Here is a 55,524-nt window from a genome sequence, read left to right as displayed (position 1 = left end):
ACATCAGTCGGCGGGGGCCTTTGCGTAGGCTGTCTCACCCGTACAGACCACCCCGTACAGACCCCCGCAAAGATCACCTCTGAAGGGACGGCGTTTCATGGCGATCGAGGTCGGCACTCAGGCCCCGGACATCGAGCTCAAGGACAACCACGGCCGGACCGTGAAGCTCTCCGACTTCCGCGGCGAGAAGAATGTGGTGCTGCTCTTCTACCCGTTCGCCTTCACCGGTGTCTGCACGGGCGAACTGTGCGCGCTCCGTGACGAGCTGCCGCAGTTCGTCAACGACGACGTGCAGCTGCTCGCCGTCTCCAACGACTCGATCCACACGCTCCGCGTCTTCGCCGACAAGGAGGGCTTCGAGTACCCGCTCCTGTCGGACTTCTGGCCGCACGGTGAGGCCTCGCGCGCGTACGGCGTCTTCGACGAGGAGAAGGGCTGCGCGGTGCGCGGCACCTTCATCATCGACAAGGAGGGCGTGGTGCGCTGGACCGTCGTGAACGCGCTGCCCGACGCCCGCGACCTGAACGAGTACCTCAAGGCGCTCAACAACCTCTGAGACCCACCGGCCCCGGAGCGGCCTTCCGCAGGCGGAAAATCGGGACTTGACAGCTACTGCGGGCGGGAACCGGTCACTAGGATCGACTCGTTGATCCGATACCAGCGCAATACGGGGTGCCTCGGCCCCTCGACATCACATGGGAGGACTCGTGGGAGTCAGCCTCAGCAAGGGCGGCAACGTCTCGCTGACCAAGGCCGCCCCCAACCTGACCGCGGTCATCGTCGGTCTGGGCTGGGACGCTCGTACCACCACCGGGGGTGACTTCGACCTCGACGCCAGCGCCCTGCTGACCAACACGGAGGGCAAGGTCACCAACGACTCGAACTTCGTCTTTTTCAACAACCTCAAGAGCCCCGACGGTTCCGTCGAGCACACCGGTGACAACCTCACCGGTGAGGGCGAGGGCGACGACGAGGTCATCAAGGTGAACCTGGCCGGTGTGCCGGCCGACGTTGCCAAGGTAGTGTTCCCCGTCTCGATCTACGAGGCCGAGGCGCGGCAGCAGAGCTTCGGCCAGGTCCGCAACGCGTACATCCGCGTGGTGAACCAGGCCGACAACGCGGAGCTCGCGCGCTACGACCTGAGCGAGGACGCCTCGACCGAGACCGCGATGGTCTTCGGCGAGCTCTACCGCAACGGTCCGGAGTGGAAGTTCCGGGCAATCGGCCAGGGTTACGCCTCGGGCCTGCGCGGCATCGCGCAGGACTTCGGCGTCAACGTCTGAGCCTGAGCCAGACCGCCTTCCCGTCCGGCGTCGCACGCGACATGTGCGGCGCCGGACGTGCCTGACCACTCATCCGTACCGCGGGGAGGATGCAAGATCATGGGCGTTACGCTCGCCAAGGGAGGCAATGTCTCCCTCTCCAAGGCCGCACCGAACCTCACTCAGGTCCTGATCGGGCTCGGCTGGGACGCGCGCTCCACCACTGGAGCCCCCTTCGACCTCGACGCCAGCGCACTGCTGTGCGAGAACGGCCGGGTGCTCGGCGACGAGTACTTCGTCTTTTACAACAACCTCAAGAGCCCCGAGGGCTCCGTCGAGCACACTGGTGACAACCTGACCGGTGAGGGCGAGGGCGACGACGAGTCGCTGCTGGTCGACCTCTCCCAGGTGCCCGAGCGCGTGGACAAGATCATTTTCCCGGTCTCCATCCACGACGCAGACAATCGCGGCCAGACATTCGGCCAGGTCAGCAATGCTTTCATTCGCGTGGTGAATCAGGCCGACGGTCAGGAACTGGCTCGCTACGACCTCTCCGAGGACGCCTCCAGCGAGACCGCGATGATCTTCGGTGAGGTGTACCGGTATGGCGGCGAGTGGAAGTTCCGGGCCGTAGGGCAGGGGTATGCGTCGGGCCTGAGAGGCATCGCCCTAGACTTCGGGGTCAACGTTTCGTAAAGCCGCGCACGGCGCGGGGGAGACCCGTACTTACACGATGGGGTAACCAGTGGTTCTCAAAACCTTCGGCTGGTCCTTTGCCGTCACGGCAATTGGACTGGCATTCGCCGCCTGGCAGTGGGGGTGGGAGGCGTTCGGGGTCGTACTGATCCTGTCGATCCTCGAGATCTCACTGTCCTTCGACAACGCGGTGGTCAACGCCGGAATCCTGAAGAAGATGAATGCCTTCTGGCAGAAGATCTTCCTCACCGTCGGCATCCTGGTCGCCGTCTTCGGTATGCGGCTGGTCTTCCCCGTAGCCATCGTCGCCATCAGCGCCAAGGTCGGCCCGATCGAAGCGATCGAGCTGGCGATGGACAATCCCGATCAGTACGAGTCGCTGGTCACGGACGCCCACCCGGCGATCGCCGCCTTCGGTGGCATGTTCCTGTTGATGATCTTCCTGGACTTCATTTTCCAGGAGCGCGACATCAAGTGGCTCGGCTGGCTGGAGCGTCCGCTGGCCAAGCTCGGCAAGATCGACATGCTGTCGGTCTGCATCGCGCTGATCGCCCTGATGGTCACGGCGATGACCTTCGCCGAGCACGCGCACACCAGCACGGGCTACCTGGACAAGTCGGACACCGTCCTGCTCTCCGGCGTCGCCGGCCTGATCACGTACCTCATTGTCGGCGGCCTCTCCGGCCACTTCGAGAACAAGATCGAAGAGGAAGAGGAGCGCGAGCACGAGGAGGAGGAGAAGGCCAAGGCGGAGGGCAAGCCCGTTTCCGTGGTCGGCCTCGCGGGCAAGGCTGCGTTCTTCCTCTTCCTCTACCTGGAAGTCCTCGACGCGTCCTTCTCGTTCGACGGTGTCATCGGCGCCTTCGCGATTACGAACCACATCTTCTGGATGGCGCTCGGCCTCGGCATCGGCGCGATGTACGTACGTTCGCTCACGGTCTACCTGGTCCGCCAGGGCACCCTTGACGACTACGTCTACCTGGAGCACGGCGCGCACTACGCGATCGGCGCGCTCGCGGTCATCCTGCTCGTCACCATCGAGCACGAGATCAGTGAGCTCATCACCGGTCTTGTCGGTGTCCTCCTGATCGCCGGGTCGTTCTGGTCCTCGCTGCACCGCAACAAAAAGATCGCTGCCAGCGGGGGAGATGACGGCGCCCCCGGCGAGAAGGCCGAGATTCCGTCCGGGGTGTGACCCACCAGATGGTGTGACCCGGCAGGTATTGAGGAACGCTCTGACGTGGGGCGGTCACGAGGCATTGGCCTCGCGGCCGCCCTGCGGCGTGAGTGCCGCGGCTTTACGAGACACCTGGGGGTGGGATGGCTTTCTGGGACAGCCTGCGACGGGACAGGGCGGAACAGTTCGCGTCCGGCAGTGCGGCAACCAACGCGATCGAACTGACCAAGCGGCACCCGACGGTCTCGCTCAGCAAGCAGGGCGCCGACAGCGGCAATCTGCGGGTCAACCTGTCCTGGCGGATGCGGACTTCCGACATCGGGGGCAGGCAGCGGCGCAGCGGCAGCGTCTGGCGGCGGCCGTTCAAGTTCTTCCAGCCGGATGCGGTCCAGGCGCACACCCAGGGCGTGGTCAATGTCGACCTCGACCTGGGCTGCCTGTACGAGCTGGCGGACGGCACCAAGGGCGTGGTGCAGCCGCTGGGCAGCTTCTTCGGCAGCCTGAACGCGCCGCCGTACATCAAGCTCAGCGGCGACGACCGGTTCGGCGCCCCGTCGGGCGAGACGATCTATGTGAACCTCGACCAGCGCGAGTCGATAAAGCGACTACTGGTCTTCGTGTACATCTACGACCAGACGCCGGCCTTCGACCGTACGCACGCCGTGGTCACGCTCTTCCCGAGCAACGGCCCGCGGATCGAGATCGAGCTCGACGAGCGTGCCCCGCAGGCGCGTTCGTGCGCGGTCTTCACCGTCGAGAACGTCAAGGGCGATCTGGTGGTGCGGCGCGAGGTGAAGTTCGTCTACGGCTTCCAGGCGGAGCTCGACCGGCTGTACGGGTGGGGGCTGCAGTGGGGGCGCGGCTACAAGACCAAGATCTGACGGAGGTCCGCTGTCCTCTGCCGTCCTCCGCTGTCGTCCGCCCTAGGGGCGGACGAACTGGGGGCCCTGCGGCGGCAGCCTGAAGTTCGGGTCCGGCGCGAAGGCAGCGGCGGCGGCCGGCTGCGGGTAGCCGTAGGCGGGCTGTGTCGTCGCTGACTGGGGGTAGCCGTAGGCGGGGGCAGGTGCGGGTGCCGGCTGGGGCGCGGCGGGCTGCGGGTAGCCGTACGCGGGCTCGGCGGGCGGCTGGGCGGGCGGGACGGGGGGCGCCGACGGCTCGGAGGCCGGTGCGGGCTCTGTTGCCGCTGTCGCTCCCTCGGGGGAGCTCTCGTTCCCTGTCTCGTCCACGGAGATGCCGTGGTCGGTGGCCAGCCCGATCAGACCGTTCGAGTAGCCCTCGCCCAGCGCCCGGAACTTCCAGCCCTCGCCGCGCCGGTACAGCTCGCCGCAGATCAGCGCGGTCTCCGCACCGGTCTCCGGTCTGACCTCGAAGTAGGCGAGCGGCTCGCCGCTGCCGGCCGCCGTGGCGTCGTACACCTCGATGCGCAGGTCCCGTACGCGTTCGAACGGGACGTCGTCCGTGGAGGCGACGATCAGGACCCGGTCCACGGCGGGTTCGAGCGTCGCCAGGTCCGTCTGCACCGAGTCGGTGACACAGTCCGGGAGCCGCTTCTTGCCCAGGCTCCGGACCAGGCCGGAGGGGTGGCGGGGCTGGTTGTAGAAGACGAAGTCCTCGTCGGAGCGCACGCGCCGGTCGACGCCGAGCAGCAGAGCCGAGGCGTCCACTTCTGGGACGTCGGGGCCCGGGGTCCAGCGCAGTACGGCCCGTACGGCCGTCGCATCGAGCGGGACGTTCGAGCCCTTCAGCATCGCGTGCGTCATGCCCTTCATCCTGCCTTCCCGCTGGTGGTACGGACAACGCGGGGGCCTGTTCGGTACGTCCGGCGGAGTGGACCTTCCACCCGAGTTACCTGGAATTCATCCACCTGGGGAACTCTTGACACCCTCCCCTACGTACTATTACCGGCCACACATCGACAGGCCATTGCGGCAGCACGGGGGGACCTTCATGCATCATTTCGGGCATATCCCGCGCTCTGTCCGGGACGGCCTCTTCCATCAGGCGCCGGGCGAGTTCAATGCGGAGTCCCCGGCGAAGACGCTTGCGGCCGCCCTGGGAGCCACGCTCTACAGCCCGGCCACGCGGCCGAAGATCGCCGACGACGTGGCGAAGCAGGCCGGGCGCGGAGTCGTCTCCATGGTGCTCTGCCTGGAGGATTCCATCGACGACGCGGAAGTCGGCAACGCCGAGGAGAACCTCGTCCGGCAGTTCGCGGAGCTCGACGCGCGGGGTACGGAGCCGCCGCTGCTGTTCGTCCGGGTGCGCGAGCCCGAGCAGATTCCGGACCTCGTGCACCGGCTCGGGCCCTCGGCGCGGCTGTTGTCCGGATTCGTACTTCCGAAGTTCACCGAGGACCGTGGAGTCGGCTTTCTGGAGGCGCTCGCGGCGGCGGAAGCCGAGTGCGGACAACGGCTGTTCGCGATGCCGGTCCTCGAATCGCCGCAGCTGCTCCACCTGGAGACCAGGGCCGAGACACTCCGCGGCATCGCCCGCACCGTCGACAAGTACCGGGAGCGGGTGCTCGCGCTGCGCCTCGGGGTCACCGACTTCTGCTCGGCGTACGGGCTGCGCAGAGCGCCCGACATGACGGCGTACGACGTGCAGATCGTGGCCGGCGTCATCGCCGACGTGGTGAATGTCCTCGGGCGCTCCGACGGCACGGGGTTCACGATCACCGGGCCCGTGTGGGAGTACTTCCGGGTCCAGGAGCGGATGTTCAAGCCGCAGCTGCGCCGCAGCCCCTTCATGGGGGAGGCGGAGAAGCTGCGTGCGGCGCTCATCGAGCACGACATGGACGGTTTGCTGCGGGAAATCTCCCTCGACCGCGCCAACGGGCTGCTCGGCAAGACCTGCATTCACCCCTCGCACGTCCTGCCCGTGCACGCGCTGTCGGTGGTCAGCCATGAGGAATTCAGCGACGCACAGGACATCCTGCGGCCCGAGCGGGGCGGCGGCGGAGTGCTGCGTTCCGCGTACACGAACAAGATGAACGAAGTGAAGCCGCACCGCGCCTGGGCCGAACGCACGCTGCAGCGCGCCGAGGCCTTCGGTGTGGCGCGGGAGGACGTCGGCTTCGTGGAGCTGCTGACCGCCGGCATAGCCGGCTGAGATCCGGGACTGAGATGGAGACGGACGACGTGGTGTGGTCGGGAACGTGGGTCGCGGAGCGGCTCGGTGTCGAACTCGTCGGCGAAGGCGGCGAGGGCGGACCGGGCGATCTGAACGATCTGCTGGGCCTGGCCCTGCGCCGCAACCCGAAGCGGGCTCACCTGCTCGTCTCCAATGTGCTCGGCAAGCATGTGCCGCAGCTGCCCTCGCGGGTGTACGGAGCCGGGTTCGCGCTGGGCGAGGACGTACGAAAACTGCTGGGCGAGGCCGCGGCCACCGACGCGGTGGTCCTCGGGTACGCCGAGACGGCGACCGGCCTCGGCCACGCGGTGGCGGACGGCGTGGGCGTCGCGCCGTACCTCCACTCGACGCGCCGCCCGGTGGCGGGCGTGGCGACGGCGGGCGGCTTCGAGGAGTCCCACTCGCACGCCACGTCGCACCTGCTGCTGCCGGAGGACCCGGCGTTGCTCGCGGGCCAGGGGCCACTGGTTCTGGTCGACGACGAGTTCTCCACCGGCAACACGGTGCTCAACACCATCCGCGACCTGCACGAGCGCTACCCGCGCGAGTGGTACGTGATCGTGGCCCTGGTCGACATGCGCTCGGCGCGGGACCGGGGCAGGCTGGACGATTTCGCGCGGGAGATCGGCGCGCGGGTCGACCTGCTCGCGATGGCATCGGGAACGGTCCGCCTGCCGGAGGACGTACTGGAAAAGGGCCAGGCATTGGTGGCCCACCACGAGTCCCTGCCGACCACACCCACGACTGCCGCTGTCCCTGCCGTCGTCGCTGCCAACTTCGCCCGCATCGACCTCGACTGGCCCGTCGGTGTGCCCGACGGCGGGCGGCACGGGTTCCTGCCCGCCCACCGCGCCGACCTTGAGGACGCGCTGCCGGGCATGGCGGAACGTATCGCCGGGGCGTTGCCCGAGGGCGCCCGCCGCGTACTCGTCCTCGGCTTCGAGGAGTTGATGTACGCGCCGCTCAGGCTGGCCGGTGCGCTGGAGGAGCGCGTCGGCGCCGAGGTGCGGTACTCGACCACCACGCGCTCACCCGTGCTCGCCGTCGACGACCCCGGCTACGCCATCCGCACCCGGCTCGTCTTCCCGGCACACGACGCCCCCGCCGACGGCCCCGGCGCGCGCTACGCCTACAACGTGGCCGGCGCCGGCTTCGACGCGGTGGTCGCCGTGGTCGACTCCGCCGCCGACACCCCCGAGCTGTACGCCCCCGACGGCCTCCTCGCCCGGCTCGCCGCCCACATCCCGCATGTGGTGCTGGCGGTCGTCCCCTCGTACGTACCCGAGCCGTACGCACCCGAGAACGTCTCGCACACCGAGAACGCCCCGCACGCCCAGCACGCCCCCGAACGGCAGGAACCGCCCATGCCCGAGCCCCTCCGCGGCCCCGCCTTCTCCTCGTATGCCCCGGAGGACGTCGGCTGGCTGCTCCAGGACCTCTCTGACGTCGAGCTCGAAGCACCGACGGAGGAGCGCGAGGAGGCGATCCAGAGCGGCGGCGCGCACTACGCCGAGTCGCTGCCCGTCGAGTACCAGCCGAGCGCCCAGTACCAGGAGCTCTTCAAGGCGGCCCTGGAGACCTCGGCCGCCCGCATCGCCCGCGCGGTCGCCGTCGTGACGGAGACGGTCCTCGCCGAACGGTCCCCGCGCCCCGTACTGGTCTCACTCGCCCGCGCCGGCACGCCCGTCGGCGTACTGATGCGCCGCTGGGCGCAGTACCGCCACGGCCTCGACCTGCCGCACTACGCCGTCTCCATCGTCCGGGGCCGCGGCATCGACCGGACCGCCCTGCGCTGGCTGGCCGCGAACCACGACCCGGCCGACGTCGTCTTCGTCGACGGCTGGACGGGCAAGGGCGCGATCACCCGCGAACTGGCCGACGCGCTCAGCGCCTTCGACGGCTTCGAGGGCTTCGACGGCTCCGAGGGGTCCCAGGGATCCCCGGCCTTCAACCCGGAGATCGCCGTCCTCGCCGACCCCGGCAGCTGCGTAAAGACGTACGGCACCCGCGAGGACTTCCTCATCCCCTCCGCCTGCCTCAACTCGACCGTATCCGGCTTGATTTCGCGTACGGTCCTGCGTTCCGATCTGGTCGGCCCGGGCGACTTCCACGGCGCGAAGTTCTACCGCGAGCTCGCCGCCGACGACGTGTCCGGCCACTTCATCGACACCGTCGCCGCCCGCTTCGACGAGGTCGCCGACGAAGTGGACGCCGAGGTGAAGGAGCTGCTCTCGGCGGACCGGGACCCCACCTGGGAGGGCTGGGCGGCCGTCGAGCGGATCAGCGAGGAGTACGGCATCCACGACGTGAACCTCGTCAAACCGGGCGTGGGCGAGACGACCCGCGTCCTGCTGCGCCGCGTCCCCTGGAAGATCCTCGCCAAGCGCGACGCAGGCGCCGACCTCGACCATGTGCGCCTGCTGGCGGAGCAGCGCGGGGTACCGGTCGAGGAGGTCGACGGGCTCCCGTACACCTGCGTCGGGCTGATCCACCCCCGGTACACGCGCGGCGCGACGGGCGCGGACGGCAAGGCGGTGGCATCCAAGTGACTGCCGAACGCCCTCCCGTCCTGGTGGCGAGTGACCTCGACCGCACGCTGATCTACTCGGCGGCGGCCCTCGGCCTGCGCATGCCCGATGCGGAGGCGCCGCGCCTGCTCTGCGTCGAGGTGTACGAGAGCAAGCCGCTCTCGTACGTCACGGAGGCCGCCGCCGGCCTGATGACGCAACTCGCCGCCGACACCTGCTTCGTACCGGCGACCACCCGCACCCGCGAGCAGTACCAGCGCATCCAACTCCCCATCCCCACCCCCCGGTTCGCGATCTGCGCCAATGGCGGCCACATCCTGGTCGACGGGGTGTCCGACCCGGACTGGCAGGAGCAGGTGGCGAAGACCCTCGCGGACGAATGCGCCTCCCTGCCCGAGGTCCGCGCCCACCTCGTCCGCGCCGCTGACCCGGCCTGGCTGCTCAAGGAGCGGGTGGCCGAGGACCTCTTCGCGTATCTCGTCGTGGAGCGCGCGCTGCTGCCGGACGAATGGGTGAAGGAACTCGGCGAGTGGGCCGAGGCCAAGGGCTGGACGGTCTCGCTGCAGGGTCGCAAGATCTACGCCGTACCCAAGCCCCTCACCAAGAGCGCGGCCATGCGCGAGGTGGCCCGCCGCACCGGCGCCACGCTCACCCTCGCCGCAGGCGACTCCCTCCTCGACGCGGACCTGCTGCTGGCGGCGGACCGGGGCTGGCGTCCTGGGCACGGCGAGCTGGCCGACACGGGCTGGACCGCCCCGCAGGTCACGGTCCTGCCGGAGCGGGGTGTCGCGGTGGGCGAGGAGATCCTGCGGTCCTTCATTCGCACGGCCGCCCGATTCCAGGTCTGAGCGCGAGATCCGGCCGACCTGTGATATTTGGGAGGGACCTGACCAGTCCAACCTGACAGGGAGCGCGATGAGCAAGGGAAACAGCCTCAAGATCACCGATGAGCTGTATGCGTACGTCATGGCGCACAACTCGCCGCTGGACGCCGTGCAGCGCGAGCTCGTGGAGACGACGCAGACACGCTTTCCGGAGTACGCGGGCATGCAGTCCGCCGAGGAGGAGGGGACGCTGCTGGCCTTCCTGGTACGGCTGACCGGCGCCCGGCACATCGTCGAGGTCGGCACCTTCACCGGCTTCTCTGCACTGTCGATGGCGCAGGCGATGCCCGCCGACGGCCGGCTGATCGCGTGCGACATTTCGGAGGAGTGGACGGCGTACGGGCGCGAGGCGTGGGAAAAGGCGGGCGTCGGGGACCGCGTCGAGCTGCGGATCGGCCCTGCCCTGGACACCTTGCGCGCGATGCCGGCGGAGCCGCACATCGACTTCGCCTACATCGACGCGGACAAGGTCAACTACGTCCCGTACTGGGAGGAGCTGGTGCCGAGGATGAGCCGGGGCGGGGTGATCGCCACGGACAACGTCCTCTACGGCGGCCAGGTCGTCGACCCGGACGCGACGGGGTCCGCGGCCGCGATCAAGGAGTTCAACGACAGGGTGACGGCCGACGAGCGCATGGAGAGCGTGATGCTCCCGGTGGCAGACGGCCTGACCCTGTCACGAAAGCGCTGACCAGGACGGAAGCAGCGGGCTCAGCTGCAGCACCCACCGCCGCAGCAGCCTCCCCCGCCACCACCGGCAGCGGGCGCGGGCCCGGCGGACTTGGCGGTTCCGCCGACGGCGACCGCGGACAGCAGCTTGACGGTGTCCTCGTGTCCGTCGGGGCAGGTGGCGGGCGCGGAGGACTCGGCCATGGGCCGGTTCAGCTCGAAGCTGGTGCCGCAGGAGCGGCAGCGGTACTCGTAACGGGGCATGCACACAGGTTACTGAGTCCCGCAATGGCTCAGGAGCCCGCGCCCCGCTCCTCCCGTATGTCCGACACGACCCGGGCCACGGCCCGCCGTACGGCCTCCGTCTCGGTCAGGAAGTGCCAGTAGTCGGGGTGACGGCCCTCAAGGCCCGCGACGGCCCGGTCCAGCCTGGCCACGGAGTCGTCCAGCGGGCGGGCATGCCGGGGATCGGGGGTGTTGCGCCCGGCCATGGCCAGCCGCTGCGCGTCCCGGATGGCGAACCGCGTGCGCTGGATCTCCTGCTGCGGATCCTTGGCCACGGCATTGAGCCGCTGCAGCCGGTCGCCGGCCGCCGACACCGCCTCGTCGGTGGAGTTCAGGAGTGCCCTGACCGTACTGAGCAGGGAAGTGGCGTCGGGCCAGCGCTGCTCGTCGCGCGCCTTCGCCGCCTCCCTGATCTTCTCCTCGGCCTGCCGGACGGTGCTCGCCGTCTGCGCGGGTACGCCCTGCAGGTCCTGCCAGCACGCCACCGTGAACCGGCGCCGCAGCTCACTCAGGATCGGCTCGACCTTCTCGGCCCGGGTCGTCAGCGCCTGCGCCCGGGTCCGCAGCGACACCAGCCGCCGGTCGATCTCGGCGGCCCGCTCCGGCAGCCGCTCGGCCTCGGCCCGTACCGCCTCGGCATCGCGCAACACCTGGTCGGCGCGCTGCAGCGTCTCCGGTACGCCGTGCCGCCCGGCGCCCTGATTGAGCTTGGTCAGCTCGGGCGCGAGGGCGGCCAGCCGCGCGGCGAGATCATCGGCCTTGAGCCCCGAGGCCCGTACGGTATCGAGCGCGTTGCTGGCCGCGAGGAGCATCTGCCGGGCCCGCTCCACGGCGGGCGCGAGCCGGGCGAGCTGTGTCTCGGCGGTGTCGAGCAGTGGCCCGAGCCCCTGCGCGAAGCGGTCGAGCTCGCCATTGACCCGTACCAGCTCGTCCTTGGCCTTGGTCAGCTCCGCCCGCGCTCGCGCAGCGGTCGAGGCCTCCAAGTCGTCCCGGTCGAGATCGTGCGCGTCGACGGCCGTGATGTACGCATGACTAACCTCGTCGATACGCCGCCCGAGCGCCGCGAAGTCCTCAACGACCTTGCGTGCCTTGGCCGAACTGTCCACTGCGGTAATCGTCTCGATCGAGATCCGCAGGTCACGCTGCGCGGTATCCAGCTCGTAAAAAGCCGCGGCGGCCGCATCCTTGGCGGCCTGCGCATCGGCCCTTACGCTCTCGCCCCGCCCCCCGAACCAGCGTCTCGTACCGCCCCCGCCGCCCGCGAAGGCGAAGGGAAGCGCGGCGATCAGCGGCACCGGCAGAAGCACGAGCGCGACGACGTCCCGGACGGCACCCGCTTTCGTACGGCGGCGTACTTGCTGCGTGTACGGCTGCGTGCGTGTCGCCGTCACATCCCTCTCCCGTGCTGTGTCCGCCCTGCCCGGCTACATTCTCCCACCAGGTAAAGACGAACACACGGGCCGATTAGTTCGGGCTTTGCACCCTGACTTCGCCGTTGTCACTGCGTGCCCTCACGACATGCGGGCTGCCGGAGTCGCGCGGCACGTCCACGTTGACGTCGCCGTTGTCGCTCTTGGCCGTCACGTTGTAGGTGGCTCGGGGCAGGTCGATGTTGATCTCACCGTTGTCACTACTGGCCTCCACAAGCCCAGGCACCCCCACAAATGCCAGCCAGACACTCCCGGAGTCGGCGCTGACGTTCACCTGCTTGGACGAGATCCCCTGCCCGCGGACGTCCCCGTTCGAGCTCTCCAGATCCAGAGCACCGCTGGAGTCCTTGACGATCACTTCACCGTTGTCGGAACGGATCTTGAGCGCGGTATCGAACCCGGCGGCAGTCACGCTCCCGTTGTCGTCCCTGACGGTCACCGCGACGCCACGCGGCACGGTCACCCGATGCCACGAGTCGCAGTCACTGGCCAAGGCGGTGCAGTGCTGCCGGAGCACCAGCCGCCCGTCCTTCATCTCCCAGGTGGACTCGGGCCCCTCCCCGAGAAACACCCACCCGTCGGCCCGCCGAGTGACCTCCACGTCCTTGACGTCACCAGGCACGACCTCAAGCACGGAATTGTCGGCATCGATGGTCAGAGCGCCCCCACTGAATGCAAACGCCTTCTCCTCGGCGGGCGCGTCCTTGGCCTGCGAGCCACCACATCCACTCAGCGCAACCACGGCGACGACGGCCCCGCCGACGGCAAGGAAGGTGCGGGTGTGAAGTGCCACGGTGATCGTTCCCCCAGGTAGTCCCACTGACGAGCCCCCACCGTACGAACGGAACCCATCCCAAGACGATGCGGCCGCCCACCGAACAGCAGGGGGGTTAACCCCACCCCACCCCATGACGGCGCCCGCCAGCGACCCCTCCCACCCCCGACCAGGCAACGGGTTGGGATCCGGCCCCCTGGGCCATGTACGCTGTTGCCTCATCCACGGGTGCGTAGCTCAGGGGTAGAGCGCTGCTCTTACAAAGCAGATGTCGGCGGTTCGAAACCGTCCGCGCCCACCAGTAGGTAGCACGACAAAGGCCCAGGTCACCGGCAGTAAGCCGGAAGCCTGGGCCTTTGTCGTTTCTCCACACCCCGCGCACGGCGCACGGCGCGGGGCACAGCGCCTCTGCGGCGCGGCCTGCCTCCTGTCTCCGCCCCGGCCGGCCGCGCCCGGCGGCGCGCTGCGCGCTCGGGGGATGGGGACAGGAAGCCCGATGTGGCTGGGGCGGTCGGCCCTGCCGGATAGTGCGGGGAATCACGGGGAACAGCGGAGAACGTACTCTGCGGCTATCGGGCGCCAGTGCTGTTCCGCCGCAGGTCAGCAGAGTTCCGGAGCCGCCGACCGCCGGCCCGCTCGTAGCCGCCTACATACACCACCGCCGCCAGCAACTCCCGCGCCTGCCGAGGGTTGACAACGACCCGACGGTCAATCTCTTGGACGGCTTGCTTTCCCAGGCCGGCACACGCATCACATGGACGATCCGGCCCGTGCTCTTCCTGCCGCTCGCTGCACCGCCAAGGCGCCGAACTCCCAGCCTGCGCATACGACTTCGAGCCCCACGCACCCGGCCGGCGCGCGCCCCGCGGGCGGAGGTATGGCCCGGCGCCCGGGCCTGTGGCCCGGGCGCCGAGACCCATTTCGGTGAGCTGCGCTACGCGATTCTCTGTTACCAGTGACCGTGACCGTGACCGTGGCCATGGCCGTGTTCGCAGCCCATTTCGGAACCGACGTGGTTCCACTGTGCGCCTGGACTGCCCTCGCCGTTCAGCAGGTTGCCGGCCAGGCCGTTGGCCACCCCGACCTGGCCGAGGATGTCGACGTTCAGGTCGTGGGACTTGCACCCGCCGCCATGCATGGCGGCCGCGCCTTGGGCGGTGGCGGTGCCGGTGCCTATGAAGCTGATGCTACCGACGATGGCGGCCGCAACAGCGGCCTTGTGAAGCTTGCGCATTTCTCCTCCTTGGGATGAGTAGAGCGCACCACCAAAAGATCCACTTGGCGCTCAATTCGGAGGCTAATCCGATATCTCCCAAAGCGCTCATCGGAGCTGGCATCCGGGGCCCTGAGGCTCAACCGGTCACGGAGACTTCTTACGGGGCCGGCACAAGTCAGGGGTCGCGTTCACCGTCTTCAGCAGGTACAACCTGCCCATCCTGGCGCCTACACACGTGATCAACTCGTCAAGGTCCCGCCAGCAGGGGCCGGTTGCTCTCTGGTTCCAACTCTCGTCGACGGTCCGCCACATCGAGAGCACCGGATGCCCGAAGCTTCCCCGGCCGGCGGGAAGGTACCGATGGGCGTAGCCGGGCATCAGCACCGGCGCCTCCGCCAGATGGCGCCGCGCCGTGTCCAGTGCCGCCGCCCCATCGGTCGGACGCTCACCCCAGCCCGCGTACCAGAACCCGTTGTGCTCGACGCTGAGGAGAACGCCCTCAACCGGCCGGTCGAGCTGTCGATGCAAGCTGTCCAGAGACGTGCGGCTTCCGCCCCATCCTTGCCCCTCGTTACTGATCACCGCCGCACGCTGACCCCAACGGGGGTCGGCCGTCACGCAGTAGCACGCGCTCCGTCTCAGTTTCCTTCTCATTCAGCCGCGTTCACAGACGTTCAGAGAGATCCCGCCCACAAGCCCTCCCCAGCAGCAGGCTGCCCATGAACGCAGGTGAACGCCCCTGCACGCCACCCAGCACCCCACCAACAGGCCTTGGAAAAAGCGTGCGCCCCCGAGCAACAGCCTTGGGCCGCCGTGCACCGGTTCGCGGAGCGGTGCGCCTTCCGCCGACGGCATGCGCCCCGTAACCCTGGACCAGTCCGCTCGACAGCCGAGACCAGGGGTGGGAATCGTGGCTACTACGCAGTCCAGGTGTGGAGCGCTGACGGAGAGGGGAACCCGGTGCCGGCGACTGGCGATGGTGGACGCGTCGAGGTGCAATCTCCACCGCGGCGACTGGTCCTCGTACACCGTCCAGAGGCGCAAGGAAGCCGAGCGCAAAGCGAAGGCACCAAGGCGTCGCAAGTGACACAGTCGCGGGTGCGGTGACATCCATGGCTGACATCAACGGCAGCGGACAGCAGCGGCACCGCGCAGGCCTTTGGCATCCAGATCTGACGGCGAGGTGCTGCCCGAATCGCGGCCACCCAAGGGGCCATGATCTCTCTCCCCATGGCCGCTCCCGCCCAAAGCCGCTCGCTCCACCGACGTCTGCATTCGCGCCAGAGTTCGGGGGATCCGGGTTAAGGAGCACACTGGGGGTATGGCCCTACCTGAAATGCATGATTGCTCGGCCTGTTCGGACGGCGCCGCGCAGGACACAGTCCTTCACCAAGATCTCGTCGTCGGAGCACCGCTGTCCATGGAGGATCTCACCGACGTGCAGCGCCTCGACCGGTTCGCCCGCAAGTACGCTCACGACGGTTGCCAGGTCAGAGAAGTCCGGCGGGTCCCGCACGACAGCTTGAGCGGCTACGCCTGGTCTGTCCGCTTCACCGAGATTTCGTGACGATTCGTTTACGGGGCAGTTCAGGAAAGTGCCTGCGAAGACCGGCCGGACGGACAGTTTCGGACTTGGCGTAGCGGACGGCGATGTGCGCAGCGGAGGCGAACTGCGACGACGCCGCCGGCCCTCACGTCCTCGTTGCCGTGGCACATCTGGTGCTCGCCGATTCGGCAGGCGCCCGCCGTGTCCGGGCCGGGTCGTGCCGTCGTGGGGGCGGTCACCGCTTCTCGCCCTCGCGGCGGGGCCAGGAAGCGCCTGAGTATTCGTGGTGGTGATCGTCTTTGTGGTTCGGGTCTTTTGCGGGTGCGGCACCGCGCCGGTGTGTCCGGTTTCGGCACCCAGCAGATTTTGAGTCCCGCAGGCCGTACCGTCTCGGCTGTTCCGTGCTTCATGGAGCCACCCGGGCCTGCGCATCGGCGGTGGTCACGAGGCCGCGCTGCTCACGGCACGGTGCGCATGCGTACCGGCCGTAGCCCGAGCCGGACGTCGCCTCGACGGGGTCGATGAGGACGGTGGTCATCGATGGCCCCTCGTGCCAGTGGCACCAGACGCACCACGGGCGACGACATCAGCGACATCGCGCGGCAGCGTTCCCAGACACGGCCTAGCGCGCCACGCGGTAGCGGAGGTAGACGACTCTCGAGCTGAAGGTGCGGGTCTCGACGAGTTCGAGATCCACCCGGTGCTCGCGGTGGGGAAAGAACGGAATGCCACCGCCGACCAGCACCGGGTAGACCATGGCCCGGTATTCGTCGATGAGACCCAGCGCGGCCGCCTCGGCGGCGAGAGTCGCGCCGCCGATCGCGATGTCGCCCTCCCCCGGCTCGGCTCGCAGCCGCTCGATCTCCTCCGCCAGGCCGCCGGAGGCCAGGCGGGCATTGCCCTGCACCGCCGACAGCGTGGTGGAGAACACCACCTTGGGGAGCGGCTTCCAGAGCGCGGCCCACTCGAGCATGGAGTCGTCGAGCGATGGATCCTGGTCGGCGATCTCCCAGTACAGCATCGTCTCGTACAGCCGTCGTCCCAGCAGGTGGACGCCGACCTCTCGAATCTCGTCGATCCAGAAGCGAAAGACCTCCTCGTCGGGCGCTGTCCAGTCGAAGCCGCCGTCCGGCCCGACGATGTAGCCGTCAAGTGAGACGCTCATCGAATAGGTCACGCTGCGCATCAGCAGTCCTCCTCGGTAACGGGTTCGACAGTACGACCGCCGGACGCCGCAGGACTCGTTGCGGCTCGCGGGATCCCCTGGGCCAAGGAGGTTCTTTCTGGACTTGGCCGTCCCGGCGTGCCCCGGCGGCGTGCTGGTGAGTCCGGCAGAGCGTGGAGTCGACGTTCACCGTTCACCCGATGCGACTGCGCGCGTTGGCTCGCGCCTGGAGCTTGGTGAGCGGCCCTGCCCGCACTCCGTCGTCGCTGCGGCCGGCAGAAGCGGCTCCAGCACGGCCCATTGATCATCTGACAGATCTCCCCGCCCCACGCGAAGATCATCAAGAAGGGCGGCGACCTTTCAAAACACGGCCTGGGCGATGCGCTTGCCGTCGAAGCCGCCCTCGGTGCGCAGCTCGCGCAGCCGCGCACCGAGGGCGATCCTCGCGCTCTGGTAATCGCTGCGCACACGGTGGAACGTACCCGCGTGGCGAACTCTTCGGTACGGACGGCGTAATGCCAGGCGGCGTCACGGGTCTGGCAGGCGGCAAGGACGTCGGAGCAGCGTGCCAGTTGTTCGGTGGCACGCAAGAAGACGCCCTCCGCCCTGCCCGCTGATCGAGTGTGGAAACGGACGGCTCCGCGTACGCGTGCGTACGCGGAGACTGTCCCGTTCCGCGCTCCTTCGGCGTCAGCCCGGTGCCATGCGGCTGAGGGGTTCCCAGGTTCGGTACTGGTCGACGCGGGCCTCGTTCATCTCCTGGACGAGGTCGTACGATCGGCTGCCGACTATCAGGCGTCGCGGTGGCTCCGGCAGTTCCGCCAGCTTCATGATGACGGGTGCAGCGGTGCTCGGGTCCGGGCCGGCGTCCTCGCCCCACATCTCCGCCAGTTGGGCACGCAGCGTTTCGTATGCCGGGTCGGGTGTGGTCGCTGTGGTGCCTGCCGTGAACAGCCCCGTGGCGTAGCCGCCCATCTGCACATTGGTGACCCTGATCCCGAACTGCTCGACCTCCATCGCGAGCGCCTCGCTGACCGAGTCGAGCGCCGCCTTGCCCGCCCCGTAGAACCCGACGGAGGCCATGCCGCCGCTGCTGCCCATCGACGTGACCTGGAGGATGCGTCCGGAGCCCTGCGCACGCAGGTGGGGGATCACGGCCTGGGCCACCCACACCGCACCGAAGAAGTTGACGTCGAGGTGGTCTCGGATCTGTTCCTCCGTGGCCTCCTCCACCATTCCGTACAACAGGCCGCCGGCGTTGTTGACCACGACATCGAGTCGGCCGAAAGCCGCTGCCGCCCGTTCCACCGCCTCGAACACGGCTCGGCGGTCCGAGACGTCCAAAGTGAGCCGTACGAGATCGTCCGGATACTTCTCGGCCAGCTCGGCGAGTGGCTCAACATCGCGGGCGGCCGCCACGACGTGCTCTCCGGCGGACAGGGCGGCCTCGGCGAACGCACGGCCCAAGCCACGGGAAGCACCGGTGATGAACCAAGTCCTGGCGTTCGGCACAAATACTCACTCCTACTCAATGGAACGGAACGGTTCGTCTCGTCGAACGTTATCCGGTCCGCGTGCCCCACGCCAAGGAGTTTCTGCGCAAAGCCCGAGCGGCGGCCGCCGTCGCGTCAGTCGTCGAGAACGGCGACGTCGAGTCGGCAAAGGCGGTCCCGGTCCGCGATTACGTCGATTTCGGTGATCTTGTCGTCTGTGATCGTGAAGCTGAGCACCAGGAACAGTCGTCCGTGGGGCGCCATTGCCAGCCCGACCGTTCCGTCGAGCAGCGCCAGTCCCGTGAACCGGGCCCGTCCCGTGGCGGCCATCGCGCCCGTGGCCACCCTGTGGGCGCCGAGTACCACGATCGGTTCGAGGGTGGGGCCGACCGCGCGGTCGGCTCGTAGCACCACGTCCGGGTGGAGCAGTGCGACCAGCGCCTCGAAGTCCCCGCCCCGGGTGGCGGCCAGGAAGGCGTCGACGACTTGGCGCCGACGGGTCAGATCGGGGTCCGGCACGGTGGCGCCGCCTTTCACCCGGCGGCGGGCGCGGCTCGCGAGTTGTCTGGCCGCGGCCGGGGAACGCTCGATCATCGGGCCGATCTCGTCGAAGGGCACGGAGAACATGTCGTGCAGTACGAAGGCGAGCCGCTCGGCCGGCGTCAGCGTGTCGAGCACCACCAGCAGCGCCACCCCGACCGAGTCGGCAAGCAGCGCTTCCTCCTCGGGGTCGTGCCCGTCCTCGGGGCCGACGGCCGGGTCGGGCACCTGCACGTCGAGGGGATCCTCGCGCCGCGACTGGCGCGTACGCAGCATGTTCAGGCACACCCGTGACACCACCGTGGTCAACCACCCGGTGAGGTTCTCGACGCCGCCGGTGTCGGCGCGGCTCGCGCGCAGCCAGGCCTCCTGAACTGCGTCGTCGGCCTCACTCACCGAGCCGAGCATCCGGTACGCAACCGCCCGCAGGTGAGTGCGGTCCTCCTCGAATCGCTTGATCAGCAATGGGTTCTCGTCCATCGGTCACATTCCTCGCTCGCGGCGTGTCAAAGCAGCAGACACCGAGAACCTACTGATCCAACCGGGCAGTTGATCGCCCGACTCGAACGAATGTGGGAGTAGTCATGACTTCATCCATCCTCGTCACCGGCGGCACGGGCACCCTGGGAGGCCACGTCGTCCCGCTCCTTCGAGATGCCGGCTGCAAGGTGCGAGTGCTGAGCCGGCACAGCCGCGAGTCCGGGGACGGCATCGAGTACGTGACCGGCGACCTGCTCAAGGGCGAGGGGATCGAGGCCGCCGTGGACGGCGTCGAGATCATCCTGCACCTCGCGGGCGGCCCCAAGGGCGACGAAGAGGCGACCCGGAACCTGGTGCGGGCCGCGTCGCGGGCCGCTGGCGTGCGGCACCTCGTGTGTATCTCGGTCGTCGGGGCGGACAAGGTCCCGCTGGGCTACTTCAAGTCCAAGCTGGGCGCGGAGCGGGCCGTGGCCGAGTCCGGCCTGCCATGGACGACGCTGCGCGCCGCCCAGTTCCATGACCTGGCCCTGACCGTGGTCGAGAAGATGGCGAAGCTGCCGGTGATACCCGTCCCGGGCGGACTCCGGTTCCAGCCGGTCGATTCGCGCGAGGTGGCGGCCCGGCTCGTAGAACTGACGCTCGGCAAGCCGGCCGGCCTGGTGCCCGACCTGGCCGGGCCGAAGGTGTACGGGATGGCCGACCTGAGCCGCGGATACCTGCAGGCGCGCGGCAAGCGCCGCCCGATGATGCCGGTCCGGATGCCCGGAAAGGCCGGCCGCGCGTACCGGGCCGGCGAGAACCTGTCTCTCGAAGGGGCCGCTGTGGGTCGGCGGACCTGGGAGGACTTCCTGGCTGAGCGCCTGCGCTAGCGCACCCTGCCGTCCGCCCATCGCCGCGTTCCGTTGCTTCAGGGCCTTCGTGTGGTGTGCGGGAGATAGACGTACGCCGGACGGGACTGCTCCGGGGACGCGGCCCGAGGGGCGTCCGTGTCGATCAGGTGCACCATGAGAAACGACGCTGCCCGGTCCCTCCGGCGTTACCGTCGTTGTATGTGCCGCAGCATCAAGACTCTCCGACCGCCCGTCCTGGAGCATGAGGCCACCGACGAGGACGTCACCGCCGCTGCCCTCCAGTACGTACGTAAAGTCTCCGGATTCCGGGCCCCCGCCGCCCACAATCGGGACGTCTTCGACCAGGCCGTCGCCGACATTGCCGAGGCCACCAGCAAGCTGCTCGCCGGGCTTGAGGTGCGAGGGGCAGCGAGAGCGAAGGCGTAGGTGTAAGCGAAGGCGACTGAAGGGTTACGGGGTTACCGGCACCCTGGCCGGGCGCCGTACCAAAAGGGCCGCCAGCGAGCCCGCGCCGAACAGGGCCAGTACCGACACCGCCGCCGCCAGCCACGTCGCACCCAGCCACTGCCCGCCGAAGTAGCCGAGGCCCACGCTGTACCCCGCCCAGGCCATGCCCGCCAGGGCCGACCACGGCAGGAACTCCTTGACCTTGCGGTGGGCCGCGCCCGCGCCCAGGGAGACCACCGAGCGGCCGGCCGGGGCGAAGCGGGCGATGACTACGAGGATGCCGCCGCCCCGGCTGAGTGCTGTGCCGAGACGTTCCTGCGCCGAGGTCAGGCGGCGGGAGCGGGCGATGGCGCGGTCCAGACGTTCGCCGCCGCGCCAGGCAAGGCGGTACGCCACCAGGTCGCCCAGTACGGAAGCGGTCGTCGCGCACACCATCAGGGCGAGGATGTCGGGCACCTGGTGCGCGACCTGGCCGGTGGCCCCGGCGGCCGTGGTCGAGCCCGCGGCAGCGGCTGTCGCGGCCGTGATGACCAGGACTCCGCTGGGGAGGACGGGGAGGAAGACGTCCAGGACCACGGAGAGCGCTACCACCGCATAGATCCACGGGCTGCCGGTCAGCGCCCCCACACTTTCGAACAACGTGACTCCCCGGTTCGTGAAGAACGCCGCGACGTCGCAGGGGAGCGGCAGGGGCGGCTGTACAGCCATACAGCGTACGCCTGCCATATCGGCGGAGATCGTCAGGGGCGCGACGAATAGTCGGGGAGCGGCGCGAGGGATAGTCAGGGAAGGGCGCGACGAGTCGTCAGAGGGCGCGACGGGTCGTCAGGGGCGCGACGACGTCAGGAGTTCGGTCGTACGTACTGCCGTCGTAGCCCGCAGCGCCGCCCGCGCCACCGCGTCCGCGTCCGTCAGCGTCACCGAGTCGACGCCCGGCCTGGCACCCGCCGCCGTCACCCAGTGCACGCCCTCCGTCGGCACCCCGAAGGCGAAGCGGTGCGGGTGTGCCTCGCCCTGGTGGTCAATCAAGTGGTACGGGCGGCGAGTTACGTCCAGGCCGCCCGTCTCGTAACCGTCGACCGTGTGCGGGCGGCACTGGCCCGTCTTCAGCAGGCTCGCGAGGAGCTCGTCGGACGTACGCCGCAAATCCGGCTCCGGCAGCCGCGCCTCGACGAGTGTCGTCGCCGTGATTTCCGAGCCCGGTACGTCGGGTGACGATGCGACGAAGGCGCCGTCCGCCGTCCCTACCGTCATGCGCGGACCGATCACATCCAGTACGCCCGCCTCGATCAGGGCGGTCATCTCCTCGATCCTGCGGCGCGGCGGCCCGATGGAGAGGAAGGCATTGAGCGGCGTGTACCAGCGGTCCAGGTGGTCGCGGCGGGACGCGCCCGGCAGGCCTGCGTGGTCCACTATCCGGCGCAGTTCGTTGCGCAGGTCGCGCAGTACGTCGAGGGCGGCCTTGCGCGGGCCCGCGACATTGCCGAGCGCCGCGTGCGCCGCGTCCCGGCGGAGGTGGTGCAGGAGCCAGGCGCGGTGGCCGGCCGGGCTTTGGAAGGTGCGGCCGGTGTACGGGCGGGCGGTCAGGTTCCAGCACCAGCGTTCCTGGTGCGGGATGCCGAAGCCGTCCAGTACAGCGGCCTCTTCGGGGCTGTGGTGTGCCGTGGCGAGGAAGCGTTCGCGGAAGGCGGTGGCGGTGGCGGTGGTGGCGGTGTCGGTGGTGCGGAGTCGCGTCGCTTGCAGCGTCTCGTAGTAGACCGTCTCCACCTCCTTTGCCACCAGCGGCCATATCTCGGCCAGGAAGTCCGGCGGATCACCCGCGTCCGCACGGGCCCGGAAGGCCGCGATCGTAGTGGGGGTCAGGAGCAGTGGGGTGTGCCTGCCGTACGGGCCCTTGGCGTTGTCGCCGCGCGCCTGGTGCGGCACCCCGCGCCGCGACCCCGCGTAAAGGCGCGGCTCGCAACCGGACGGACGGTAGGTGAGGGTGCCGTCGGTGCCGCGCGTGAAAGTGCCGCCCCGGCCCGATGTCAACAGCGCCATGTGGTCGAAGAAGTTGAGGCCGAGGCCGCGCAGCAGGACCGGTTCGCCGGGTGCGAGGGCGGAGAGGTCGAGGTCGGCGGGGTTCGCGGGTGGCAGGTGGCGCAGGCCGTGGCGGGCCGCGTACGCGGTGAAGTGCGACTCCGACTTGCCCGGGTGCACCGGCAGATGGCCCTGGGCCAGTACGACGGCGCTCAGGCCGGTCAGCGTGAGGCCGGTGTCGAGCGCGAGGCTCTGCGTGCCGTCCGGGGCGTCCTGGAGGCGTACGGCCCGTGCGGAATGCACCTGAACAGTCACCGACTCGGGGGCGCCCCGCACTACTTGGCGGAACACCCACTCCAGATAGCGGCCGTAACAGGCGCGGGTGGGGTAGTCGTCGGGGCCGAGCGCCGCGTCCGTTGCTGTGGCGTTGGTACGGGGGGTTGCCGCCGTCGCCCACTCGTACAGGCTCGGGCCCGGCCGTATCGGGCCCGAGCAGTCGACGCTCTCGTCGGTGAAGAGCGTGACCTGCGAAGCGACCGTGTTCATCAGCAGGTCGGCGGGCTGCTCCGTCCGCCAGACCCGGCCCGCACCCGGCGGCGCCGGGTCGACGACATGCACCGTCAGCCGGACGTCCGGGATCAGCGCGGGCACGGAGGCACAGAGCCTTTCGAGCACGCTGGTGCCTCGGGGGCCGGCGCCCACGACAGCGAGGGCATGGCGTACTGCGGACAAAACGGTGACTCCCGGGGCGTGGGGCGCAGGAAGCGGAGGGTCCGGCTCATCATGCCGGGGGAGAGCCGGAAGTCGTAGCCCTGTCACGGAGGATCTTCGTCCGCTGTGGGAAGGATCACGGTCCCTCTGCGAGGATCACGGTCACCCTGCAAAAGATCACGGTCCCTCTGTAAGGTCCCGCTCCAGTACGGTCACGAGCCGTGCACCCGCGCCCCGGCTTCTGCCCCCATTCCCGACCGGGCTCCAGCCCCTCTTGGCCCGCGCCTGGTCCAGCCGCAGCGCCGCCGTACGCCCCCGCAGAGTCAGCGTCATCAGCTGGTTGCCGAACCACGGCCCGGACGTCTTGCGCCAGTCGATCCGCGGCGTATCCACCCTCCCGTGCCGGGCAAGAAAGCGGCCCAGCCGCCGTCCTGTTCCGCTCCAGCCGAAACGGAAACCGAGGCGTATGGAGCGGGGAATTCTGTTGTGCACAGGGGAGCAGGTCAGTTGGAGCACCCGCGCCACCGGTCCCGCCTCCGCACGGCCGTTGAGCCAGGTCAGCTCGGCGACGTACGCATGGTGCACATCGCCCGAAAGCACGCAGATGGTGGCCGGGGCAGCGGGGCCGGAACCGGCCTTCTCTATCAGCCCGGTGAGCCACTCGAAGGACGCCGGGAAAGCCGCCCAGTGCTCCAGGTCCGACCTACGGCGCAGGTCCTCGCCGAAACGCGCCCACTGCGCGCCGCGTTCGCCCCGGCACAGTGCGGCATTCCACCCCTCCGCGTCATGGATGAGCGGCGGCAGCAGCCACGGCAGGGAGGTGCCGATGAGGAGGTGGTCGTACGATCCCGGGTCCTCCAGCGCCTGATCGTGCACCCACTGTGCCTCGGCGTCGTCGAGCATCGCCCGCTTGCCCTCGTCCAGGACGCGGGCCGCGCGCGTATCGACCATGAGGAGCCGCACCCGGCCGAAGTCGCGGCGGTAGCTCCAGCGCGCGCACGCCGGGTCGGCGTCGGCTTCCGCCGAGAACCGGCGGAGGGCGTCCGTCCCGTCGGGGGTGGACCGTACGGCCGCGTACAGCTCGTCCGCCGCCAGCTCGGCCGGGGAGAGATTGCCCAGGTGCTGATAGACCCAGTACGACATCAGGCCGCTGAGCACCCGCTCCCGCCACCAGGGCGTGGCGCGCATCTCGGACAGCCACGACGCGCTGGTGTTCCAGTCGTCGATCACATCATGGTCGTCGAAGATCATGCAGCTGGGGACGGTGGACAGCAGCCAGCGGACCTCGGGGTCGAGCCACGACTCGTAATAGAGCCGGGTGTACTCCTCGTAGTCCGCGACCTCCGCACCAGGCGGGTCCCGCAGATCCCGCCGCGCGGCCAGCCAGCGCCGCGTCGCCTTCGACGTCTCGTCGGCGTACACCTGGTCGCCCAGCAGGATCAGTACGTCGGGACGCGCCGCCGTCGGGTCGGCGGCGAGGCCCGCGGCGAGCGTGTCCAGGGCGTCGGGGCCGACGGGGTCCCTCTCGCCTGCGGGCGGTGCGGTCCACCGGCAGGAGCCGAAGGAGACGCGCACCTCGGCAGCAGGTATCGAGGGTGTACGGATGGTGCTCGGGGGGAAGCGGGAGTCTTCGAGCGGCCACACCCGGCGCCCGTCGAGCAGCACCTCGTACGCCGTCTCGGAGCCCGGGCGCAGCCCCGTCACGGTGACCAGCGCGTAGTGGTGGCCCTCGATCTGGAACGTACGGGACGAGCCGCCCGCGCCGTCCTCCTCGCACCGCACCTCCGCCGTGCAGGGCCGGTCCGCCTCGACCCATACGGTCGCGGCGTCACCGGCCTCGCGGTCGACGTGCCGCAGCAGTGGTCCCAGGCGCAGCCCGGCCATAGATCGCCCTCCTCAGTCGCCCCGTAGGGTACGGAACGACGGAGGAGGGCGGGGAGGTTCCTGGTCAGCAGTTGTTGAGGACGCCCTGAAGCGCGCTCTTCTCGGCGGAGTCCACGGTCAGGTTCCAGTGGTGCTTCACGTGCACCCACATCCGGGCGTACATGCAGCGGTAGGCGGTGCGCGGCGGCAGCCACTCCGCCGGGTCCAGGTCGCTCTTGGCCTGGTTGACGTTGTCGGTGACGGCGATGAGCTGCGGGCGCGTCAGGTCGTTGGCGAAGGACTGCCGCTGGGCGGTCGTCCAGCTGCTCGCGCCGGAGCGCCAGGCCTCGGCGAGCGCCACGACGTGGTCGATGTCGAGGTCGGACGCGGCGGTCCAGGTGGCGCCGTCGTACTCGGAGTACCAGCTGCCGCTGACGGCCGCACAGCTGGAGTCCTGCTGCACGTTCGTACCGTCGCGCTTGAGTACGACCTCACGGGTGTTGCAGGCACCCGACTGGGTGATCCAGTGCGGGAACTTGTCCCGGCTGTAGCCGGTGGACGAGCCCTCTGCCCGCTCGGTCAGTTGGCCGAGGTACGTACGGGCCGTGGCGGCGCTCACGGGGGTCGGCGGGGCCGCCTGGGCTGTGGGGGAGGTGAGAAGGATGCTGGTGCCGGCAAGAGCGGCGGACGCGGTGAGCACGGCTATTCGACGCGCGTAGACACCTGACATGCGAACTCCCTTGATGTGGGGGGCCTTGGCCGGACTGCCCCTGTTGGGGCCCGGCCATCGTGGCGGCGCCAGGTTTCCTGGGGATGGGCGCCAGGTAACAGGGTGGCGACATGAGCACGTCACATCAAGTGTTCTGGCGTCCCGACACCGTTCCTCCACCGCTCTAGAGTTGGGCGGTGCCCGCCTTGCCTGTACGCCCTCTCGCCGCCGACCAGGTCCTGCTGCCCGTCAACTTCACCCTGGGCGCCGTCCTTGCCGTGCTGCTCGCGGTCGCCGTGACAGTGGTCGCGTTCGCCCGCCTCTCCGAGGACGGAAGCCGCGGCAGCCGGTCCCGCGCCGTCGCCGTCGCGGGCCTGCGCGCCGCCGTCCAGCTCGTCGCCGTGGCCCTCCTGATCGGGTGGGTCGTACGGTCCGGGTGGCTGCTGCTCGCGTTCCTGACGCTGATGTACGCCGTCGCCGTACGCACCGCAGGGCGCCGTATCACCGACAACGCGACCTGGTGGTGGGCCGCCGTGCCGATCGGCGCGGGCGTCGCCCCCGTCGTCGCCGCGCTCCTGCTGACCGGGCTCGTACCGCCCGACGGCATCGCGCTCGTCCCCGTGACCGGCATCCTCATCGGCGGCGCGCTCACCGCGACGGTGCTGGGCGGGCGCCGGGCACTCGACGAGCTGGCGACGCGCCACGGGGAGGTGGAGGCGGGGATGGCGATCGGCCTGCTGGACCGCGAGGCCCGCCTGGAGATCGCCCGCCCCGCCGCGTCGGACGCGCTGCTGCCGGGCCTCGACCAGACCAGGACGGTGGGCCTGGTCACCCTGCCGGGCGCGTTCGTCGGCATGCTGCTGGGAGGGGCGTCGCCGATGCTCGCGGGGATTGTGCAGCTGTTCGTGCTGGTCGCGCTGCTCGCGGTTCAGGCGGTGGCGGTGGCTGTGGTGCTGGAGCTGGTGGCGCGGGGGCGGCTGTACCGGTCGCGTACCCTGTACGGAGCAGAAGGGGAGTAGCTCTTCGCCGGACCGTCGACATACTGCTGAGCACGCCTCAGCCGGCGCCCGGAGGCGGACATGATTTCGGGCCTTACGGTCCTTTCGGTCCGCCAGCGAGACCTTCGGCCGCAGTGTTGTTGTCTTTTTACGACGCTGCCGTGCCGAAGCGACCCCTGATTTCGATCACGCAGGTCTCGTCTCTCGGTACGGGCAGCCCGACCGATTGAGGACCCCAGCCCCATGATCAGTTTTACCGTCATGGCGATCACCTTCGGCACCGTCTTCCTCGCCGAACTCCCCGACAAGACCGCCCTGGCCGGTCTCATGCTCGGCACCCGTTACCGCGCCTCGTACGTCTTCGCGGGCGTCGCCGCCGCCTTCGCGCTGCATGTGGCGCTGGCCATTGCGGCGGGCAGCGTGCTGACGCTGCTGCCGCACCGGCTTGTGCAGGCAGTCGTCGGCGTCCTGTTCCTCGCGGGCGCGCTGGTCCTGCTCTTCAAGAAGGACGACGGCGAGGAGGAGGTCAAGGCCCCCGCCGATCAGTCCTTCTGGAAGGTGTCGGGCGCGGGCTTCATGCTGATCCTGGTCGCGGAGTTCGGCGACCTCACCCAGATCATGACGGCGACCCTGGCGGCGCGTTACGACAACCCGGTTTCGGTGGGCTTCGGCGCGGTGCTGGCGCTTTGGGCGGTGGCGGGAATCGGAATCGTGGGCGGGCGCACGCTGATGAAGTACGTGCCGCTGCGGCTGATTACGAAGGTGGCGGCGGGGCTGATGCTGGCGCTGGCGGGGTTCAGTCTGTACGAGGCGGCTGCGGGCTGACTGGTGCGGGGTGCGGGTGCGTTGTGTGGTGCGGGTTGCCTGCGGCGCAGTTCCCCTCCCCGCCCCTTCCCGAACTGTGGGCTAGCCCCCAGGCCCCCGGGCGCCCTTGGGGGTCCCCCCGGGCGAAGTCTGGGGGAGTGTCCTCAACTCCCCCAAGGACTGCGTCCAGGGGCCCCACGGGCTGAAAGCTTCACGCCCCCCGGGTCGCCACATGCAGCCGCACTGTCCCGTCCGGCAGCGCCTCCACCCGTACCTGCGTCAGGTCGTCGACGTGTGCCGTCGGGTTGTGTGCGGCCGCGCGCGGGCCCACTCCGATCACGCGCATACCGGCCGCCTTGCCGGCCGCGATGCCCGCCTCCGAGTCCTCGAAGACGACGCAGTCCGCCGGGTCGTGGCCCAGGTCCGCCGCGCCCTTCAGGAAGCCCTCCGGATCCGGCTTGCTCGCGCCCGCCATCTCCGCCGTGACGCGCACCTGCGGTATCGGCAGGCCCGCAGCCGCCATGCGTGCCTGGGCCAGCGCCTCGTCCGCCGACGTCACCAGGGCGTACGAGAGGCCGGTCAGGGAGGTCATGAACGCCGGGGCGCCGGCGATCGGTACGACACCGTCGACGTCGGAGGTCTCCTGGGCGAGGAGCTCGCGGTTGTCGGCGTAGTTCTGCTCGACGGGGCGGTCCGGCAGCAGGACGGCCATGGTCGCGTACCCCTGGCGGCCGTGTACGACCTTGAGGGCCTCCTCAGGGTCCAGGCCGTGCGCCCCGGCCCAGCGCCGCCACACGCGCTCGACCACCGCGTCGGAGTTGACGAGCGTGCCGTCCATGTCCAGGAGGAGCGCGTGGGCGTTCAGAACGGTGGTGGCCGGCATCGGCGTACTCCAGAGCGCAGGAGAAAGAGAACAAGCGGCCCCGCCCGCCGGTCAGGGAATACGGGCGGAGCCACTTTGTTCCACCACTATACAAAACGCTGGGGCCAGCGCCACCCCGCCCCCCTCGCGGCCGGCGGTCAGGGCTCTTCGGTTTGTGCCTCAAGGGCGCGGCGCGTGTTCGGCCCGTAGGTGCCCTCGGGGTCGCCCTCGACGGACATGTACGACTGGAACGTCCGTACGGAGTCCTCCACGCGGTCGCTGAAGTGACCGTTTTCCGGGCCGCTGTACAGCCAGATCTGGCTCAGCCTGTCCTGCAGTTCCACGACTTCCGGCCCTCTGTCGCCCCTGCTCAGCGTGACGCCGCCCGCTTCCGGCTCCTCCTCCACCGTGCCGGTGGCCCGCGCAGTGGAAGGCGTCGCCGACGGGGTCGCCTTAACCGGCTGTGACGAGCTGGGGCTGGGGCCGGCGCTCGTAGTGAGGGAGGCGGAGGGGGAGGGGCTTGCCGAAGGGGACGTCGAAGCCGAGGCCGAGGCCGACGGGGACTTCGATTCCGCCGCGGACTCCGAGGTGGACGCCTCCGGGCCGTCGCTCGCACTCGGCGCGCTCGTCACCGTGTCCGGCAACGCCCGCTCCTCCTCGTCGCCCCCGGTGAACAGCCCGCCCGCAAAGGCGGCCGTGCCCACCACGGCCACCGCCGCCGTCCCCACCGCGAGCCACAGCGCGGCGGGACGCCTCCGCTGCCGAGGGTGTACGGACGGCTCCTCGAACGGGTAAGGAAGGGCGAAGGGGTCGTTCGCAGGGTCGGTCAGGGCGTCCATCGCCGCCGTGGCGCCGGGCTCCGCCCCCGAACCGCTCACCACCCCCAGCGGCATCGTCACCGCCGCGTCGCCCTCGCGGTACACCTCCACCGGCCTCGGCGGCACCTCGCCCGTCGCCGGCTCCTCCAGCGTGACGTACGGGCGTATCCGGAGCGGATTGAAGTCCTCCGCCGCGGCCACTTCCGCCGACCGCTCCGCCCTCACCGCCTCCGCCGTCCGCTCGGCGCACTCGCAGCCGGGTCTGCCGTCGTCCGACGCAGACCCCCTGTCCGTACCGCACTCAGGACATATGTGTCCGTTCACCGTGGGTCCCCTCCCTCGAACTGCCAGCGATTATGCAGACCCGCCGAGGGGATTCCCACCGGCCCCACCCGTCGCTGCAGGCTCGGCAGGCCATATCGGCCCATAACAATCACCATGGAACATAGGTGCAGGGACGTCCCCAGGGACGAGGAGAAGTCCATGGCTCAGCATGCGAGCGGACCCCCGGCAGTGGCCCCGGGCGCCGGTCCGGGGACCGGTCCCGAAGGGGGCCCGGTCGACAGCCGAAGGACCGTCCTCATCGCCATCGGCGCGCTGCTGCTCGGCATGTTGCTCGCCGCGCTCGACCAGACCATCGTCTCGACCGCGCTGCCGACGATCGTCAGCGAACTCGGCGGCATGGAGCACCTGTCCTGGGTCGTCACGGCGTACATGCTCGCCGCGACCGCCGGCACCCCGCTGTGGGGCAAACTCGGCGACCAGTACGGCCGCAAGAAGCTCTTCCAGGGCGCGATCGTCATCTTCCTGATCGGCTCCGTCCTGTGCGGCGTCGCGCAGAACATGCCGCAGCTCATCGCCTTCCGCGCCCTCCAGGGACTGGGCGGCGGCGGCCTGATGGTGCTGTCGATGGCGATCGTCGGCGACCTCGTGCCGCCCCGCGAACGCGGCAGGTACCAGGGCCTGTTCGGCGCGGTCTTCGGCGCGACGAGCGTCCTCGGGCCGCTGCTCGGCGGCCTCTTCACCGAGCACCTCAGCTGGCGCTGGGTCTTCTACATCAACATCCCCGTCGGCATTGTCGCGCTGCTCGTGATCGCCGCCGTACTGCACATCCCGGTCCGCACCACCCGGCACACCATCGACTACCTCGGCACCACCCTCATCGCGTCCGTCGCCGTCTGCCTGGTCCTGGTCGCGTCCCTCGGCGGCACCACCTGGGCCTGGGGCTCGGCGCAGATCATCGGGCTCGCGGTCCTCGGCGCCGTGCTGCTCGTCTGGTTCGTCTCCGTGGAGCGCAAGGCCGCCGAGCCCGTCCTGCCGCTGAAGCTCTTCCGTATCAGGACGTTCACGCTCGTCGCGGTCATCAGTTTCATCGTCGGCTTCGCGATGTTCGGCGCGATGACCTACCTTCCGACGTTCCTGCAGGTCGTGCAGGGCGTCACGCCCACGATGTCCGGCGTGCACATGCTGCCGATGGTGCTCGGCATGCTCATCACCTCGACCGCGTCCGGCCAGATCGTCAGCCGTACGGGCCGCTGGAAGGTCTTCCCGATCACCGGTACGGCCATCACCGCACTGGGCCTTCTCCTCCTCCACCAGCTGTCCGCGACCAGCGGCGACTGGGCGATGAGCGCCTACTTCTTCGTCTTCGGCGCCGGACTCGGCCTGGTCATGCAGGTACTGGTGCTGGTCGCCCAGAATGCCGTCACTTACGCCGACTTGGGCGTCGCCACCTCCGGCGCGACCTTCTTCCGCTCCATCGGCGCGTCCTTCGGCGTGGCCATTTTCGGCACCGTCTTCACCAACCGGCTGGTCGACAAACTCGATCACGCCCTGGAGGGACAGCAACTGCCGCCCGGCATCGGCCCCGACCAGGTCGCGGCCGACCCGCGCGACATCGCCCAGCTCCCGCCCGACCTCCAGCCGCCGGTCCTGGACGCGTACTCCACATCCATCACCGACGTCTTCCTGTACGCCGCCCCTGTCGTCCTGGTGGCGTTCGTCGTCGCCTGGTTCCTCAGGGAGGACAAGCTGCGCGGCTCGGTGACCGCGCCGGACGCCGGACAGACTCTGGCATCCAACCCGGTCGAGCGTTCCTCGTACGACGAATGCGCACGCGCCCTCTCGGTGCTGGCGACCAGGGAGGGGCGCCGCAAGGTCTACGAGAAAATCACCGCGAAAGCGGGCTACGACCTGCTGCCCGCGGCCAGCTGGCTGCTGCTGCGCATCAAACGCGAGGGCGCCGTCGAACCCGCCTTCCTCGCGGACGTCACCCCGGTCCCTCTGCGGGTCATCACCGACGCGTCCCGCCAGGTGGAGGAGCGCGGCCTCGCCCGCCGCGAGGGCCTGCAACTGCTGCTGACCGAGAAGGGGATGGAGGTCGCGGAGAAGCTCGCCCACGCCCGCGAGGAGTCGCTGTCGCAGATGCTCGGCGACTGGTGGGGCCCCGACCGGCCGACCGATCTGGTCAAGTTGGTCGAGGAGCTGAACGCAGAGGTGAGCGGCACCGACGCGGACCGGCCGTACAGCCCGGGCCCCAAGCGGGACCACTCGATCTGACGGACTGCCCGACCTGACGGGCTGGACTGGGTGGCCCACTTACAGCGTCTTGGCGAACCAGTGCTCGGCGTACTTCCCGTCGTTGAAGGCCGGGACTTCCTCGTATCCGTGCCTGGCGTACAACGCACGCGCCTCGACCAGGTCGTTCCTGGTGTCCAGCCGGATCCGCTTGACGCCCAAGTCGCGGGCACCCGCCTCGATCGCGGCCAGCAGGAGGCCACCGCCCCCGCTGCCGCGGAAGGCGGGGCTTACGTACACACGCGTCAGCTCGGCGGTGTCACCGTCGACCACCCGCAGACCGGCACAGGCGGCGGCCGTGCCGTCGTACCGGCCGACGACGAATGCTCCCGTGGGGGACACGAGCTGCTCGACGCCGTCGTCGGTGAGGCCCTCGTCGATCTCCTGGACGGTCGCCGGGCGCCCCCAGTAACGGCCGGCCACCTCGTCGTAGTAGTCGCGGCGCAGCGCGGTCGCGTCAGGGGTGTCGTAGCGCTCGGCGGCGATGCTCCAGCTCATGATCACCTCTGTACCCGACGGGTGCGCTGTTTGGCGACCGATTTTGCGGCTACACGGGGTGTGACAAGCCATTCGAAAACCGACAACCGGGAAGGCAGCCAGTCATGTCAGCAGTCTGGATCATCGCCCTGATCGCGGTGGTCGTCCTCGTCGTTGCCGCCGCCGCAGTCGTCGTCTTCCGACAGCGCAGGGGCGGCGGCGGGCACGGGCTGAAGCGGCGGTTCGGTCCCGAGTACGACAGGGTCGTGGCCCGCCATGACGGCGACACGAAAGCGGCGGAGCGGGAGCTGAGCGAGCGCGTCAAGCGGCACGGGGCGCTCGAACCGCGGCCGCTCACCGCCGAGACGCGTGAGCAGTACGTGGCCCACTGGGCCGGAGTTCAGGAGCAGTTCGTCGACTCTCCGCAGCGCGCCGTCGCCGAGGCCGACCGGCTGCTGGCGCGGCTCGCGGCCGACCGGGGGTTCCCGGAAGGCAGCCAGTACGACGAACAGGTCGCCGCGCTCTCCGTGCACCACCCGGAGCACGTGGGCGGCTACCGCGAGGTGCACCTCGCGGCGCACGGCGAGGGCAGTACGGAACAGATGCGCGCGGCCATGATCGAAGCGCGGGAGCTCTTCGAGGACCTGGTCACCGCCAAGCCCGCCGACAGCGGCAAGCACCGCCCGCAGCACGCCTCGCACGACAGGACCCGCGTGGGCCCCACCCGCGCCGCCCCGTGGTTCGCGGGCTCGGGCGGCCGGCACCACCACCATGCGAAGGGGAGTGGGGCCTGATGACGTACGAAGCCGAACACGAAACCGGACGCGAGGCCGTGATCGCGCCGGAGACCGTGACCGGACCGAAGACCGGCACGGAGCCCGCCCCGAACCGGCTGCTCGTCCAGGGGGAGCGCGACAAACTGACCCTGCGTCTCCAGCAGGCCGTCAACACGTTCGTGGACGGCCCGAGGCGCGCGGTCGAAGAGGCCGACAACATCCTGGAGGAGACCACCCGCAGGCTCACCGAGAGCGTCGACGAACGGCGCCGCTCCCTCCGTACGACCTGGGCGGGCGAAGACCGCCAGGCCGATACGGAGGTACTGCGGATCGCCCTGCGCACGTACCGCGAGGTGACGGAACGCCTGTTGCGGATCTGACGACGCAGAACCAGGACTTAGCCGACGCAGGACCAGGACGTAAAGGAGGCCCCTGAAGGTCCTCGGGCGGGTCCTCAGGCCTTCTTCGGGGCGGCCTGCTGGACCACCTCGAACGACCACAGCGTGGAACCGGAGGCGGCGGGCTTGGGACGCTCGCCGCCTTCACCGCTGCCGCCCTGCCCACCGCCCTGGCCGCCCCCCTGGTGGGCGGCCTTCATCGGCCCCTCCATCCACGCCTGGAACGAAGCCTCGTCCGCCCACCTGGTGTAGACGAGGTACTGCTCGGTGCCCTCGACGGGCCGCAGCAGTTCGAACCACTCGAAGCCGTCGGAGTTCTCCACGGACCCGGCCCGGGAAGCGAAGCGCTTCTCCAGAACCTCTCGCTGTTCGGCCGGCACGGTCAGCACATTGATCTTCACAACGCTCATGCCTCTCATCCTGCCGTACACGCGCGAACGGGTACTCCAACTCCTCCCCCTGTGATCCATGTCGCGATCCCCCTACCGAACCGGGCAGGGTGTGCACCAGCGTTCTGCGGAAAAAACTGGATGACGGTCAGGCGAAGACCGGGTTGCCTGCGTCTTCTGCTCAGGGCAGTGCGAGCTCTACGCACCCACGCGAAGGGTGCCGGGGACGGCTTGGAGGGTCGGCGCGAGTGGCGAAGGCGGAGCAGGGGCGGCCGGACGGTGCGGTCGGCGCCATCGGGGTGGGCGTCAGAGTCGGAGCGGCGCGGATCGCCCTCTGGGCCGTGGTGGCCGTCCTGGGAGTACGGCAGATCGCGACGGTGCTGCGGACGCCGCCCGGGGAGCGCCTCACCGACCTGGAGACCTGGATCGGCGAGCACGGCGTTCTGCGGGTCACGGGATCGCTCTACGACACCGACCGGTTCACCGGAACGCCCTTCGCCGGGCTCGTCCTCAAGCCGCTTGCCCGTTCGGCCGAGCAGACCCTGGGCGTCGCCTGGACCTTCGGAACGCCGCTCCTCGTCGCCGCCCTGGGCGTGGCCGCCGCCCGTGCGCTGCCCGGCCCCGTCTCGCGGCGCACCGCGCTGCTGGCCGCGCCCGTCGCCATCAGCCTGCTGATGCTGTCGCTGCCCGTCCGCAATACGCTCCACCTCGGCCAGACCAGCATCATCCCGGTGCTCCTGGTCCTCCTCGGCTGCTTCCAGGCGCGCGGGGAACGCAATTCAGGCATCCTCATCGGCATCGCGGCGGCCCTCCAGCCCGCCGTGCTCCTGTTCGCGCCGCTGCTGTGGCTGACGGGGCGAAGACGCACCGCGCTCAACACGGCGACCGCGTTCGCCGCCTGTACGGCGCTGGCGTGGGTGGCGATGCCGCAGGACTCGTGGACGTACTGGGTGCACCATGTCGTGGGCGCGGGGCTCGGCGGGAACCCCGGCACCCTCGCCAACCAGTCGGTGCACGGCGCCCTGCTCCGGCTCGGTCTGTCGGGCCCGCTGGAGATCGCGCTGTTCCTGCTGCTGGCCGCGACCGTCGTCGTAGTCGGCCTGCGGCGCGCGGTGCGGTACGCCAAGGACGGGCAGTTGCTGCTCGCCGTCGCGCTGACCGGCTGTGTCGCGGTCGCGGTGTCGCCGACGGCCTGGCAGCACCAGCTGCTCTGGGTGCTGCTCGCGGTGGCCGGCCGGGTCGGCAAGCGAGCATCGGACCGGATGGTGTGGCCCGCGGCCGTTGTCCTGGTGATGTCCCTGCCGGGCGAGATGATGCTGCCCAACATGACGGTGCTCCACCCGCTCCGCGACAACGCCCTGCTGGTGGCGGCCCTCGCGGCGGCCTGCGCGGTCCCCTTCACGTCCAGGACGTCGCCGTACTGGCAGACCCCGATCCCCACCGACTACGCGAAACCCGTACCGGGCCGCTGGAGCTGGGTGCCGCTGGTCCCGTTCTGGCGCCGGGTCCTCAGCCGCCCCAGCCTCCTCCTCGAACTGCTGCTGATCCGCGTCGGCTACTCCGCCTATTCGCATGTGCGCGTCGCCGCGAACGGCGGCCGCGCCGACGCCGAGGAGCATGCGCGGCAGATCCTCTCGATGGAGCAGTTCCTGCACATCGACATCGAGCACTGGGCCAACCAGGCGGTCGTCGAGGTCCGCTGGCTCGAGGTCCTCCTCAGCTTCCACTACACGTCGTTCCACTTCCTGGTGCCGCTGGTGATCCTCGGCCTGCTGTACGTCCGCAGCCCCGCCGACTACCGCTGGGCCCGCACCTCGCTCGCCCTCGCGACCGTGATCGCGCTGGTCGGCTTCTGGCTCTACCCGCTCGCGCCGCCCCGCCTGATGCCGGGCCTCGGTTACGTCGACACGGTGCACGGGCCGCAGGACTTCGCCCATCCGGAGTACGGCGCGATGACCTCGGTGACCAACCAGTACGCGGCGATGCCCTCACTGCACTTCGGCTGGTCGCTGTGGTGCGGGGTGATCGTCGTGCTGCTCGCACCGAAGCTGTGGATGAAGCTGCTGGTGATGCTCCACCCGCTGCTCACGCTCTGCGCGATCGTCGCCACCGCCAACCACTGGGTGCTGGACGCGGTGGGCGGGGCGGCGGTGGTGGCCGCGGGCTTCTGGCTGACGTACGCGCTGGCGGGCCCGCGCGGCCTGGTTGTGTCCGGTCAGGGGGGTCAGACCGGTTCTGCGGAAGCCCAGGTCCCCATCGCGGAGATGTGCGGCGGCACGGAAGTCCCGGCCGGGAGCGCGGGATCGGGCTCCGGTACGTCGAAGTAGGTGCGCATGGGGACCACCCCGGCCCACAGCCCCAACTCGCCGTCGGGCCCCTCCCCGTCCTCCGGCGGGCCCGACGCGATCTTGACGGACGCTTCGTCGAGCGGCAGCGCGAGCAGTGAAGTCGCCGCGAGCTCCTTGGCGTTGGGGCGGCGCGCGTAGTCCCACTGGCCGGGCGCACAGTGCTCGGTGACGACTTGCAGCCCGTGCAGGAGGGCGTCGGGGTCGGAGCGCCGGGTGACCAGCTCGGGTATGCCGTAGACCATGGCGCTGCGGTAGTTGACGCCGTGCTCGAAGACGGAGCGGGCGAGGACCAGGCCGTCGATGTGGGTGACGGTGACGCAGACGGTGGTGTCGGGTGCCTGCGCGAGGCTGCGGCTGGCGACGGACCCGTGGACGTACAGCGTCCGGGTGCCGAAGTCCACGCCGTACACGGTCGGTACGGCCATCGGTGTCCCGTCGACGACCACCCCGAGGTGGCAGACGAACCCTGCTCGCAGGACGGCGTCGAGGTCGTCACGGGCGGTGCTGCCCTGCTCGCGCAGGCGGCGGTGCCGGGTGCGCTCGGTCACTGCCAGCTGCTGATTCTGTTCCGCCGGGCTCATTTCTCCACCGATTCAGTCGAATTGATCTAGCAAGTCGACTCTTTCAGTTGAGTGGCGGATGACTCAAGAGGTTGCGGGCGGCTACTCTCTCGCGCACGCGTTCGGGGGCGAGGCATGTTGCGGCCTCGCCCCCAAGGCGGATCGTCGCGTCCAGCCAGGATCCACCGGAGCGTCGTAGATCACCACTCGGGGATCCCGGCGGGAGGTGGGGGCGGAGCGTAGGGGGATGAGCCCCCACCTCCCATGTCCGGGGTCGGCCGGAAGGGTCCGGGCCCGGTTCAGGGGTGGCTGACCTGGAGTTCCTTGATGCCGTTGAGCCACGCCGAGCGCAGCCTGCGCGGGTCGCCCGCGAGTCGCAGGTCCGGAAGGGTGTCCGCGATCGCGTTGAAGATGAGGTTGATCTCCAGTACGGCCAGCGACTTGCCGAGGCAGAAGTGCGGTCCGCCGCCGCCGAAGCCGAGATGCGGGTTGGGGTCGCGGGTGATGTCGAAGGCCTCAGGGTCGGCGAACACCTCGGGGTCGTTGTTCGCCGAGGAGTAGAAGAGCCCGACCCGGTCGCCCTTCTTGATGTCCTGACCGCCGAGTTCCAGGTCCTGGGTGGCCGTCCGCTGGAAGGAGACCACCGGCGTCGCCCAGCGCACGATCTCCTCGGCCGCCGTCTCCGGACGCTCCCGTTTGTAGAGCTCCCACTGCTCGGGATGCGTCAGGAAGGCGTGCATGCCGTGGCTGATCGCGTTGCGCGTCGTCTCGTTGCCGGCCACCGCCAGCAGGATGACGAAGAAGCCGAACTCGTCGGAGCCCAGGTTCCCTTCACCCTCCGCCGCGACCAGCGTGGAGACGATGTCCTTGGCCGGGCACTCCTTGCGGGCGGCCGCGAGGTTCATCGAGTACGAGACGATCTCCATGGCGGCCTCGGTGCCGACCTCTTCGGTGATGGCGTACTCCGGATCGTCGTACGCCGCCATCTTGTTGGACCAGTCGAAGATCTTGGTCCGGTCCTCCTGCGGTACGCCGATGAGTTCGGCGATGGCCTGGAGGGGGAGTTCGACCGCGATGTTGGTGACGAAGTCGAAGGAGCCGTCGGACGAGGCGTTCGCGATCGCCGTCTCGACGATCGAGCGCGCGCGGTTGCGCAGGGCGTCTTCGAGAGAACGTATGGCGCGCGGCGTGAAGCCGCGTTGGACGATCTGACGGACCCTCGTGTGCTCCGGCGGGTCCATGTTGAGCATGATGAGCTTCTGGACCTCGATCTGGTCGCGGCTGATCGTCTCGTTGAAGCGGATGACCGCGGTGTTGGTGTTCGAGGAGAAGAGCTCCGGGTGCGTGGATACGTACTTCACGTCCGCGTGCCGCGTCACCGCCCAGTAGCCCTCGTCGTCGAAGCCGGAGATGCCGGGCGGCTGCGCGCACCACCACACCGGGGCGGTCTGCCGCATCTGCGCGAACTCCGGATGCGGTACGCGGTCTTGGAGCAGGTCTGGGTCGGTGAAGTCGAACCCTTCGGGCAGCGCAGGGCAGTGCATCGGCAGCTCCATGTCTGTCTGACGGCCCATCAGAAGTTGCCCGGAATGTAGTAACGGGTTCTACAAGTGGCAAGGGTCGCGGCGTCATCTGTTGCGTGTGGAGAGCGTGTACAAGGCGTGCAAGACCCTTGCGCTGCCGGGTGCCACTCATAAGACTGCTGAGAGAACTAGAACGCGTACTAGTTCGAAGCCTGCCGTGGGCGCCGGGACGTCCTACGGGTTAGGAGAGGACGAGCTCATGGCCGCGGAACCCGTCATCGTCGAAGCCGTACGCACCCCCATCGGCAAGCGCGGAGGCGCGCTCGCCAACCTCCACCCGGCCTATCTGCTGGGCGAGACCTACCGCGAACTCCTCGGCCGTACCGGCATACACGCCGACTGCGTCGAGCAGATCGTCGGCGGTACGGTCACCCACGCCGGCGAGCAGTCCATGAACCCGGCGCGCAATGCCTGGCTCGCGGTCGGGCTGCCGTACGAGACCGCAGCGACCACCGTGGACTGCCAGTGCGGCTCGTCCCAGCAGGCCAGTCACATGGTGGCCAACATGATCGCCGCGGGGGTCGTCGACGTGGGCATCAGCTGCGGCGTCGAGGCCATGTCGCGGGTTCCGCTGGGATCGGGGTCCAAGCACGGGCCGGGGAAGCCGTGGCCGGACGAGTGGAATGTCGACCTGCCCAATCAGTTCGAGGCTGCCGAGCGGATCGCCCGTAACCGAGGGCTGACACGCGAGAACGTCGACTCGCTCGGGCTCATCTCGCAGGAACGGGCCGCTACCGCCTGGGCCGAGGAGCGCTTCAAGCGCGAGACCTTCGCCGTGCAGGTGCCGACGACCGAGGAGGAACAGGCGGCAGGGCAGGGCATGTGGCGGCTCGTCGACCGCGACGAGGGGCTGCGCGACACCTCGATGGAGGCGCTGGCGGGGCTGAAACCCGTGATGCCGACCGCGGTTCACACGGCCGGCAACTCTTCGCAGATATCGGACGGCGCGAGCGCCATCATGTGGGCGTCCAAGCGGATGGCGCGGGCCCTCAAGCTCAAGCCGCGCGCCCGAATCGTCGCCCAGGCGCTGGTCGGCGCGGACCCGCACTTCCACCTCGACGGGCCGATCGACGCGACCCGGGCGGTGCTCGGCAAGGCGGGCATGTCGCTCAAGGACATCGACCTCGTCGAGATCAACGAGGCTTTCGCTTCAGTGGTGCTGAGCTGGGCTCAGGTCTTCGAGCAGGACCTGGAGAAGGTCAACGTCAACGGCGGGGCGATCGCGCTCGGCCACCCGGTGGGGGCGACCGGCGCTCGGCTGATTGCCACCGCCCTGCACGAACTGGAGCGGCGCGACAAGGAGTTCGCGCTCATCACCATGTGTGCGGGCGGTGCGCTCGCGACGGGGACGATCATTCAGCGGCTGTAGCGGGGGTGGTCGGCCGGGGGGTGGCCGACCACAGGGGCGACTCGTCGAGGGTGGCCGGCCGGTCGGCTCAGTACCAGCCGTTGGACTGCCAGAAGCCCCAGGCCTCGCACGGGCTGCCGTAGCGCTCGTTCATGTAGTCCAGGCCCCACTTGATCTGCGTGGCCGGGTTGGTCTTCCAGTCGGCGCCCGCGGACGACATCTTGGAGGCGGGCAGCGCCTGGACCAGGCCGTAGGCGCCGGACGACGCGTTGCTGGCCTGCGGGTTCCAGCCGCTCTCGTGCGACACGATCTTGTCGAAGCACTGGTACTGCGCGTTGTCCGGGATCATCTTCTTCGCGATCGACTGCGGGGTCGCGGCTGCGGCCTCGGAGGAGCCGGCTCCACCCATCACCACGCCCACGGAACCGAGGAGCGCGGCGGCGCCGACGGCAACGGACTTCTGGCGGGCGGAGAGGCGGTTGGCGAAGGAGAAGGACACGTGGATGCCTAACGTCGGGAACAAGGGATGTCGCGGCGCGGGCCGTTGCGGCCGGTGGTGCTGCGCTCGGCGACTGCTCCAATGAAGCAGGCCTGAGAGCCCGCTGCAATCACCCTGCTTACTAGCAGAACCGGCAAATCAGGCATAACGGCCTACGGGTGCGCTAGCACCTGTCTGCGCAGGTCAGAGAGGTGTGACGGGGTCCCTTGAGGGGTCCCTGCGCCTACTACCCGGGCTAGTTGAGGACCAAGGTCCTGTGGGCCCTCTCACCGCCCCGGACCGTCAAATGTGACCTGCGCCTCGAAGGCCGCACGGCGCGTGGCCCGGCGCAGCGCCTTGAGGAGAGTCGCGCCGATCGTGAGCGTCAGTACGACGGTGAGCGTGGCCCGGCCCAGGTCCCATCCGAGGGATGTGGCGACGCAGTACGCGAGGAAGCGGGCCAGGTTCTCGTGCAGCGGATCGTCGGGGTCGAAGGAGATGCCACTGGAGTCGCTGCCCAAGTACGGCCAGCCCTGGAGGTTCATGATCGTGCCGTAGAGAAAGGCGGCAGCGCAGCCGTACGCCGCCAGCATCGCCAGCTCCGCGCGGCCGCGCAGCCTCTCCGCTCCCGGCAGCAGGCCCGCGCCCATCGTGAACCAGCCCATGGCCAGCATCTGGAACGGCATCCACGGCCCGACACCACCCGTGAGCAGCGCGGACGCGAACATCGTCACCGAGCCGAGTACGAAGCCGAAGCCCGGGCCGAGGACGCGGCCGCTCAGCACCATCAGGAAGAACATCGGCTCCAGACCCGCTGTCCCCGCCCCGAGCGGGCGCAGCGCCGCCCCCACGGCCGCCAGCACGCCCAGCATCGCGACGGCCTTCGCATCGAGCCCGGAGTCGGTGATCGTCGCGACCACGACCGCGACGAGGAGCGGGAGCAGCGCGGCGAACAGCCAGGGGGCGTCCTGCGAGTGGGCGAGCCCGGAGGCGGAGTCGGCGAGCAGCGGCCAGCCGAAGGCGATGACGCCGATCGCGCTGATGAGCAGGAGCGCGGCGACCGACCGGGGGCCGAGGCGCACGGGGCGCGCGGTGGTCATGCGGCTCCTCCTCCCAGTGCGTCGCGCACCTGCGCGACGGTCAGCCACTTCTGCGGCGCGAGGATCTTCGCGACCTGCGGGGCGAAGGCGGGGGAGGAGACGACGACCTCGGCCGTCGGGCCGTCCGCGACGACCTCGCCGTCGGCGAGGATCACGACCCGGTGGGCGAGCTCTGCGGCGAGCTCGACGTCGTGCGTCGCCAGTACGATCGCGTGCCCGTCGGCGGCCAGGGCGCGCAGCAGCCCGACCAGGCGGGCCTTCGCCGCGTAGTCCAGGCCGCGCGTCGGCTCGTCGAGGAGGAGGAGCGGGGGGCGCCCGGTGAGCACGATGGCCAGGGCCAGGGCGAGGCGCTGGCCCTCGGACAGGTCGCGCGGATGCGTGGCGTCCTGTACGTCCGGGAGGAGCGCGGTCACCAGTGCGCGGCAGCTCCCGGGCTCGGCGCCCGCGTCGCTGTCGGCCGCGGCGCACTCGGCGGCGACCGTGTCGGCGTACAGCAGATCGCGCGGCTCCTGCGGAACGAGCCCGACCTGGCGGACCATCTCGCGGGGCTGGGTGCGGTGGGGTGTGCGGCCGCCGACGCTCACGGAGCCGGAGGTGGGCTCGATCATGCCGACGAGGGCGGAGAGGAGGGTGGATTTGCCGGCGCCGTTGCGGCCCATGAGGGCGATGGTTTCGCCCGGGGAGACGGTCAGGTCGACCCGTCGGAGGGCCTCGACACGGTCGCGGCGGACGCCGAGCGCTGCGATGGCTGCGATGCGGTGCGCCTGCGACGGGCTTTCCGCCCCGGACGCCGTTGACGCGTCACGGCGGTGCTCCGTGCTGCGGCGCAGCAGGCGGGCGAGTCTTTCCCCACCCCGCCCCTTCCCGAAACTGGGGCTCCGCCCCAGACCCCGCTCCTCAAACTCCCCCAAGGACTGCGTCCAGGGGGGACCCCCAGGGGCTGGATTTTCCAGCCCGTCCGGCGTTTGAGGACCACGCCCGAAGGGCGTCCCGGGGCGCTGGGGGCTTGCCCCCCAGTTTCGGGAAGGGGCGGGGTGGGGAACAAAGTCCGCCTCCGCGCCGGCCAGCCGTGCCCGCAGATCCGCCGCCCCCCGCCGCGCATCCCGTACAGAAAGGGGCAGCGGGTCCCAGCCCGCGAGGCGCCCAAGCCCCACCACGGGCGGATGCACCGGCGACACCGCCATGATCTCGGCCGGCGCACCCATGCGCGGCGCCTCGCCCGGCGCCGCCAGCAGAATGACCTGGTCCGCGTACTGCACGACCCGCTCAAGCCGGTGCTCCGCCATCAGCACCGTCGTCCCGAGGTCGTGCACCAGACGTTGCAGCACCGCGAGCACCTCCTCCGCCGCCGCCGGATCCAGCGCCGACGTCGGCTCGTCCAGGACCAGCACCTTCGGGTGCGGCGTCAGGACCGAGCCGATCGCCACGCGCTGCTGCTGGCCGCCGGACAGCGTGGCGATCGGGCGGTCCCTGAGCTCCGCCAGGCCCAGCAGATCCAGCGTCTCCTCGACCCGGCGTCGCATGACAGCCGGCGCGAGGCCCAGCGATTCCATGCCGTACGCCAGCTCGTCCTCGACGGTGTCGGTGACGAAGTGCGCGAGCGGGTCCTGGCCCACCGTGCCGACGAGATCCGCCAGTTCGCGCGGCTTGTGCGTACGGGTGTCACGCCCGTCGACCGTGACGCGGCCGCGCAGGGTGCCCCCCGTGAAGTGGGGTACGAGCCCGGAAACCGCACCCAGCAGAGTCGACTTGCCGACCCCCGACGGGCCGACGAGCAGCACGAGCTCACCCTCGGGCACCGTGAGATCGACACCCTGGATCGCGGGCGCGGCAGCATCGCCGTAGCGGACCGACACATTCTCGAACCGGATCACAGGCCTTGATTCGCTTTCTGTACGGGGGTCACGGGAGCGAGGGGAGCCACGGGAGCCACAAAAGCCGGCAGCAAGCCGATCAGGACGGACGCCGCCGGCCACAGCGGGAACTCCGGCGCCACCAGCGGCACAACCCCCGGCTGCAGCCCCTCCGGATCGCACGAACCCGCCCAGATCATCAGCGCCGCGACCGCCGCACCCGACCCGGCCACCAGCCACGCCCGCACACCCCACTCGTCGGGCCGGTAGCGGGTACGGACGCTGCGTCGGCCACCCAGCCGCAGGCCCGCCATCGCGGCTACGAGCCCGGCCACCAGGACCGGCAGACCGTACGCCGCCCCCTCGGCGGCCAGCAGCCCGTACGACCCGGCGCACACACCGAGCAGCCCGCCCAGCGTCAGCGCGGTCGTCGTACGGCGCACGGCGGGCGGTACCTGGGCGGTGCGCCCGTAGCCGCGCGCGTCCATCGACGCGGCCACCGCGACCGACCGTTCCAGGGCGCCCTCAAGTACGGGCAGCCCGATCTGGAGAACGGCCTTGACCCCGCCGGTCGGACGCCCGCGCAGGCGGCGCGCGGTACGCAGCCGTACGACATCGGCGACCATGTTCGGCGCGAAGGTCATCGCGACGACGACCGCGACCCCGGCCTCGTACAGCGCGGCGGGCAGGGACTTGAGCAGCCGCGCCGGATTGGCGAGCGCGTTCGCGGCGCCCACGCAGATCAGCAGCGTGGCCAGCTTCGCCCCGTCGTACAGGGCGAAGACCAGCTGTTCGGCAGTCACCCGCCCGCCGATCCGCACGCCCTGTGCCCAGCCGGGCAGCGGCACTTCGGGCAGCGAGAAGACGGTGTGGATGCCCGGGATCGGTGAGCCGAGGAAGGCGGAGAAGACCAGCCGGATCCCGATGACGACCAGCCCGAGCTTGACGAACGCACCGTACGAACGCGCCCACGGCGCATCCGTCCTGCGCGCCGCCACCACGTACCCCGCCACTCCCACCAGCATCCCGAGCAGCAGCGGGTTGGTGGTCCGGGAAGCGGCTGCGGCAAGTCCGAGCGCCCACAGCCACCAGGCCCCGGCGTGCAGGGCGTTGCTGCGGTTCGCTTCGGGCGCGCGGAGGGCCTTGGAGGTCTGCGAGGTCAATGAGGTCAATGAGGTCAGAGAGCGCAGCGAGGCCATGGACGTCATCGAGATCAGCCGATTCCGCGTCATCCGGGTCATTCGCGTCATCCGCGCCGGCGCCGCGCCCGCCACACCCCCGCCGCGCCCAGCCCGAGCACGGCGGCGAGGCCGACGAGCAGCCCTGCGGAGGGTCCGCTTCCGTTGCCGTCGTCGGTCTTGACGGAGATGGCGGGCCGGGCGGACATGTCCGCGCCCCCGTCGGACACCTGCTCCCCGCAGCCCGTCTTCGGGTACCCCGAGATCGCGCAGAGCAGCGCCCCGCTGTTGTAGCGCAGCGGCTTCGCCACCGAGGCGAGCGCGTCGGCGCTCGTCGCGTCCGCGCCGACCCGCGCGCATGCGGTACGCAGCGCGGGCGGCTGCTCGCCGGCCGGAGCGTCGGCCGCCGTACCGGGGTCGATGACGAGCGCGATCCGCTTGGAGCCGCCGTCGGAACCGGCCTTGGCGGACTCGGGCGACTTGCCGCAGATCGCGTCGAAGCCGGCCGCGCGGCGCGGCTTCGCGGATTCCTGCGAGTCCTCGCTCACCGAGAACCGGAAGCCGATCACATCACCGTCGGCGGGCCGCAGGCCGGCAGGCCCCTGCGTCGCGTACGTCCACTTCCCGCCGTCGCCGACCCAGAACGACCAGTAGCGGTAGCCGGTTGCCGCCTGCGCGGAGCCCGCCCCGCCGCCCAGCACCGTAAGAACGACGCCGAGCGCGAGGACGGAGGCGGCAAGCCGGGTACGGGTCACAGCTGCGCGTTCTTCTTCTTGCGGCCGCTGAACAGGATGCCGACGCCGGCACTGGCGATGAAGAAGACAGCGACGATCCACCACCCGGCGAAGCCGCCGTCATCGTCCGCACTGTCCTTCTTCTCCTCACCGGCCTTCGTCTCCTGCGGCGCGGGACCGGTCGCGTTGAGCGCCTTGACCAGGTCGGTGCCGCCGAAGTTCCGGGGGTCGGTGCCGGTCGCGTTCGCGGCGAGGACCAGCTGGGCGTACGCGGCCGGGCCGTTCTCCTTCGCCCACGCCGCGGAGTTCTTCTTCAGCCACTCCAGCGGCTTCTTCGCCTGGTCGGCCCCGCCCTGCGCGGCCAGTGCGACGACGGCGTCCGCCGTGTTGCCGAAGTCGGGCTGCGTCTCGGGGTTCTCGGCGCCGGGCATGGGCGGCGTGTCGAGGTGCCCGGTCTTGGCGAGTACGCCGGTCAGGTACGCCGCGCCGTTGGCCGCGGCCTGCGCGGGAGTCGGCTTCCCGGCCGCCTCGGCGCACTCCGCCTTCGCGCCGTCCTTCTTGCCCTGGGCAGCCAGTCCCTGGCCGAGCGCGCCCAGTACACCCGCCGCTGTCGCGTCGTCGTTGGGCGCGAGCTTCCCGGCCTTGTCCGGCTGGTACGCGAACGCGCCGCCGCCCTTCTTCGCGTCGCACGGGATCGCGAACGTCACGAGCGCGTCGTACGGCGACTTGCCCTTCTGCGACTTCACCTCGCCGGGCTTCTCGCCCGCAGCGGCCAGCGCGCCGATCACGACCGACGTGGAGTTGGAGTCGCTCGGGCCGCCCGGGTTGTAGCCCCAGCCGCCGTCCTGGTTCTGCGCGGACTTCAGCCAGCCGACGCCCTTCTTCACAACGGCGTCCTGCCCGCCGAGCGCGCTCAGTGCCTGCACGGCGGCCGCGGTGGCGTTGCTGTCCATCATGGTCTTCGCGGTGCACGGCTCGGCGGCGTCGGCGCGGAAGGACGCGAAACCACCGCTGTCGCACTGCTGCCCGGCCAGCCAGTTCACGGCCTTCGCGGCGGGCTCGACGCCCACCGTGTCCTGGGCGAGGAGGGCCAGCGACTGCCGCCAGACACCGTCGTACGTCGGGTCCTTGGCGCCGTACAGACCGGACGGCACCACGGGAGGCTTGGGGGTCGGGGCAGCGACTGCGACCGGGGCGGCGGCAGCGCACAGTACGGCGGAAGCGGCGAGCACTATGGCTGCGCTGCGGCGAAGGGTCATGACGGGCGGGGGCCTCTCCTGCTGAGGAGCCGGGCACAAGCACGCAGACCACGCACCAGGCTCCGGCCCCGTATACCTCGACGGTGCCGAGCCAGTCATGCCGGACAGGGTGTTCCGACTAACCGCCCACCAGGAGCGGCATACGGTTGCGGGTCAGTGCCGGATTTGCACCGGCTTCCCCCAGGACGGGCATGATGACGACGCGCCCACTCTACCGACCCGTAGCAAGCAGGCCCGGGGCGGGCGTGGGGGCTCCGCTGCTCATACGGCGATGTACGTCACCGGGTCGCTGCCCGGCACCGCCTCCGCGTGGCCCAGCTTCACCAGGCGCCGCAGATGGGCCTCGGCCTCCGAGACGGCGATGTTCCGCGACCCGTACGGGATTTGGTCCCAGGGCCGGTTCCACTCCATGCGCTCGGCGAGCTGCCAGGGGGTGAGCGGGGTGGCGAGGAGTGCGCGGAGCCCGGTGAGGCGCTCGTCATGGTGGGCGAGGAGTGCATCGACGCGGCCGGGGGCGTCGGTGAAGGCGTGCTGGTGGGCGGGGAGCACTTCGGCCGGGGTGAGGCGGGCGATGCGTTCGAGGGAGTCGAGGTAGTCGCCCAGGGGGTCGGTGACGGTGGCGTCGTCGGGGTCCTCGTACAGGCCGATGTGCGGGGTGATGCCGGGCAGGAGGTGGTCGCCGGAGAAGAGGCGGCCGTTGCCGGGCAGGCCCGCCGGGTGGGTCTCTTCCAGGTGGAGGCACACATGGCCGGGCGTGTGGCCCGGCGTCCAGACGGCGCGCAGGCGCCGGCCGGCCAGGGGCAGCAGGTCGCCGGGGACGATCTCGCGGTCGGGGAGGGCCGCCCCGAGGCCGGGGAGGGTACGCATGCGGCCGGATTCGCGGGCGGCACGGAGGGGGGCGAGGTGGTCGTAGGGGGCCCCGGCCGCGGTGAGTTTCGCGGTGATGTAGTCGAGCCAGGTGCCCGGTTCCGCGCTGCGGGTACGGCGTACGACTTCGGTGTCGGCGGCGTGCATCGCGATCCAGGCACCGGATACGTCCCGTACCTGCCCGGACAGGCCGTGGTGGTCGGGGTGGTGGTGCGTGATGACGACGCCGTGGATGTCGGTGACGGCCACGTCGAGGGAGGCGAGACCGGCGGCCAGGGTGTCCCAGGAGGCCGGGTCGTCCCAGCCGGTGTCGATCAGGACCGGGCCCCGGTCGGTGTCGAGCAGGTGCACCAGGGTGTGGCCGAGGGGGTTGTCCGGGATGGGGACCTTGATGGACCACACGCCACCGCCGTGCTCGGTCACCTGCGACATGTGTCCCCAATCCCTGATCCCTCAACACTAGAACTCGTTTCAATAGTCGCCCAGGTCGACTTCTTTGCAAAGGGTTCGGTCCATGGACTCCCGCCACTAGAACTGGTATCAGTTCTGAAACACCGTCAGCTGCGGGTGAAGGCGAGGCGTCAGTCATGACCGAGCTTGTGGAGCACGGAAAGCTGTACATCGGCGGGCAGTTGGTAGATCCGCTCGGCACGGATGTCATCGAGGTGATCTCGCCCCACACCGAGCAGGTCATCGGCCGCGTACCGCATGCGTCCCGGGCCGACGTCGACCGCGCGGTCGCCGCGGCGCGCACCGCGTTCGACGACGGCCCCTGGCCGAGGATGCCGCTGGACGAGCGGATCGCGGTCGTCACGCGCATCAAGGACGCGATCGCCGTACGGCACGAGGAGATCGCCAGGTCGATCAGCTCCGAGAACGGCACGCCGTACACCGCGAGCGTGATGATGCAGGCGCTCGCCGCGATGATGGTCTGGGACGCGACGATCACCGTCGCGCGCGACTTCCCGTACGAAGTCCGGCGGACCGGCGTACTCGGCTCGATTCTGGTACGACGCGAGCCGGTCGGCGTGGTCGCGGCCGTCGTGCCGTGGAACGTCCCGCAGTTCACTGCGGCGGCCAAGCTCGCGCCCGCGCTGCTCGCGGGCTGCACGGCCGTGCTGAAGGTGTCGCCGGAGACGCCGCTCGACGCGTACATCCTGGCCGAGATAGCCACCGAGGCGGGTCTCCCCGAAGGGGTCCTCTCCATCATCCCGGCCGACCGCGAGGTCAGCGAATACCTGGTCGGGCATCCGGGGGTCGACAAGGTGTCGTTCACCGGATCGGTGGGGGCGGGCAAGCGCGTCATGGAGGTGGCCTCGCGCAATCTCACCCGCGTGACGCTGGAACTGGGCGGCAAGTCCGCCGCCGTGATCCTGCCGGACGCGGATCTGGCGACGACCGTCGCGGGCATCGCCCCGTTCGCCTGGATGATCAACGGCCAGGCCTGCGTGGCCCAGACCCGCATCCTCGCCCCGCGCTCCCGCTACGACGAGTTCGCCGACGCGTTCGCCTCGGCGGCGGGCGCGCTGAAGGTCGGCGACCCGCTCGACCCGGCGACCGAAGTGGGCCCGCTGGTCGCCCGGCGCCAGCAGCAACGGTCCCTCGACTACATCAGGATCGGCCAGGAGGAAGGCGCGAAGATCCTTACGGGCGGCGGCCGCCCGGCGGGCATGCAGCAGGGCTGGTACGTCGAACCGACGCTCTTCGGCAGGGTCGACAACTCGATGCGCATCGCCCGCGAGGAGATCTTCGGCCCGGTCATCTGTCTTCTCCCGTACGACGACGAGCGCGAGGCGGTACGGATCGCCAACGACTCCGAGTACGGGCTCAGCGGCAGCGTATGGACCGCCGACGTCGAGCACGGCATCGACATCGCACGCCGGGTCAGGACCGGCACGTACTCAGTGAACACCTTCAGCATCGACATGCTCGGCCCCTTCGGCGGCTACAAGAACTCCGGCGTGGGGCGGGAGTTCGGTCCCGAGGGCTACAGCGAGTACCTGGAGCACAAAATGATCCACCTGCCGGCGGGCCACGGGGAGGCGTGATGGGAGACCGCTGGCACGTCGAGGTCGACCGGGGCGTGTGCATCGGCTCTGGCATGTGCGTGAACCTGGCCCCGGGCGGTTTCGCCCTGGACGCGGCCCGCCAGTCACACCCGTCCGAACCGGACATGGACGCGAACGAGAGGGTGCTTGCGGCCGCCGAGGGCTGCCCCGTCGAGGCGATCGCGATCACACTGCTGGAGGGCGGGGAGCCGGTCTTTCCGCCTGAGGAGTAGACCGGTCCCCTGGTGTTCACTGCCAGCCGGTGATGGCTCGGGCGATATCGCGGAGAGTAGCCTCCTGCGCCCGGATCGCACCCGTGAGGAGGTGGACCTCGTCCGGCTTCGGCGGTCTGATGGGCTCGCCCGACGCGATCATGTACCGCTCGGCGCATGCCCAGCCGATCACCGAGTTGTAGTCCGCGAACGGTCGCAGGAGAACCGCGCTGTGGAGAAAAGTGGCCGCTCGGGCGGCAGGTGCTTCGTAGTACAGCTGCCCGTGAGGCTGCTCGAACATATGGCGCTTGGCCATGGTGTCGAGCGCGCCCCAGTCGGCGATGGGGGTATTGACGGGCGATACGCGCGTCTGGATTTCGAGGATCCAGCCCGCGTCGACGCGGATGGCAGGGCTCAACGCTGCCCCTCAGGTGCGTCCTTGAAGACGTCCATGTAGTAGGCGACAGTCTCGTCGGCGCCGTTCAGGAACGCCGCCCGCTGGGCATCGGAGACGATTATGTCGTGAGCGTGTGCGCGCATGGACTTGCCGAGCGAGGCGGCGTGGGCCTTGGCCTCGGCAAGCTCTTCCTCGGTGAATTCCACTGTGATCATCGGCATGCAGCGATGCTATCAGGAATGCAATCGATGGTGATAGCAACGGTCAATCGTCGGTTGACGTCAGGTCGATCAACCGGCAAACCATCTCAATGTCGATCTTCACCTGGGCGATCGACGCCCGCCCCGAAAGCCAGGTAATCAACGCCGAGTGCCACGTGTGCTCAATGACCCGCACCGCCGACAACTGCTCCGGCGTAGGCGTCCCCGCCAAATCCATCGCGTCCAAAATGATCGCCGTCGTCTGCCGCGACACCGTGTCCACCTCCGGGCTGACGCTGCGGTCGGCGAACGTAAGCGCCCGCACCATCGCGTCCGCCAGCTGCGGCTCCCGCTGAAGCGCCCGGAAGGCGCGCATCAGCGTCTCGGCGACCCGCTCCGACGCGCTCTCCCCGCCCGGCGGCCGCTTGCGCAGCGTGGTGTGCATGTGCTGCAGCTGGTCCTGCATGGTGGCGACCAGCAGGTGGACCTTGGACGGGAAGTAGCGGTAGAGCGTGCCCAGCGCGACGCTCGACGACTCGGCGACCTCCCGCATCTGAACCGCGTCGAAGCCGCCCCGGCTGGCCAGTTGCGCGCTGGCGTGCAGGATCCGGCGGCGGCGAGCCTCCTGACGTTCCGTCAGAGGAGGCGACGAGGGCTTGACTTCCGCTGTCATGCGTCCCATTCCATGGCATTTGTCCGTACGCCGGCGTGGGGGAGTGGGACCCCCGGGTGGCACAGCATGGCAGGGCACCCGTCGTGGCGCGAATCACCTGATCCGGCGCTTACGGTTGCGCTACCTGCCGGTAGATTCAGAGCTCGTCCAACGATCCATACTGAAACTTGTTCTAGGTTAGCGCTTGCGGCTACGCTCCGGTGAAAGAGCAGTTGAGAAGGGGGCCGAGTGTGACCGCTGAGGCCATAGAAGCGGGCCCCCACGCGGGGGCCCCCAGCAACGTCGACCGCAACAGCGACCGCGACCGCGACGGCGACCGCCCACTGCGCATCGCACTCCTCACCTACAAGGGCAACCCCTTCTGCGGAGGCCAGGGCGTCTACGTACGCCACCTCTCCCGCGAGCTCGCCCGCCTGGGCCACAGCGTCGAGGTCCTCGGCTCCCAGCCCTACCCCGTACTCGACGAGGGCGTGCCGCTCACCGAGCTGGCCAGCCTCGACCTGTACCGCAGCCCCGACCCCTTCCGCACGCCCAAGCGCGACGAGTACCGCGACTGGATCGACGCCCTCGAAGTCGCGACCATGTGGACCGGCGGATTCCCCGAACCGCTCACCTTCTCGCTCCGCGCCAAGCGCCATCTCGCCGCCCGTCGCGGCGACTTCGACGTCATCCACGACAACCAGACGCTCGGCTACGGCCTCCTCGGCGACCTCGGCGCCCCCCTGGTCACCACCATCCACCACCCCATCACGGTGGACCGGCAGCTCGAACTCGACGCCGCCGAGAGCCGCCGCAAGCGCGCCTCCGTACGCCGCTGGTACGGCTTCACCCGCATGCAGAAGCGCGTCGCGCGCCGACTGCCCTCCGTGCTCACCGTCTCCGGCTCCTCGCAGCAGGAGATCGTCGACCATCTCGGGGTGCGGCCGGACCGTATCCACGTCGTGCACATCGGCGCGGACACCGACCTCTGGTCGCCCGACCCGTCCGTCGCCGAGATCCCGGGGCGGATCGTCACGACGTCCAGCGCGGACGTACCGCTCAAGGGGCTCATCCACCTCGTCGAGGCGCTCGCCAAGCTCCGCACCGAGCACCCGGCCGCCCACCTCGTCGTCGTCGGCAGGCGTGCGGAGGACGGCCCGGTCGCGCAGGCCATAGCGCGGTACGGGCTCCAGGACGCCGTCGAGTTCGTCAAGGGCATCACCGACGCCGAACTCGTGGACCTGGTACGCGGCGCCCAGATCGCCTGCGTCCCTTCCCTGTACGAAGGCTTCTCGCTCCCCGCGGCCGAGGCGATGGCCACCGGCACCCCGCTCGTCGCCACGACCGGCGGCGCGATCCCCGAGGTCACGGGAACGGACGGCGAGACCTGCCTCGCCGTACCGCCCGGCGACGCGGGCGCGCTGGCCGCCGGTCTCGGCCGGCTGCTGGACGACGCCGACCTGCGCCGGAGGCTGGGAGCGGCCGGACGGGACCGGGTGCTGGCCAGGTTCACCTGGGCCAAGGCCGCCCAGGGCACCGCAGAGCTCTACCGCGAACGGATCGCGGCCCAGGCGGCGGTACGCGGGGCAGCCAGGTGAGGCACTGCCAGCCGCGAAGCCGTCTGCCCCGGACGCAGACGCGAAGCCGACCGTAACCCCGTAACCCACCCCACCACCCGGAAGGGCAGACCTCGTGCTGACCGTGGACTTCTCCCGCTTCCCGCTCGCCGCGGGCGACCGCGTGCTCGACCTGGGCTGCGGCGCAGGCCGGCACGCCTTCGAGTGCTACCGGCGCGGCGCCCAGGTGGTGGCCCTCGACCAGAACGGCGAGGAGATCCGCGAGGTCGCCAAGTGGTTCGCCGCGATGAAGGAGGCCGGGGAGGCGCCCGAGGGGGCGACCGCCACCGCCATGGAGGGCGACGCCCTGAACCTCCCCTTCCCCGACGAGTCCTTCGACGTCGTGATCATCTCCGAGGTCATGGAGCACATCCCCGACGACAAGGGCGTCCTCGCGGAGATGGTCCGCGTCCTGAAGCCCGGCGGCCGTATCGCCGTCACCGTGCCCCGCTACGGCCCGGAGAAAATCTGCTGGGCGCTGAGCGACGCGTACCACGAGGTCGAGGGCGGCCACATCCGCATCTACAAGGCCGACGAGCTGCTCGGCAAGATGCGGGAAGCGGGCCTCAAGCCGTACGGCACCCACCACGCGCATGCACTCCACAGCCCCTACTGGTGGCTCAAGTGCGCCTTCGGCGTCGACAACGACAAGGCGCTGCCGGTCCGCGCCTACCACAAGCTCCTGGTCTGGGACATCATGAAGAAGCCCCTGGTCACGCGGCTCGCCGAACAGGCCCTCAACCCGGTCGTAGGCAAGAGCTTCGTGGCGTACGCGACCAAGCCGCATCTGCCGGTCGCGGCGGCCGCCAAGTGACAAGTCCCGGACGTACGGAACACCTCGTCCTGCCCGGTGTGCTCACCGCCGACGAGGCCGCCGAGACGGTGGCGGGCATCCTCGCCGCACAGCGCGAGGACGGCGCCATTCCGTGGTTCCGCGGCCATCACCTCGACGTGTGGGACCACACCGAGGCCGCCATGGCGCTCGACGCGGCGGGCGAGCACGAGGCCGCGGCCCGCGCCTACGAGTGGCTGGCCAGGCACCAGAACACGGACGGCTCCTGGTTCGCGGCGTACGACGACGGCGACGCGGAGCGGGTCACCGACCGCGGCCGCGAGAGCAACTTCTGTGCCTACATCGCCGTCGGCGTCTGGCACCACTACATCGCCACCGGCGACGACGCCTTCATCGACCGGATGTGGCCCGCCGTCTACGCGGCGACCGAGTTCGTACTGGCCCTCCAGCAGCCCGGCGGCGAGATCGGCTGGAAGCGCGAGTCCCCCGAGGAAGGGGGCACACCCGTCAACGACGCGCTGCTGACCGGCAGTTCCTCCATCCACCAGGCGCTGCGCTGCGCGCTCGCCATTGCCGAGCAGCGCGAAGAGCCGCAGCCGGACTGGGAGTTGGCGGTCGGCGCCCTCCGGCATGCCATCCGGCGCCACCCGGAGCGGTTCCTGGACAAGAGCCACTACTCGATGGACTGGTACTACCCGGTCCTCGGCGGCGCGCTGACGGACGCCGAGGCCAAGGAGCGTATCGAGGGCCACTGGGACGCGTTCGTGGTCCCCGGTCTGGGCGTGCGGTGCGTGCTGCCCAACCCGTGGGTGACGGGCGGCGAAAGCTGCGAACTGGCCCTGGCGCTCTGGGTGATGGGCGAGTCGGACCGGGCCCTGGAAATCCTCCAGTCGATCCAGCACCTGCGCGCCGAGGGCGGCATGTACTGGACGGGTTACGTCTTCGAGGGCAACCGGGCGGTATGGCCCGAGGAGCTCACCACGTGGACGGCGGGCTCGCTGCTGCTGGCGGTGGCGGCTCTGGGGGGAGACGAGGCGACGACCGCTGTCTTCAGCGGCGAACGGCTGCCGCTGGGCCTGGACCCGGACTGCTGCTAGTGCCGTGTCAGGCAGCGTTGGCCCTGTCGACGACAGCGCGTAGGCTCCGGTCGTCGGCGTGGCGGTTTCGCCAGATGATGTAGCGGCGGATCATGCTGCCCTGTTCCTTGTGGTCGCCATGGTAGGTGCCGTCGAGGGTGAAGTAGTGCAGGGCGGTGAACTGGGCCTCGATCCGGTTGAGCCAGGAGGAGTTCGTCGGGGTGTAGGCGATCTCGACATTGTTGGCCGCGGCCCAGGTGCCGACGCGCTGGCACCGCTTCGTGGTCAGGTGCGGTGAGAAGTTGTCGCAGATGATCGCGAGGCGGACCTCGGGCGGGTAGAGGCTGCGCAGGTAGCGGCAGAACTCCAGGAACTGGGTGCGCTTCTTGACCGGCTTGATGTGGCCGTAGAGCCTGTCCCGGGCCAGGTCCAGGCGGCGAACAGGTTCCGCACTCCGCCGCAGCGGTTGTAGGTGGCCCGGCGGCGGGGCTCCCGTTCGGGGTTCTTGTGCTTGCCGCCGCGTTCGGCCCACTGCCGGCCCGGGTGGGGCATCAGGTTGAGGGGTCCGAACTCGTCCATGCAGAAGACGACGTCGGGGTCGTCGGCCTCGGGTATGACCTCGCCGTCGGCGATCGCGTAGAGGTGTTCAGGGCCGCGTAGTCCGGGTCCCGGGAGGATTTCCAGGTCTTCAGGCGTTGAAAGGAGACGCCTTCCTCGCGGAGCAGGATGCGCAGGCCCTCGTGGCTGATGTCGTCGACCACCCCCTCGGCAACCAGGAAGTCCGCCAGCTTGGTCAGACTCCAGGTCGAGAACGGCAGGTCGTGTTCGGTGGGCTTGGACTTGGCGATCTTCTTGATCTCGCGCCGCTCGGGCAGCGTGAACACTTTGGGCCGGTCGCCCTTGTACTTCGGATAGAGCGAGTCGAAGCCGTTGGCGTTGAAGTTGTGGATCACATCGCGGACCCGGTCGTCGCTGGTGAACGACACTCGGCAATCTTCGCCACCGGCATGCCCTGCGCGGACAGCAACACCATCCGGGCCCGCCGCCAGGTCACCACCGACCCGGTACCCCTGCGGATGATCCGCAGCAACCGGCGGCCCTCGTCGTCATCGATCTCACGGACCCGCACTCGTATCGCCACCCCGACAGGGTGGCCGTGACGCGCCTCCCGGCACAGCACCCGGACGGCGCGTCACATCACGACAGGGCAAACGTTGCCTGATCCGGCACTAGTGTGATGCGCCAGAA

The 55,524-nt window shown here is 69.9% G+C and carries 53 protein-coding genes, 1 tRNA gene, 1 pseudogene and 1 riboswitch; of the genes and pseudogenes, 25 read left to right on the top strand and 30 right to left on the bottom strand.

Annotated features, from left to right (window positions below; genetic code table 11):
* The first annotated feature begins 97 nt into the window (after positions 1 to 97).
* From J7I98_RS03480 to J7I98_RS03460, 5 genes are all read left to right on the top strand, one after another.
* On the top strand, positions 98 to 556 hold the full coding sequence (locus tag J7I98_RS03480; protein WP_214916841.1) for a peroxiredoxin: 459 nt from the start codon (positions 98 to 100) through the stop codon (positions 554 to 556).
* Positions 557 to 707: 151 nt separating this feature from the next.
* Positions 708 to 1,283, top strand: coding sequence for a TerD family protein (locus tag J7I98_RS03475; protein ID WP_214916838.1), 576 nt, complete (start codon positions 708 to 710; stop codon positions 1,281 to 1,283).
* 99 nt (positions 1,284 to 1,382) lie between these two features.
* Positions 1,383 to 1,958 carry a TerD family protein gene (locus J7I98_RS03470; RefSeq protein ID WP_214916836.1) on the top strand — a complete coding sequence of 192 codons (576 nt, stop codon included), beginning with the start codon at positions 1,383 to 1,385 and terminating at the stop codon, positions 1,956 to 1,958.
* 49 nt (positions 1,959 to 2,007) lie between these two features.
* Entirely contained in the window at positions 2,008 to 3,153 is a 1,146-nt protein-coding gene (locus tag J7I98_RS03465; RefSeq protein ID WP_214916833.1) for a DUF475 domain-containing protein, read from the top strand.
* A gap of 125 nt (positions 3,154 to 3,278) precedes the next feature.
* On the top strand, positions 3,279 to 4,016 hold the full coding sequence (locus J7I98_RS03460) for a Tellurium resistance (RefSeq protein WP_214916830.1): 738 nt from the start codon (positions 3,279 to 3,281) through the stop codon (positions 4,014 to 4,016).
* 42 nt (positions 4,017 to 4,058) lie between these two features.
* On the opposite strand, the gene J7I98_RS03455 is transcribed toward J7I98_RS03460, so the two are convergent.
* On the bottom strand, positions 4,059 to 4,895 hold the full coding sequence (locus tag J7I98_RS03455; protein WP_214916827.1) for a TerD family protein: 837 nt from the start codon (positions 4,893 to 4,895) through the stop codon (positions 4,059 to 4,061).
* Positions 4,896 to 5,082: 187 nt separating this feature from the next.
* On the opposite strand from J7I98_RS03455, the gene J7I98_RS03450 reads away from it, so the two are divergent.
* The 4 genes from J7I98_RS03450 to J7I98_RS03435 all read left to right on the top strand — a co-directional run bounded on the left by J7I98_RS03450 (position 5,083) and on the right by J7I98_RS03435 (position 10,367).
* Positions 5,083 to 6,243 carry an HpcH/HpaI aldolase/citrate lyase family protein gene (locus J7I98_RS03450; RefSeq protein ID WP_214916813.1) on the top strand — a complete coding sequence of 387 codons (1,161 nt, stop codon included), beginning with the start codon at positions 5,083 to 5,085 and terminating at the stop codon, positions 6,241 to 6,243.
* Positions 6,244 to 6,257: 14 nt separating this feature from the next.
* Positions 6,258 to 8,813 (top strand): phosphoribosyltransferase, encoded by a 2,556-nt coding sequence (locus J7I98_RS03445; protein WP_214916810.1) that lies wholly within the window; start codon positions 6,258 to 6,260, stop codon positions 8,811 to 8,813.
* On the top strand, positions 8,810 to 9,640 hold the full coding sequence (locus J7I98_RS03440; RefSeq protein ID WP_214916807.1) for an HAD family hydrolase: 831 nt from the start codon (positions 8,810 to 8,812) through the stop codon (positions 9,638 to 9,640). The genes J7I98_RS03445 and J7I98_RS03440 overlap by 4 nt, the downstream gene beginning before the upstream one ends.
* A gap of 67 nt (positions 9,641 to 9,707) precedes the next feature.
* Entirely contained in the window at positions 9,708 to 10,367 is a 660-nt protein-coding gene (locus tag J7I98_RS03435; protein WP_214916804.1) for an O-methyltransferase, read from the top strand.
* Positions 10,368 to 10,387: 20 nt separating this feature from the next.
* Here J7I98_RS03435 and J7I98_RS03430 read toward each other — a convergent pair whose 3' ends face one another.
* The 3 genes from J7I98_RS03430 to J7I98_RS03420 form a co-directional block, all read right to left on the bottom strand.
* Positions 10,388 to 10,609: a zinc ribbon domain-containing protein gene (locus tag J7I98_RS03430; RefSeq protein WP_214916801.1), complete on the bottom strand. Its 222-nt coding sequence runs from the start codon at positions 10,607 to 10,609 to the stop codon at positions 10,388 to 10,390.
* Positions 10,610 to 10,638: 29 nt separating this feature from the next.
* Positions 10,639 to 12,021, bottom strand: coding sequence for a hypothetical protein (locus J7I98_RS03425; protein WP_308377662.1), 1,383 nt, complete (start codon positions 12,019 to 12,021; stop codon positions 10,639 to 10,641).
* 73 nt (positions 12,022 to 12,094) lie between these two features.
* Positions 12,095 to 12,859 (bottom strand): DUF4097 domain-containing protein, encoded by a 765-nt coding sequence (locus J7I98_RS03420; protein WP_374225072.1) that lies wholly within the window; start codon positions 12,857 to 12,859, stop codon positions 12,095 to 12,097.
* Positions 12,860 to 13,061: 202 nt separating this feature from the next.
* On the opposite strand from J7I98_RS03420, the gene J7I98_RS03415 reads away from it, so the two are divergent.
* A tRNA-Val gene (locus J7I98_RS03415) sits at positions 13,062 to 13,136 on the top strand.
* Between the two features lie 648 nt (positions 13,137 to 13,784).
* Here the strand turns inward: J7I98_RS03415 and J7I98_RS03410 are convergent.
* Entirely contained in the window at positions 13,785 to 14,069 is a 285-nt protein-coding gene (locus J7I98_RS03410) for a hypothetical protein (RefSeq protein ID WP_214916787.1), read from the bottom strand.
* Positions 14,070 to 15,372: 1,303 nt separating this feature from the next.
* Between J7I98_RS03410 and J7I98_RS03405 the strand changes: the two genes are divergently transcribed.
* Entirely contained in the window at positions 15,373 to 15,618 is a 246-nt protein-coding gene (locus J7I98_RS03405) for a hypothetical protein (RefSeq protein ID WP_214916776.1), read from the top strand.
* 385 nt (positions 15,619 to 16,003) lie between these two features.
* On the opposite strand, the gene J7I98_RS42175 is transcribed toward J7I98_RS03405, so the two are convergent.
* From J7I98_RS42175 to J7I98_RS03390, 4 genes are all read right to left on the bottom strand, one after another.
* Entirely contained in the window at positions 16,004 to 16,135 is a 132-nt protein-coding gene (locus tag J7I98_RS42175; protein WP_285437986.1) for a hypothetical protein, read from the bottom strand.
* An 84-nt stretch (positions 16,136 to 16,219) separates the two neighbouring features.
* Positions 16,220 to 16,783 carry a dihydrofolate reductase family protein gene (locus J7I98_RS03400; RefSeq protein WP_214916773.1) on the bottom strand — a complete coding sequence of 188 codons (564 nt, stop codon included), beginning with the start codon at positions 16,781 to 16,783 and terminating at the stop codon, positions 16,220 to 16,222.
* Positions 16,784 to 17,452: 669 nt separating this feature from the next.
* The gene (locus tag J7I98_RS03395; RefSeq protein ID WP_214916768.1) at positions 17,453 to 18,274 is read right to left on the bottom strand and encodes an SDR family NAD(P)-dependent oxidoreductase; all 822 of its coding nucleotides are present in this window, start codon (positions 18,272 to 18,274) and stop codon (positions 17,453 to 17,455) included.
* 116 nt (positions 18,275 to 18,390) lie between these two features.
* Entirely contained in the window at positions 18,391 to 19,275 is an 885-nt protein-coding gene (locus J7I98_RS03390) for a sigma-70 family RNA polymerase sigma factor (protein WP_214916756.1), read from the bottom strand.
* 104 nt (positions 19,276 to 19,379) lie between these two features.
* On the opposite strand from J7I98_RS03390, the gene J7I98_RS03385 reads away from it, so the two are divergent.
* Complete coding sequence (locus tag J7I98_RS03385) at positions 19,380 to 20,144, top strand: SDR family oxidoreductase (protein WP_214916753.1); 765 nt, start codon at positions 19,380 to 19,382, stop codon at positions 20,142 to 20,144.
* Positions 20,145 to 20,324: 180 nt separating this feature from the next.
* A complete protein-coding gene (locus J7I98_RS03380; protein WP_214916738.1) occupies positions 20,325 to 20,552 on the top strand; it encodes a DUF2277 domain-containing protein in 228 nt (75 codons plus the stop codon).
* Positions 20,553 to 20,576: 24 nt separating this feature from the next.
* Here J7I98_RS03380 and J7I98_RS03375 read toward each other — a convergent pair whose 3' ends face one another.
* From J7I98_RS03375 to J7I98_RS03360, 4 genes are all read right to left on the bottom strand, one after another.
* The gene (locus J7I98_RS03375; RefSeq protein WP_214919070.1) at positions 20,577 to 21,212 is read right to left on the bottom strand and encodes a DedA family protein; all 636 of its coding nucleotides are present in this window, start codon (positions 21,210 to 21,212) and stop codon (positions 20,577 to 20,579) included.
* A 186-nt stretch (positions 21,213 to 21,398) separates the two neighbouring features.
* A complete protein-coding gene (locus J7I98_RS03370) occupies positions 21,399 to 23,324 on the bottom strand; it encodes an FAD/NAD(P)-binding domain-containing protein (protein ID WP_214916736.1) in 1,926 nt (641 codons plus the stop codon).
* A 156-nt stretch (positions 23,325 to 23,480) separates the two neighbouring features.
* A complete protein-coding gene (locus tag J7I98_RS03365) occupies positions 23,481 to 25,187 on the bottom strand; it encodes an alkaline phosphatase D family protein (protein ID WP_214916733.1) in 1,707 nt (568 codons plus the stop codon).
* Between the two features lie 64 nt (positions 25,188 to 25,251).
* Positions 25,252 to 25,896: an HNH endonuclease family protein gene (locus J7I98_RS03360; protein WP_214916730.1), complete on the bottom strand. Its 645-nt coding sequence runs from the start codon at positions 25,894 to 25,896 to the stop codon at positions 25,252 to 25,254.
* Between the two features lie 176 nt (positions 25,897 to 26,072).
* Between J7I98_RS03360 and J7I98_RS03355 the strand changes: the two genes are divergently transcribed.
* Positions 26,073 to 26,894: an ABC transporter permease gene (locus tag J7I98_RS03355; RefSeq protein WP_308377660.1), complete on the top strand. Its 822-nt coding sequence runs from the start codon at positions 26,073 to 26,075 to the stop codon at positions 26,892 to 26,894.
* 222 nt (positions 26,895 to 27,116) lie between these two features.
* Complete coding sequence (locus J7I98_RS03350; protein WP_214916717.1) at positions 27,117 to 27,698, top strand: TMEM165/GDT1 family protein; 582 nt, start codon at positions 27,117 to 27,119, stop codon at positions 27,696 to 27,698.
* 190 nt (positions 27,699 to 27,888) lie between these two features.
* Here the strand turns inward: J7I98_RS03350 and J7I98_RS03345 are convergent, their stop codons facing one another.
* On the bottom strand, positions 27,889 to 28,560 hold the full coding sequence (locus J7I98_RS03345) for an HAD-IA family hydrolase (RefSeq protein WP_214916714.1): 672 nt from the start codon (positions 28,558 to 28,560) through the stop codon (positions 27,889 to 27,891).
* A gap of 137 nt (positions 28,561 to 28,697) precedes the next feature.
* Positions 28,698 to 29,681, bottom strand: a complete 984-nt coding sequence (locus J7I98_RS03340; RefSeq protein WP_214916712.1) for a peptidoglycan-binding protein — start codon at positions 29,679 to 29,681, stop codon at positions 28,698 to 28,700.
* A gap of 159 nt (positions 29,682 to 29,840) precedes the next feature.
* On the opposite strand from J7I98_RS03340, the gene J7I98_RS03335 reads away from it, so the two are divergent.
* On the top strand, positions 29,841 to 31,916 hold the full coding sequence (locus J7I98_RS03335; RefSeq protein WP_214916700.1) for an MDR family MFS transporter: 2,076 nt from the start codon (positions 29,841 to 29,843) through the stop codon (positions 31,914 to 31,916).
* A gap of 39 nt (positions 31,917 to 31,955) precedes the next feature.
* Here J7I98_RS03335 and J7I98_RS03330 read toward each other — a convergent pair whose 3' ends face one another.
* The gene (locus tag J7I98_RS03330) at positions 31,956 to 32,432 is read right to left on the bottom strand and encodes a GNAT family N-acetyltransferase (protein ID WP_214916686.1); all 477 of its coding nucleotides are present in this window, start codon (positions 32,430 to 32,432) and stop codon (positions 31,956 to 31,958) included.
* Between the two features lie 104 nt (positions 32,433 to 32,536).
* Here J7I98_RS03330 and J7I98_RS03325 point away from each other — a divergent pair, with 104 nt between their 5' ends.
* Both J7I98_RS03325 and J7I98_RS03320 read left to right on the top strand, forming a co-directional pair.
* Entirely contained in the window at positions 32,537 to 33,205 is a 669-nt protein-coding gene (locus J7I98_RS03325; RefSeq protein WP_251020082.1) for a hypothetical protein, read from the top strand.
* On the top strand, positions 33,205 to 33,567 hold the full coding sequence (locus tag J7I98_RS03320) for a hypothetical protein (protein WP_251020081.1): 363 nt from the start codon (positions 33,205 to 33,207) through the stop codon (positions 33,565 to 33,567). Before J7I98_RS03325 ends, J7I98_RS03320 begins: the two co-directional genes overlap by 1 nt.
* 74 nt (positions 33,568 to 33,641) lie before the next feature.
* On the opposite strand, the gene J7I98_RS03315 is transcribed toward J7I98_RS03320, so the two are convergent.
* Positions 33,642 to 33,995 (bottom strand): antibiotic biosynthesis monooxygenase, encoded by a 354-nt coding sequence (locus J7I98_RS03315; RefSeq protein ID WP_214916665.1) that lies wholly within the window; start codon positions 33,993 to 33,995, stop codon positions 33,642 to 33,644.
* A gap of 227 nt (positions 33,996 to 34,222) precedes the next feature.
* On the opposite strand from J7I98_RS03315, the gene J7I98_RS03310 reads away from it, so the two are divergent.
* Complete coding sequence (locus J7I98_RS03310) at positions 34,223 to 36,301, top strand: bifunctional glycosyltransferase 87/phosphatase PAP2 family protein (RefSeq protein ID WP_214916653.1); 2,079 nt, start codon at positions 34,223 to 34,225, stop codon at positions 36,299 to 36,301.
* Here the strand turns inward: J7I98_RS03310 and J7I98_RS03305 are convergent.
* Positions 36,199 to 36,903 (bottom strand): pyridoxamine 5'-phosphate oxidase family protein, encoded by a 705-nt coding sequence (locus tag J7I98_RS03305; RefSeq protein WP_214916650.1) that lies wholly within the window; start codon positions 36,901 to 36,903, stop codon positions 36,199 to 36,201. The two genes, J7I98_RS03310 and J7I98_RS03305, sit on opposite strands and share 103 nt — an antisense overlap.
* Before the next feature lie 278 nt (positions 36,904 to 37,181).
* Positions 37,182 to 38,426, bottom strand: a complete 1,245-nt coding sequence (locus J7I98_RS03300) for a cytochrome P450 (protein ID WP_214919033.1) — start codon at positions 38,424 to 38,426, stop codon at positions 37,182 to 37,184.
* 238 nt (positions 38,427 to 38,664) lie between these two features.
* Between J7I98_RS03300 and J7I98_RS03295 the strand changes: the two genes are divergently transcribed.
* Complete coding sequence (locus tag J7I98_RS03295) at positions 38,665 to 39,834, top strand: steroid 3-ketoacyl-CoA thiolase (protein ID WP_214916647.1); 1,170 nt, start codon at positions 38,665 to 38,667, stop codon at positions 39,832 to 39,834.
* A gap of 67 nt (positions 39,835 to 39,901) precedes the next feature.
* Here J7I98_RS03295 and J7I98_RS03290 read toward each other — a convergent pair whose 3' ends face one another.
* The 7 genes from J7I98_RS03290 to J7I98_RS03260 form a co-directional block, all read right to left on the bottom strand.
* Positions 39,902 to 40,312, bottom strand: coding sequence for a transglycosylase SLT domain-containing protein (locus J7I98_RS03290; protein ID WP_214916635.1), 411 nt, complete (start codon positions 40,310 to 40,312; stop codon positions 39,902 to 39,904).
* Positions 40,313 to 40,578: 266 nt separating this feature from the next.
* Positions 40,579 to 41,391, bottom strand: coding sequence for an ECF transporter S component (locus J7I98_RS03285; protein WP_214916622.1), 813 nt, complete (start codon positions 41,389 to 41,391; stop codon positions 40,579 to 40,581).
* A complete protein-coding gene (locus tag J7I98_RS03280; protein ID WP_214916619.1) occupies positions 41,388 to 43,265 on the bottom strand; it encodes an ABC transporter ATP-binding protein in 1,878 nt (625 codons plus the stop codon). The genes J7I98_RS03285 and J7I98_RS03280 overlap by 4 nt, the downstream gene beginning before the upstream one ends.
* Positions 43,262 to 44,443, bottom strand: a complete 1,182-nt coding sequence (locus tag J7I98_RS03275; RefSeq protein ID WP_214919031.1) for an energy-coupling factor transporter transmembrane component T — start codon at positions 44,441 to 44,443, stop codon at positions 43,262 to 43,264. Before J7I98_RS03275 ends, J7I98_RS03280 begins: the two co-directional genes overlap by 4 nt.
* Positions 44,444 to 44,490: 47 nt before the next feature.
* Positions 44,491 to 45,177 carry an SCO2322 family protein gene (locus J7I98_RS03270; protein ID WP_214916616.1) on the bottom strand — a complete coding sequence of 229 codons (687 nt, stop codon included), beginning with the start codon at positions 45,175 to 45,177 and terminating at the stop codon, positions 44,491 to 44,493.
* Positions 45,174 to 46,415: a prenyltransferase/squalene oxidase repeat-containing protein gene (locus J7I98_RS03265; RefSeq protein ID WP_214916612.1), complete on the bottom strand. Its 1,242-nt coding sequence runs from the start codon at positions 46,413 to 46,415 to the stop codon at positions 45,174 to 45,176. Before J7I98_RS03265 ends, J7I98_RS03270 begins: the two co-directional genes overlap by 4 nt.
* Before the next feature lie 107 nt (positions 46,416 to 46,522).
* Positions 46,523 to 46,596: riboswitch (cobalamin riboswitch) on the bottom strand.
* Between the two features lie 80 nt (positions 46,597 to 46,676).
* The gene (locus J7I98_RS03260) at positions 46,677 to 47,714 is read right to left on the bottom strand and encodes an MBL fold metallo-hydrolase (RefSeq protein WP_214916608.1); all 1,038 of its coding nucleotides are present in this window, start codon (positions 47,712 to 47,714) and stop codon (positions 46,677 to 46,679) included.
* A 155-nt stretch (positions 47,715 to 47,869) separates the two neighbouring features.
* Between J7I98_RS03260 and J7I98_RS03255 the strand changes: the two genes are divergently transcribed.
* A complete protein-coding gene (locus tag J7I98_RS03255) occupies positions 47,870 to 49,330 on the top strand; it encodes an aldehyde dehydrogenase (RefSeq protein WP_214916605.1) in 1,461 nt (486 codons plus the stop codon).
* The gene (locus J7I98_RS03250; RefSeq protein WP_214916603.1) at positions 49,330 to 49,563 is read left to right on the top strand and encodes a ferredoxin; all 234 of its coding nucleotides are present in this window, start codon (positions 49,330 to 49,332) and stop codon (positions 49,561 to 49,563) included. Before J7I98_RS03255 ends, J7I98_RS03250 begins: the two co-directional genes overlap by 1 nt.
* A gap of 16 nt (positions 49,564 to 49,579) precedes the next feature.
* Here J7I98_RS03250 and J7I98_RS03245 read toward each other — a convergent pair whose 3' ends face one another.
* From J7I98_RS03245 to J7I98_RS03235, 3 genes are read right to left on the bottom strand one after another with little or no spacing between them, the layout of a single operon-like run.
* The gene (locus J7I98_RS03245; RefSeq protein ID WP_214916579.1) at positions 49,580 to 49,960 is read right to left on the bottom strand and encodes a hypothetical protein; all 381 of its coding nucleotides are present in this window, start codon (positions 49,958 to 49,960) and stop codon (positions 49,580 to 49,582) included.
* Positions 49,957 to 50,160: a hypothetical protein gene (locus J7I98_RS03240; RefSeq protein WP_214916577.1), complete on the bottom strand. Its 204-nt coding sequence runs from the start codon at positions 50,158 to 50,160 to the stop codon at positions 49,957 to 49,959. The genes J7I98_RS03245 and J7I98_RS03240 overlap by 4 nt, the downstream gene beginning before the upstream one ends.
* Positions 50,161 to 50,203: 43 nt before the next feature.
* Entirely contained in the window at positions 50,204 to 50,812 is a 609-nt protein-coding gene (locus J7I98_RS03235; protein WP_214916574.1) for a TetR family transcriptional regulator, read from the bottom strand.
* Positions 50,813 to 51,042: 230 nt separating this feature from the next.
* On the opposite strand from J7I98_RS03235, the gene J7I98_RS03230 reads away from it, so the two are divergent.
* From J7I98_RS03230 to J7I98_RS03220, 3 genes are all read left to right on the top strand, one after another.
* Positions 51,043 to 52,389, top strand: coding sequence for a glycosyltransferase family 4 protein (locus tag J7I98_RS03230; RefSeq protein ID WP_214916570.1), 1,347 nt, complete (start codon positions 51,043 to 51,045; stop codon positions 52,387 to 52,389).
* 94 nt (positions 52,390 to 52,483) lie between these two features.
* A complete protein-coding gene (locus tag J7I98_RS03225; protein WP_214916567.1) occupies positions 52,484 to 53,221 on the top strand; it encodes a class I SAM-dependent methyltransferase in 738 nt (245 codons plus the stop codon).
* Positions 53,218 to 54,297, top strand: coding sequence for a prenyltransferase (locus J7I98_RS03220; protein ID WP_214916564.1), 1,080 nt, complete (start codon positions 53,218 to 53,220; stop codon positions 54,295 to 54,297). The genes J7I98_RS03225 and J7I98_RS03220 overlap by 4 nt, the downstream gene beginning before the upstream one ends.
* 7 nt (positions 54,298 to 54,304) lie before the next feature.
* Here J7I98_RS03220 and J7I98_RS42520 read toward each other — a convergent pair.
* Positions 54,305 to 55,417: pseudogene (locus J7I98_RS42520) on the bottom strand (IS630 family transposase).
* Positions 55,418 to 55,524 lie beyond the last annotated feature (107 nt).

The sequence above is a fragment of the Streptomyces sp. ISL-98 genome (assembly GCF_018614055.1).
In the GTDB taxonomy this organism is placed as follows: Bacteria; Actinomycetota; Actinomycetes; order Streptomycetales; family Streptomycetaceae; genus Streptomyces; species Streptomyces spiramyceticus.
This window is presented reverse-complemented; position numbering and strand designations above follow the sequence as displayed.

What these genes read in the sequence shown, in the direction of transcription:
- J7I98_RS03260 (WP_214916608.1), bottom strand. Translation starts at nt 47,714, where the DNA reads ATGTCGCAGGTGACCGAGCACGGCGGTGGCGTGTGGTCCATCAAGGTC.
- J7I98_RS03450 (WP_214916813.1), top strand. Translation starts at nt 5,083, where the DNA reads ATGCATCATTTCGGGCATATCCCGCGCTCTGTCCGGGACGGCCTCTTC.
- J7I98_RS03405 (WP_214916776.1), top strand. Translation starts at nt 15,373, where the DNA reads ATGGCCCTACCTGAAATGCATGATTGCTCGGCCTGTTCGGACGGCGCC.
- J7I98_RS03335 (WP_214916700.1), top strand. Translation starts at nt 29,841, where the DNA reads ATGGCTCAGCATGCGAGCGGACCCCCGGCAGTGGCCCCGGGCGCCGGT.
- J7I98_RS03255 (WP_214916605.1), top strand. Translation starts at nt 47,870, where the DNA reads ATGACCGAGCTTGTGGAGCACGGAAAGCTGTACATCGGCGGGCAGTTG.
- J7I98_RS03285 (WP_214916622.1), bottom strand. Translation starts at nt 41,391, where the DNA reads ATGACCACCGCGCGCCCCGTGCGCCTCGGCCCCCGGTCGGTCGCCGCG.
- J7I98_RS03470 (WP_214916836.1), top strand. Translation starts at nt 1,383, where the DNA reads ATGGGCGTTACGCTCGCCAAGGGAGGCAATGTCTCCCTCTCCAAGGCC.
- J7I98_RS03430 (WP_214916801.1), bottom strand. Translation starts at nt 10,609, where the DNA reads ATGCCCCGTTACGAGTACCGCTGCCGCTCCTGCGGCACCAGCTTCGAG.
- J7I98_RS03320 (WP_251020081.1), top strand. Translation starts at nt 33,205, where the DNA reads ATGACGTACGAAGCCGAACACGAAACCGGACGCGAGGCCGTGATCGCG.
- J7I98_RS03455 (WP_214916827.1), bottom strand. Translation starts at nt 4,895, where the DNA reads ATGACGCACGCGATGCTGAAGGGCTCGAACGTCCCGCTCGATGCGACG.
- J7I98_RS03325 (WP_251020082.1), top strand. Translation starts at nt 32,537, where the DNA reads ATGTCAGCAGTCTGGATCATCGCCCTGATCGCGGTGGTCGTCCTCGTC.
- J7I98_RS03400 (WP_214916773.1), bottom strand. Translation starts at nt 16,783, where the DNA reads ATGCGCAGCGTGACCTATTCGATGAGCGTCTCACTTGACGGCTACATC.
- J7I98_RS03445 (WP_214916810.1), top strand. Translation starts at nt 6,258, where the DNA reads ATGGAGACGGACGACGTGGTGTGGTCGGGAACGTGGGTCGCGGAGCGG.
- J7I98_RS03480 (WP_214916841.1), top strand. Translation starts at nt 98, where the DNA reads ATGGCGATCGAGGTCGGCACTCAGGCCCCGGACATCGAGCTCAAGGAC.
- J7I98_RS03350 (WP_214916717.1), top strand. Translation starts at nt 27,117, where the DNA reads ATGATCAGTTTTACCGTCATGGCGATCACCTTCGGCACCGTCTTCCTC.
- J7I98_RS03265 (WP_214916612.1), bottom strand. Translation starts at nt 46,415, where the DNA reads ATGACCCTTCGCCGCAGCGCAGCCATAGTGCTCGCCGCTTCCGCCGTA.
- J7I98_RS03365 (WP_214916733.1), bottom strand. Translation starts at nt 25,187, where the DNA reads ATGGCCGGGCTGCGCCTGGGACCACTGCTGCGGCACGTCGACCGCGAG.
- J7I98_RS42175 (WP_285437986.1), bottom strand. Translation starts at nt 16,135, where the DNA reads ATGACCACCGTCCTCATCGACCCCGTCGAGGCGACGTCCGGCTCGGGC.
- J7I98_RS03305 (WP_214916650.1), bottom strand. Translation starts at nt 36,903, where the DNA reads ATGAGCCCGGCGGAACAGAATCAGCAGCTGGCAGTGACCGAGCGCACC.
- J7I98_RS03300 (WP_214919033.1), bottom strand. Translation starts at nt 38,426, where the DNA reads ATGCACTGCCCTGCGCTGCCCGAAGGGTTCGACTTCACCGACCCAGAC.
- J7I98_RS03435 (WP_214916804.1), top strand. Translation starts at nt 9,708, where the DNA reads ATGAGCAAGGGAAACAGCCTCAAGATCACCGATGAGCTGTATGCGTAC.
- J7I98_RS03240 (WP_214916577.1), bottom strand. Translation starts at nt 50,160, where the DNA reads ATGCCGATGATCACAGTGGAATTCACCGAGGAAGAGCTTGCCGAGGCC.
- J7I98_RS03460 (WP_214916830.1), top strand. Translation starts at nt 3,279, where the DNA reads ATGGCTTTCTGGGACAGCCTGCGACGGGACAGGGCGGAACAGTTCGCG.
- J7I98_RS03345 (WP_214916714.1), bottom strand. Translation starts at nt 28,560, where the DNA reads ATGCCGGCCACCACCGTTCTGAACGCCCACGCGCTCCTCCTGGACATG.
- J7I98_RS03385 (WP_214916753.1), top strand. Translation starts at nt 19,380, where the DNA reads ATGACTTCATCCATCCTCGTCACCGGCGGCACGGGCACCCTGGGAGGC.
- J7I98_RS03275 (WP_214919031.1), bottom strand. Translation starts at nt 44,443, where the DNA reads ATGGCCTCGCTGCGCTCTCTGACCTCATTGACCTCATTGACCTCGCAG.
- J7I98_RS03315 (WP_214916665.1), bottom strand. Translation starts at nt 33,995, where the DNA reads ATGAGCGTTGTGAAGATCAATGTGCTGACCGTGCCGGCCGAACAGCGA.
- J7I98_RS03250 (WP_214916603.1), top strand. Translation starts at nt 49,330, where the DNA reads ATGGGAGACCGCTGGCACGTCGAGGTCGACCGGGGCGTGTGCATCGGC.
- J7I98_RS03410 (WP_214916787.1), bottom strand. Translation starts at nt 14,069, where the DNA reads ATGCGCAAGCTTCACAAGGCCGCTGTTGCGGCCGCCATCGTCGGTAGC.
- J7I98_RS03235 (WP_214916574.1), bottom strand. Translation starts at nt 50,812, where the DNA reads ATGACAGCGGAAGTCAAGCCCTCGTCGCCTCCTCTGACGGAACGTCAG.
- J7I98_RS03380 (WP_214916738.1), top strand. Translation starts at nt 20,325, where the DNA reads ATGTGCCGCAGCATCAAGACTCTCCGACCGCCCGTCCTGGAGCATGAG.
- J7I98_RS03360 (WP_214916730.1), bottom strand. Translation starts at nt 25,896, where the DNA reads ATGTCAGGTGTCTACGCGCGTCGAATAGCCGTGCTCACCGCGTCCGCC.
- J7I98_RS03330 (WP_214916686.1), bottom strand. Translation starts at nt 32,432, where the DNA reads ATGAGCTGGAGCATCGCCGCCGAGCGCTACGACACCCCTGACGCGACC.
- J7I98_RS03295 (WP_214916647.1), top strand. Translation starts at nt 38,665, where the DNA reads ATGGCCGCGGAACCCGTCATCGTCGAAGCCGTACGCACCCCCATCGGC.
- J7I98_RS03390 (WP_214916756.1), bottom strand. Translation starts at nt 19,275, where the DNA reads ATGGACGAGAACCCATTGCTGATCAAGCGATTCGAGGAGGACCGCACT.